The 57,671-nt window shown below is 54.7% G+C and carries 46 protein-coding genes (1 of these 46 running past the window's edge); 31 read left to right on the top strand and 15 right to left on the bottom strand.

Annotation, left to right across the window (positions count from 1 at the left end):
- From CJP46_RS37455 to CJP46_RS31670, 15 genes are all read left to right on the top strand, one after another.
- Positions 1–2,737, top strand: partial view of a glycosyl hydrolase family 28-related protein gene (locus CJP46_RS37455; protein WP_306431112.1) — the 3' portion only. The gene continues 1,661 nt to the left of window position 1, outside the view; 2,737 of the gene's 4,398 nt are visible here — the last part of the coding sequence; its start codon lies beyond the left edge, outside the window; it ends in the stop codon at positions 2,735–2,737.
- 137 nt (positions 2,738–2,874) lie between these two features.
- On the top strand, positions 2,875–2,973 hold the full coding sequence (locus tag CJP46_RS37675) for an S-layer homology domain-containing protein (RefSeq protein WP_094599635.1): 99 nt from the start codon (positions 2,875–2,877) through the stop codon (positions 2,971–2,973).
- Between the two features lie 240 nt (positions 2,974–3,213).
- The gene (locus CJP46_RS31730; RefSeq protein ID WP_094599634.1) at positions 3,214–4,332 is read left to right on the top strand and encodes an ABC transporter ATP-binding protein; all 1,119 of its coding nucleotides are present in this window, start codon (positions 3,214–3,216) and stop codon (positions 4,330–4,332) included.
- Positions 4,329–7,283: an extracellular solute-binding protein gene (locus CJP46_RS31725; protein ID WP_094599633.1), complete on the top strand. Its 2,955-nt coding sequence runs from the start codon at positions 4,329–4,331 to the stop codon at positions 7,281–7,283. The genes CJP46_RS31730 and CJP46_RS31725 overlap by 4 nt, the downstream gene beginning before the upstream one ends.
- The gene (locus CJP46_RS31720) at positions 7,280–8,251 is read left to right on the top strand and encodes a carbohydrate ABC transporter permease (protein ID WP_256992623.1); all 972 of its coding nucleotides are present in this window, start codon (positions 7,280–7,282) and stop codon (positions 8,249–8,251) included. Before CJP46_RS31725 ends, CJP46_RS31720 begins: the two co-directional genes overlap by 4 nt.
- 4 nt (positions 8,252–8,255) lie before the next feature.
- A complete protein-coding gene (locus CJP46_RS31715; RefSeq protein ID WP_094599632.1) occupies positions 8,256–9,122 on the top strand; it encodes a carbohydrate ABC transporter permease in 867 nt (288 codons plus the stop codon).
- Positions 9,123–9,148: 26 nt separating this feature from the next.
- On the top strand, positions 9,149–11,164 hold the full coding sequence (locus CJP46_RS31710) for a YIP1 family protein (protein WP_179281414.1): 2,016 nt from the start codon (positions 9,149–9,151) through the stop codon (positions 11,162–11,164).
- Positions 11,165–11,228: 64 nt separating this feature from the next.
- Complete coding sequence (locus CJP46_RS31705) at positions 11,229–13,376, top strand: DUF5696 domain-containing protein (protein WP_094599630.1); 2,148 nt, start codon at positions 11,229–11,231, stop codon at positions 13,374–13,376.
- Positions 13,373–14,269: a carbohydrate ABC transporter permease gene (locus tag CJP46_RS31700; protein WP_094599629.1), complete on the top strand. Its 897-nt coding sequence runs from the start codon at positions 13,373–13,375 to the stop codon at positions 14,267–14,269. The genes CJP46_RS31705 and CJP46_RS31700 overlap by 4 nt, the downstream gene beginning before the upstream one ends.
- A complete protein-coding gene (locus CJP46_RS31695) occupies positions 14,266–15,246 on the top strand; it encodes a carbohydrate ABC transporter permease (RefSeq protein WP_094599628.1) in 981 nt (326 codons plus the stop codon). The genes CJP46_RS31700 and CJP46_RS31695 overlap by 4 nt, the downstream gene beginning before the upstream one ends.
- A 120-nt stretch (positions 15,247–15,366) precedes the next feature.
- Complete coding sequence (locus CJP46_RS31690; protein WP_094599627.1) at positions 15,367–16,728, top strand: ABC transporter substrate-binding protein; 1,362 nt, start codon at positions 15,367–15,369, stop codon at positions 16,726–16,728.
- A 273-nt stretch (positions 16,729–17,001) separates the two neighbouring features.
- The gene (locus tag CJP46_RS31685; RefSeq protein ID WP_094599626.1) at positions 17,002–18,555 is read left to right on the top strand and encodes an extracellular solute-binding protein; all 1,554 of its coding nucleotides are present in this window, start codon (positions 17,002–17,004) and stop codon (positions 18,553–18,555) included.
- A gap of 18 nt (positions 18,556–18,573) precedes the next feature.
- Complete coding sequence (locus CJP46_RS31680) at positions 18,574–20,211, top strand: response regulator transcription factor (protein WP_094599625.1); 1,638 nt, start codon at positions 18,574–18,576, stop codon at positions 20,209–20,211.
- The gene (locus tag CJP46_RS31675) at positions 20,204–22,024 is read left to right on the top strand and encodes a cache domain-containing sensor histidine kinase (protein ID WP_094599624.1); all 1,821 of its coding nucleotides are present in this window, start codon (positions 20,204–20,206) and stop codon (positions 22,022–22,024) included. Before CJP46_RS31680 ends, CJP46_RS31675 begins: the two co-directional genes overlap by 8 nt.
- A 107-nt stretch (positions 22,025–22,131) precedes the next feature.
- Positions 22,132–23,451 carry a family 43 glycosylhydrolase gene (locus CJP46_RS31670; RefSeq protein ID WP_094599623.1) on the top strand — a complete coding sequence of 440 codons (1,320 nt, stop codon included), beginning with the start codon at positions 22,132–22,134 and terminating at the stop codon, positions 23,449–23,451.
- Positions 23,452–23,587: 136 nt separating this feature from the next.
- Here the strand turns inward: CJP46_RS31670 and CJP46_RS31665 are convergent, their stop codons facing one another.
- Together CJP46_RS31665 and CJP46_RS31660 are read right to left on the bottom strand one after the other, a co-directional pair.
- Positions 23,588–24,700 (bottom strand): substrate-binding domain-containing protein, encoded by a 1,113-nt coding sequence (locus CJP46_RS31665; protein WP_218831073.1) that lies wholly within the window; start codon positions 24,698–24,700, stop codon positions 23,588–23,590.
- Positions 24,701–24,789: 89 nt separating this feature from the next.
- Entirely contained in the window at positions 24,790–25,668 is an 879-nt protein-coding gene (locus CJP46_RS31660) for an AraC family transcriptional regulator (RefSeq protein WP_094599621.1), read from the bottom strand.
- Between the two features lie 141 nt (positions 25,669–25,809).
- Between CJP46_RS31660 and CJP46_RS31655 the strand changes: the two genes are divergently transcribed.
- A complete protein-coding gene (locus CJP46_RS31655) occupies positions 25,810–26,781 on the top strand; it encodes an alpha-L-fucosidase (protein WP_094599620.1) in 972 nt (323 codons plus the stop codon).
- A gap of 22 nt (positions 26,782–26,803) precedes the next feature.
- On the opposite strand, the gene CJP46_RS31650 is transcribed toward CJP46_RS31655, so the two are convergent.
- Positions 26,804–27,637 (bottom strand): AraC family transcriptional regulator, encoded by an 834-nt coding sequence (locus CJP46_RS31650; RefSeq protein ID WP_094599619.1) that lies wholly within the window; start codon positions 27,635–27,637, stop codon positions 26,804–26,806.
- Between the two features lie 151 nt (positions 27,638–27,788).
- On the opposite strand from CJP46_RS31650, the gene CJP46_RS31645 reads away from it, so the two are divergent.
- The 6 genes from CJP46_RS31645 (at position 27,789) to CJP46_RS31620 (ending at position 35,989) form a co-directional block, all read left to right on the top strand.
- Complete coding sequence (locus CJP46_RS31645; protein ID WP_094599618.1) at positions 27,789–28,544, top strand: sugar phosphate isomerase/epimerase family protein; 756 nt, start codon at positions 27,789–27,791, stop codon at positions 28,542–28,544.
- Between the two features lie 18 nt (positions 28,545–28,562).
- Positions 28,563–29,693: a Gfo/Idh/MocA family protein gene (locus CJP46_RS31640; RefSeq protein ID WP_143813064.1), complete on the top strand. Its 1,131-nt coding sequence runs from the start codon at positions 28,563–28,565 to the stop codon at positions 29,691–29,693.
- Positions 29,694–29,954: 261 nt separating this feature from the next.
- Positions 29,955–32,300 (top strand): helix-turn-helix domain-containing protein, encoded by a 2,346-nt coding sequence (locus CJP46_RS31635; RefSeq protein ID WP_094599617.1) that lies wholly within the window; start codon positions 29,955–29,957, stop codon positions 32,298–32,300.
- Positions 32,301–32,449: 149 nt separating this feature from the next.
- Positions 32,450–34,093, top strand: coding sequence for an extracellular solute-binding protein (locus CJP46_RS31630; RefSeq protein ID WP_094599616.1), 1,644 nt, complete (start codon positions 32,450–32,452; stop codon positions 34,091–34,093).
- A gap of 89 nt (positions 34,094–34,182) precedes the next feature.
- Positions 34,183–35,079, top strand: coding sequence for an ABC transporter permease (locus tag CJP46_RS31625; RefSeq protein ID WP_094599730.1), 897 nt, complete (start codon positions 34,183–34,185; stop codon positions 35,077–35,079).
- Between the two features lie 67 nt (positions 35,080–35,146).
- Complete coding sequence (locus CJP46_RS31620; RefSeq protein WP_094599729.1) at positions 35,147–35,989, top strand: carbohydrate ABC transporter permease; 843 nt, start codon at positions 35,147–35,149, stop codon at positions 35,987–35,989.
- 64 nt (positions 35,990–36,053) lie between these two features.
- Here the strand turns inward: CJP46_RS31620 and CJP46_RS31615 are convergent, their stop codons facing one another.
- Positions 36,054–37,571 carry an FAD-dependent monooxygenase gene (locus tag CJP46_RS31615; RefSeq protein ID WP_094599615.1) on the bottom strand — a complete coding sequence of 506 codons (1,518 nt, stop codon included), beginning with the start codon at positions 37,569–37,571 and terminating at the stop codon, positions 36,054–36,056.
- Between the two features lie 264 nt (positions 37,572–37,835).
- On the opposite strand from CJP46_RS31615, the gene CJP46_RS37290 reads away from it, so the two are divergent.
- Complete coding sequence (locus tag CJP46_RS37290) at positions 37,836–37,967, top strand: hypothetical protein (protein ID WP_256992622.1); 132 nt, start codon at positions 37,836–37,838, stop codon at positions 37,965–37,967.
- 274 nt (positions 37,968–38,241) lie between these two features.
- On the opposite strand, the gene CJP46_RS31610 is transcribed toward CJP46_RS37290, so the two are convergent.
- The 11 genes from CJP46_RS31610 to CJP46_RS31560 form a co-directional block, all read right to left on the bottom strand.
- A complete protein-coding gene (locus CJP46_RS31610; protein WP_094599614.1) occupies positions 38,242–39,315 on the bottom strand; it encodes a phage baseplate protein in 1,074 nt (357 codons plus the stop codon).
- A gap of 43 nt (positions 39,316–39,358) precedes the next feature.
- Complete coding sequence (locus tag CJP46_RS31605) at positions 39,359–40,147, bottom strand: glycerophosphodiester phosphodiesterase family protein (RefSeq protein WP_094599613.1); 789 nt, start codon at positions 40,145–40,147, stop codon at positions 39,359–39,361.
- Positions 40,148–40,187: 40 nt separating this feature from the next.
- Positions 40,188–41,522: an ABC transporter substrate-binding protein gene (locus CJP46_RS31600; protein ID WP_256992621.1), complete on the bottom strand. Its 1,335-nt coding sequence runs from the start codon at positions 41,520–41,522 to the stop codon at positions 40,188–40,190.
- Positions 41,523–41,566: 44 nt separating this feature from the next.
- Positions 41,567–42,307, bottom strand: a complete 741-nt coding sequence (locus tag CJP46_RS31595) for a carbohydrate ABC transporter permease (protein WP_084204006.1) — start codon at positions 42,305–42,307, stop codon at positions 41,567–41,569.
- A gap of 187 nt (positions 42,308–42,494) precedes the next feature.
- Entirely contained in the window at positions 42,495–43,373 is an 879-nt protein-coding gene (locus tag CJP46_RS31590) for a carbohydrate ABC transporter permease (protein WP_094599612.1), read from the bottom strand.
- The gene (locus CJP46_RS31585; protein WP_094599726.1) at positions 43,370–44,419 is read right to left on the bottom strand and encodes an ABC transporter ATP-binding protein; all 1,050 of its coding nucleotides are present in this window, start codon (positions 44,417–44,419) and stop codon (positions 43,370–43,372) included. The genes CJP46_RS31590 and CJP46_RS31585 overlap by 4 nt, the downstream gene beginning before the upstream one ends.
- Positions 44,420–44,585: 166 nt before the next feature.
- The gene (locus tag CJP46_RS31580; protein ID WP_256992620.1) at positions 44,586–45,674 is read right to left on the bottom strand and encodes an alcohol dehydrogenase catalytic domain-containing protein; all 1,089 of its coding nucleotides are present in this window, start codon (positions 45,672–45,674) and stop codon (positions 44,586–44,588) included.
- Positions 45,675–45,788: 114 nt separating this feature from the next.
- Positions 45,789–46,550, bottom strand: a complete 762-nt coding sequence (locus CJP46_RS31575) for a DeoR/GlpR family DNA-binding transcription regulator (protein WP_094599611.1) — start codon at positions 46,548–46,550, stop codon at positions 45,789–45,791.
- Between the two features lie 86 nt (positions 46,551–46,636).
- The gene (locus tag CJP46_RS31570) at positions 46,637–47,365 is read right to left on the bottom strand and encodes an MgtC/SapB family protein (RefSeq protein WP_094599724.1); all 729 of its coding nucleotides are present in this window, start codon (positions 47,363–47,365) and stop codon (positions 46,637–46,639) included.
- Between the two features lie 369 nt (positions 47,366–47,734).
- Positions 47,735–48,235: a hypothetical protein gene (locus CJP46_RS31565; protein ID WP_094599610.1), complete on the bottom strand. Its 501-nt coding sequence runs from the start codon at positions 48,233–48,235 to the stop codon at positions 47,735–47,737.
- A 5-nt stretch (positions 48,236–48,240) separates the two neighbouring features.
- Complete coding sequence (locus CJP46_RS31560; RefSeq protein ID WP_179281411.1) at positions 48,241–48,858, bottom strand: TetR/AcrR family transcriptional regulator; 618 nt, start codon at positions 48,856–48,858, stop codon at positions 48,241–48,243.
- Positions 48,859–49,101: 243 nt separating this feature from the next.
- On the opposite strand from CJP46_RS31560, the gene CJP46_RS31555 reads away from it, so the two are divergent.
- From CJP46_RS31555 to CJP46_RS31520, 8 genes are all read left to right on the top strand, one after another.
- Positions 49,102–49,398 carry a hypothetical protein gene (locus tag CJP46_RS31555; protein ID WP_179281410.1) on the top strand — a complete coding sequence of 99 codons (297 nt, stop codon included), beginning with the start codon at positions 49,102–49,104 and terminating at the stop codon, positions 49,396–49,398.
- Positions 49,399–49,901: 503 nt separating this feature from the next.
- On the top strand, positions 49,902–51,377 hold the full coding sequence (locus tag CJP46_RS31550) for a spore germination protein (protein ID WP_094599722.1): 1,476 nt from the start codon (positions 49,902–49,904) through the stop codon (positions 51,375–51,377).
- Complete coding sequence (locus CJP46_RS31545) at positions 51,370–52,452, top strand: Ger(x)C family spore germination protein (RefSeq protein ID WP_094599608.1); 1,083 nt, start codon at positions 51,370–51,372, stop codon at positions 52,450–52,452. Before CJP46_RS31550 ends, CJP46_RS31545 begins: the two co-directional genes overlap by 8 nt.
- Before the next feature lie 19 nt (positions 52,453–52,471).
- Complete coding sequence (locus CJP46_RS31540) at positions 52,472–53,584, top strand: GerAB/ArcD/ProY family transporter (protein WP_094599607.1); 1,113 nt, start codon at positions 52,472–52,474, stop codon at positions 53,582–53,584.
- 155 nt (positions 53,585–53,739) lie between these two features.
- Complete coding sequence (locus tag CJP46_RS31535; protein ID WP_094599606.1) at positions 53,740–54,189, top strand: Dps family protein; 450 nt, start codon at positions 53,740–53,742, stop codon at positions 54,187–54,189.
- Between the two features lie 65 nt (positions 54,190–54,254).
- Positions 54,255–54,686 carry a pyridoxamine 5'-phosphate oxidase family protein gene (locus CJP46_RS31530; RefSeq protein ID WP_143813063.1) on the top strand — a complete coding sequence of 144 codons (432 nt, stop codon included), beginning with the start codon at positions 54,255–54,257 and terminating at the stop codon, positions 54,684–54,686.
- 193 nt (positions 54,687–54,879) lie between these two features.
- The gene (locus CJP46_RS31525; protein ID WP_094599604.1) at positions 54,880–55,749 is read left to right on the top strand and encodes a helix-turn-helix domain-containing protein; all 870 of its coding nucleotides are present in this window, start codon (positions 54,880–54,882) and stop codon (positions 55,747–55,749) included.
- 1,140 nt (positions 55,750–56,889) lie between these two features.
- On the top strand, positions 56,890–57,671 hold a 782-nt coding region (locus tag CJP46_RS31520; protein ID WP_256992630.1), incomplete at its 3' end, for an ABC transporter permease.

The raw sequence follows: 57,671 nt of genomic DNA, 5'->3' as shown, positions 1-57,671 counted from the left end.
GGCGGTCCTGAACGAGGGCAGCGGCACCTTATCCTTCGAGAACAGCACGTTCGAAAACTGGGGGGACGGCAGCGAAGACTATGCGATCGTCGCTCGCGGCGGATCGTTGATTCTAGGGGCTTCCAGCTTCGCCAAACCCGATCGTCATCTCCTGCTTGAGGGGAACATCGGAACGGTAAATTCCATCAACTCGGGATACGACGGCAAGCTGTCCGTAACGAATCAGAGCAAATCGACGGACATGAACATCCGCCAAGACGATAAGTATGTCCTGGACAGCCTTCCTGATGTGCTTTCCGTGGATATTGCACATCAACCCAAACCTGCGGCACGAGGGTTGTTTAACGTGGTGAATGAGCCCTACTCCGCCGATTCCTCCGGGAATGAGGATGCCTCCCAGGCGATCCAGCAGGCGCTGCATGATGCCGGGGAAGCCGGCGGCGGCACGGTGTATATGCCGGCCGGAATCTACCGGGTCGATCAGCCGCTTGTCGTGCCGACCGGCGTAGAATTGCGCGGCAATTTTGATGTTCCGCACCATACCATTGGCGGCGGCACGGTCATTTTTACGAACTACGGGCAAAATGAACCCGACGCCCCGGCGTTGATCCAATTAAAAGCGTCGGCGGGCCTTCGCGGAATATCCGTATATTACGACCATCAAACGTGGACCGAAGCGAACCCGGTCAAGCCGTACCCATGGACCGTTCAAGGCCAGGGCAGGGACGTCTACCTGATCGATACGACACTGGTCAATCCATACCAGGCCGTCGATTTTGGAACATACGATACGAGCGGGCATTACATCGATTACGTGGCAGGTTCCCCGCTGAAGGAAGGGATTTACCTGGGCGGAGGTGCGCAGGGCGGATATTTGCGGAACGTCCAATTCAATCCGCATTATTACGGGCGCAGCAATTACCCGAACCATCCTTCCACCAGCGCAGATTCCGACATGGTCTGGAACTATCAGAAGGACCATCTGGATGCTTTTCGCATCGGCAACGTGAAGCAGGAGACTATTTTTAACACGTTCGTCTTCGGTTCGAAGTTCGGTATCCATTTCGAAGGACAGGATGGGCAGGGGCCTGAGGCCGTCGTCATCGGCCACGGCACGGACGGAAGCAAAAAAGGAGCCGTGCTAGAAGGCGCGGACAAGGCGGGACTCAAGTTTATTAACACGGAGCTGGTCTCGATCAGCACCACCGATAAAGTCTATGTTGAGGTCGGCAAAGACTTCGGCTCCAATGCGGTGTTTTTCAACTCTTCGATGTGGGGAGATACGAACCGTTCCTTCGACATCTTCGGGGGCACTGTGCGGATTCAGCAGGCCAACTTTACCAAGGTCGGCGACATCGGCATTAACGCCGTCGGCGGCGACGTCGGACTGTACGATTCCTACTTCCAGCAGTCTCAAACGACCCATGTGTATGCCGGGCCGGAAATTGATAAGATGATCGTTTCCAACAACCTGGCCAGCGGGGGGCTTCAAATTCAGAACGATGCCCCAGGCAAAGTGTCGGGGAGCAACCTCTATCCTGTTACGCTGAAGCTGGAGAAGGCGCCTTTCGATCCTTCACACCCGGAAGATACAGGTACGGTGCTGTCGATGACCAATGCGGCCGGAGATGGAACGCTGAAGGGACAGATCGAATGGGTCAATCCCGTCATGTATAAGGAATCGCTGAAGCCGATCCGTTTTGAAAATCTGAAGAAGGGGGAAACACGCAGCGTTGCCATCCCTTACTTATCAGCCGATTCCCTGAAATTCAGGATTACGCTGGACAATGGGGAGAGTTATGAAGCCTCGCTCAAACTGTCCCAGTCCTTTGCGTCGCGGAGCAAGGCTCCGGAGCATGCGCCTTCGATTGAAGTGTCCGGTCCGGAGCATTATTACAGCGTTGGCGGAAGCTGGGGAGGTGCCAATGATCTCGGACTTACCTCCAAGGTCACATGGGATGATACCCATTTATATGTCAACGTAGACGTCAAGGACAACGTCCATAGCCAGACGTATACAAACGGCGATATATGGCAGGGCGACAGCCTGCAGGTCGGCATCGATCTGGCGAAGGAAGACGGCGGGGCCAGCCGCCAGGTGAACGAGCTCGGTTTTGCGCTGAACGAGGACGGCAGCGTGCAGAAGTGGAGATGGCGTGCTCCGGACGGGATAACGCCGGGCCCGCTGGAATCTGTCCAGGCGGTCATTACCCGCGACAAAACGGCCAAGGTGACGCATTATGAGCTGACCCTTCCGTTTGAGGCGCTTCACGGCGCCGGGTACAACTTCCACCCCGATAAACCGATAGGGCTTGCGCTGCTCGTCAACGAAAATGACGGGGAAGGCCGATCCGGATTCATGGAGTTTAACGGAGGTATCGGCGCCAGCAAGGATGCCGGATTGTTCGGCAATCTGTACCTCCTCCAGGACGATTATGTGAAGTTGCTGGAGAAATCCGCCCAAGCCAGCGTGAAGTCGGCCATGCAAAAGAAAGAGGTCAGCACCGTCGATGCTGCTGCCAATTTCGTGCTTCTCCTGCCGGATAGCGGGCTGAAGACATCCTTGCAGGCTCGGCTCGCTGCCATTGGTTCGAAGCTTGGGACGGTTCCGCGCGGAGAGGAGCATCCGGGAGGACCGGGATCGAACGGAAGAGGGAAATCCGGTTCTGGCGCCGGCTCCGGTTCAGCAGGGAGCGGGACACCCGGCGGAGGCTCGAATCCGGACAGCATGCCTTGACGTTATCGCCGGCATTGGATCAAACGTCCAAGCTGGTGAGCGTCCGCCTGGGCAGCACGGAGGCTGATTAGGCATTCGGCGGCATTCAGGCGGGCAAAGACGGAATGAAAACGCTGTTCGTGCAGTGAAATGCGAAGTTGTTGCAAGGTGACGATGGCAAGTTCAATCCGGAAGAACCGATCACGCGGGCGGAAACGGCGGTTCTCATATATCGCTTGTACAATTTGCTGCCTTAGGGCAAGCCAGCATGACATGCCTGTGCATAGCATCGCTTTCGAGCGATCGTGCACAGGCTTTTTTGTGTCTTGGGAGATTGCGGCGATTCCGGCATCCGGCAAATGCAGGGCCAGCAGCGCTGCAAAAGCAGGACACGTTAAAAATGGACTGCAAACATTAATTTCACCTCATTTTGGCCCTGTTATGAATGCGCTACCATTAAGGTAGAAACGGCAGTTAGATAGCGTGAGGTGAGAACGGTGGGAAGCATCACATTTAATCATGTATTCAAACGGTACAAGGGCGAATCCCGCCCCGCCGTGAACGACTTCCATTTGTCCATCGAAGAAGGAGAGTTTCTTGTCCTGGTCGGTCCCTCCGGCTGCGGCAAATCGACGACGCTGCGCATGCTTGCGGGACTTGAGGAGATCAGCAGCGGCGAGCTTTACTTGGACGGCAGGTTCATCAATTACGTCTCCCCCAAGGATCGCGATATCGCGATGGTTTTTCAGAATTATGCCTTGTATCCCAATCTGTCCGTTTACGAAAATATCGCCCTTGGCCTCAAGCTCCGCAAGACGGCGAAGCATGAGATCGATGTGCGCGTGAAGCGGGTGGCGTCCATCCTGGAAATCGCCCATCTGCTGGACCGCAAGCCGAGTCAGCTGTCCGGCGGCCAGAAGCAGCGGGTTGCGCTCGGCAGAGCGATTGCCCGCGAGCCCCAGGTGTTTCTGATGGACGAACCGCTGTCCAATCTCGATGCCAAGCTGCGCGCCCAGACCCGGGCGGAGCTGATCAAGCTGCAGAGCGACCTGAAGCGGACGACGGTATATGTCACCCACGACCAGGTGGAAGCGATGACGATGGGCACCCGCATCGTGGTGATGAAGGACGGAGTCATCCAGCAGGTGGCCGCACCGCGCACGCTGTATGACGAACCGGCCAATGTGTTTGTCGCCGGATTTATCGGTTCGCCCCAGATGAACTTTTTGAACGGCACGATCGAGAAAAACGACGAAGACTACTATTTTTCCAACAAACGGATGAGGCTGCTCCTGCCTGAGGCTTTCGGCAGAAATGTTGAGCGGGCTCCGAAAACCGTTCGCAGCGTCATATTGGGCGTGCGGCCGGAACACGTGATCCTGAAGCGCGGCAGCTTGGAGGAGGCCGGTTTCGTTACCGGACTTGTGCAAATGACCGAAGCCACCGGCGCGGATTCCTATGTTTACGTGCAAATCGGTACCTTTCAACTGATCGCCCGTACCGATCCTGAGCAGACGTACACGGCCGGGGACGTGGTCTCCGTAGGCATGCAGATGCACAAAATCCACTTTTTTGATGAGAGTACGGAGGAATCGGTAGGGAGAGGTGAGGCATGAAGAAACCCACCTTTCCCCGGATCGCGCGCATTTCCCTGAGGCTGCTGATCATTGCCGCACTTCTGTTCGGACTCGTCCGCTGGTTGTCGGCCGATGAGCCTGTGGTTTACTCCACCAGCGTCACCGCCGCCGACCTGCTTGATCTGGCAAGCAAGGAAGGTGAACTTCCTTACGCCCAGCTCATGAAAGGGCAGGAAGGTGAATATGCCGCTGCGGATGAGGTGGCCATTCGGCTCGATCCGGTGAATTACAAGGCGGCCTCAACCGATGCGGACTTGTCCAAGGAAGCCGAGAGCGGACGAAGCATGCTGAGCTGGGACAACGAATCCGGCTGGGTGGAGTGGACCTTTACGGTCCCGAAGGCCGGTTGGTATGAGCTCCATTTGGACTATAAGGCGCTGCCGGGCGGTGGAAGCTCCGTCATCCGCGGGGCCATGATCGACGGAAAATTCCCCTTCGCGGAATCGGAGCGCTTCGAGCTGGAACGGATGTGGAAGGACGCGAAATATCCGTACGAAGTCAACGAAATCGGGATGCAGGTACGTCCCCAGCAGACCGAGCTCCCCGAATGGACGGACAAGGCGGCAAGCGATTATTCGGCTTCATCCCAGCCGCTTCTGTACCGCCTTGAGCCAGGGCAGCACACGCTCCGGTTAACCGGAGAGAGGGGGGCGGTCGCGATCCGGGACCTCTATTTCCAGACCCAGCAGCCGATCGCGGCTTATACGGAATACGTCAAACAGCAGCCCGCCATGAAGGCCCGAGAGGGCTGGTTTAAGCAGACGGAAGCCGAGCAGTTCCAGCGCAAGTCGAGTCTGTCCATTCAGACGGACCGCTGGTCGGAGCCATACATTTCACCGGATCCCAAGGGACGCATCACTTATAACGTGCTCGGAGGGAACCGTTGGAAGCAGCCGGGCGAGTGGGTGGAGTGGAGCTTCGAGGTTCCGGCCGACGGCTGGTACGTCATCGATCTGAAAAATTTCCAAAACTACAGACCGGGGTTCAAAGCCTATCGGACCATCGAAATTGACGGTAAAGTCCCGTTCAAGGAACTGCTTCATTACGGTCTGGCATATCACAAGGAGTTCGAGATCTCGGCGATATCGGACACGGAAGGCAGGCCCTATCAATTTTACCTGAACCAAGGGAATCACACGATGCGAATGACGGCCGATTCAAGCACGATGCAGCCGATCCTGATCGCGCTGAAGGATACCCTGGCGCAAATATCGGATTTCGACCGCCATATCCGGCTCATCACCGGTAATTACAGCAAAAGCGCCTCGGATGCCAACCTGGACGCCAGCCGCACCTGGGATATGAATAAATACGACCCCAATGCGGGCAAAACGCTTCAATCCTTGATCGACCGTCTGAAGCTGATCCGGGACTACATTAACCGCGTCAATGAAGGCAGCTCCGACCTGTCGCAAGCAATCGCGTCGGCGGTGAGCATGCTGGAGATCATGGCGGCTGACGTCAACAGCATTCCGAATAAGGTGAACGATTTCGCCACGATTCAGGCCAACATCGGCACCTGGATGTCCACGCTGACCCAGCAGCCGCTGCTGCTCGATTATTTCGTGGTACGGACGCCGGACGCCAAAACCGGACTCAAAGAACCTACGGCGCTCTCCCGGATCCCGTATTCCATCGCCGACTTCGCCCGTTCCTTTACGATGGACTACGACCTGGACGGAGAGAAGAAGGACGGGGCGCTGGAGATCTGGGTCGGCCGCGGCCGCGATTACGTCGATGAGCTGCGGGAGCTGGTGAGCCAGGACTTTACGCCGAAAACGGGGATTCAGGTCAACATCAATCTCATGCCGAATCCCAACATGCTGATACTGGGCAATGCCGCCGGAGACGTGCCCGACGTGGCGCTCGGGCTGGCAGAAGCCACGCCTGCCGATTATGCGATGCGGGATGCCGTTCAGGATCTGTCCTCTTACCCGGGATTCGCCGATGTCATGAAACGGTTCATCCCGGGTGCTTCGAGAGCCCTGGCCTATAACGGCGGCACTTACGGCCTGCCGGAGGTGCAGAACTTCCAACTGCTTTTTTACCGCTCGGATATTCTCGAGAGCTTGGGTTTGAAGGCGCCGGATACATGGGACGACGTGTTTGACATCCTGCCGACGCTGCAGGAGAACGGCATGACGATGAACGTTCCGAAGGCGGACTTCGCCACCCTCTTTCTTGAAAACGGCGCATCGCCGTATACGCCCGACGGGCTGAAGTCCAGCCTGTTCAGCGATTCGGGGCAAAAGGCGTTCAAGCAGTGGACGCAGCTGTACACCAAATACAACCTGCCGATCGACATACCGGCTTTCTTCCAGCATTTCCGCGACGGGGACATCCCGATCGGCATATCCGACTTCAACACGTACGTGCAGCTGCAGGTGGCTGCGCCTGAGATCACGGGGCACTGGAAAGTCGCGCCCCTGCCGGGGATCAAGCAGCCGGACGGTCAAGTGGCCCGCTGGTCGCCGCAGGGCCTGTCCACGGCCATGATCATGAAGAAGAGCAACAAAAAGGATGCGGCCTGGCAGTTTCTGAAATGGTGGACTTCCGCGGATGTCCAGTCCAGGTACGCCGGGGATATGGAGTCGTACTACGGCATCGAGTACCGCTGGAATACGGCCAACGTCGAGGCGATGAAGTCGCTGAGCTGGCCGTCCGAAGACCTGAAAGCGATTCGGGAGCAGGCCCGCTGGGCGGCGAATCTGCCCAATGTTCCAGGATACTACTTCCTGGCCCGGGAGATGGACTTTGCCTGGAACAAGACGGTATTTGACGGCATGCCGGCGAGCGAATCGCTGGAAGAGGCCAACCTGTCGCTGCAGCGGGAGATGGACCGCAGGCAGCGGAACTTCGGCATAGCGGGGGGGAACTTGCATGTGCCGCAAATTACCGAACCTTTTAACTGGGAGGAGGCTAAGCCGTGAAAACTGAAGTTACGCCCGCTATGCCAGCCGCGAAGCCGCCATCCCCGGTAGCGATCAAGCTGAAACGGTTTGTGCTGGATTTGAAGAAGGATGCCTTCTGCTACGCGTTTCTGGCTCCTTTTCTCATCTGCTTTCTCGTCTTTATTGTCATTCCGGTGGTGATGGCCGCGACGCTCAGCTTCACGTCCTACGACGGATTCAGCAAGCTGCATTTTATCGGCTTTGACAATTTTATCGCGCTGTTCACGCAGGACATCATCTTTCTGACCAAGGCGCTTCCGAACACATTCGTGTTCGCACTGATCGTCGGGCCAGGCGGATACCTGCTGTCTTTCCTGTTTGCCTGGCTCATTCACCAGCTTCCGATGAAGGTGCGCGATTATTACACGCTGGTGTTTTACGCGCCGTCCATGGCGGGCGGCGTGGCGCTGACGGTCGTCTGGATTGCTGCTTTCAGCGGCGACCGCGTCGGCTATTTGAACAACTTCCTGCTGAATATGGGGTGGATCGATTCCCAGGTAACTTGGCTGCAGGATCCGAAGTACCTGCTGAAAATCATGATCGTGGTATCCCTCTGGATGAGCTTCAGCGTAGGATTCCTGGCGATGCTGGCGGGTCTGCAGACGGTCAACCGGGAGCTGTATGAAGCTGGACGGATCGACGGCATATCGAACCGGCTGCAGGAAGTGTTCTACATAACCGTGCCGTCCATGAAACCGCAAATGCTGTTCAGCGCCGTCATGACGATCGTTTCGACCCTGAAGGCCGGCAGTATTTCAACCCAGCTAACCGGGATGCAGATTACGCCGCAATATGCGGGGCATCTCATCATCAACCATGTCGACGATTACGCGTTCATCCGGTTCGAACTGGGCTATGCCTCAGCGGTTTCGGTCATTCTGCTGCTCCTCAGTTACTTCGTGATGAGGTTTGCCTACCGGATGTTTAACTCGAAGGAGGAACTGTAAGCCCATGATGCCCAAATTGCGCCGACTCCGCACGGCGTCGCCCTTTCAGGTCATTTTGATCACGCTTTTTACAGGCTTGGCCTTGTTCATGTCGCTGCCGATCGTCTTTATCTTCAACCATGCGTTTAAGCCGCAAAACGAGCTGTTCCTGTTTCCGCCGCGGTTTTTCGTCCGGCATCCGACCCTGCATAATTTCGAGACGCTCTTTCTGCATGCGTCCAATGCGACGGTGCCGTTCACGCGGTATTTGTTCAACAGTCTGATCGTCGTTTCGCTGACGCTGGTCAGCGTCGTGGTGGTCAGTACGATGGCGGCTTATGTTCTGGCCAAATACCAATTCCATTTCAAACAGCTCATCATGTCGCTGATTACCTTGTCCTTGATGTTCGCGCCCGAAACGGTATCCATTCCGAGATATCTCGTCATCAACGGCATCGGGCTGAACAATACGTATCTCGGGCATATCCTGCCGTCGCTGGCATCGCCCGTCGCGGTGTTTATGCTCGTCGGCTTCATCTCGCAAATTCCGAGCGATCTGATGGAGGCGGCCCGGATCGACGGCGCGGGCCATGTCGGCATCTTCGTGCGCATGATTCTGCCCCTGTCCGTTCCGGCGATCGCGACCATTTCGATTTTGACGTTCCAGGGCGTATGGGGAGACGTGGAGACTTCGACCTTGTTCATGCAAAAGGAGACGATGCGTACACTCGCTTTCTACGTCAACAGCCTGCTGAGCGGTTTGCAGAACAACGTGGCGGGCCAGAACATGGCGGCGGCGGCCGGGCTGCTCATTTTCATCCCGAATCTGATCATTTTCCTGCTCTTTCAGCGCAGAGTGCTTGAGACGATGGTCCATTCCGGTATCAAGTAATGTCATCAGCAAAGGAAGTCGGAACGATGAAAAAATGGTTTCCATTACTGCTAGTCTTTATGGCCGTCTTGACGTCCCTGCCGGGTACCGCTATGGCCAAACCTCCATATATGACGTCCTATTATGACTCGAACCAAGCGTCATGGTTCCGCATCCAGCCGATATACCGTCCGGCCGGGGCCATCTCCTCCGATTTCGGGGAACCGGCCGATCTCGATATCGCCGCCGACGACCGGGTCTATATCGCCGACAAGAAGAAGGACCGCATTGCGGTGCTGAATCCGGACGGCACGCTGCTCCGGACGATCGGCGACGCCGAAGGCAAGGGTCAGCTCTCGGGACCGGAGGGCGTATACGTCACTCCGGACAACGAGGTATACGTGGCGGACTCCGGAAATCAGCGGATCGCCGTGTTTGACGGGAGCGGACGGTTCCGGAAGGAGTACAAGAAACCGGATACCCCGCTGCTCGGCACGGAGCATTTTGTTCCCGTCAAACTTGTCGTAGACCGGCGCGGCGTGATGTACATCGAGCTGAACTCCTCGTATCAGGGATTGGTACGGCTGAATCCGAAAGGCGAATTCATGGGCTATTTCGGCGCGAACAAGGCGGATCAGTCGATGCTGAACTGGCTGAAGAAGCTGGTGCTGAACAAGGAGCAGCTGTCCAAGGAAAAAGGCGCGCTTCCAAAGCCGATTACGAATGTGGCGATCGATCCGGACGGATTTGTGTACACGGCCACCGCCGGCGGGGAAGGAAAGGGAGCGATCCGCAAGCTGAACGCGGGCGGGGTGGACGCTTTTAAGAACAAGACGCTGGTGAACGGACATGGCATCGTCGACGTTGCCATTGATCCGGAAGGCTTCCTATACAACATCGACCTCGATTCCATGAGCATCAATCTCTATGACCGCAGCGGTGAGGCCATGTTCGAGTTCGGTGACATCGATAAAGAAACGCAGCAGTACGGCGTGCTCGGTTATCCGACCGGGATCGGCATCGACTCGGATCATGCAGTCTGGATATCCGACAGCGGTACCAATACGGTCCACAAATACGTCCGTACCGCTTTCGGCAGCAGTGCACTTCAGGCGCTCGCGCTGTATGCGGACGGGAAATACGAAGAGAGCAAGCCGTACTGGGAGGCGGTCTATGCCCGCAACGATATGTACAACGGGACCTTTCAAGGCTTGGGGAAAGTGTTTTTGCACGAGGACCGCAATGACGAAGCTTTGAGCTACATGAAAGCCGCTTTCGATACCGACGGCTATTCGAAGGCCTTTTGGCAGATCCGGATGGAATGGCTTCAGCGACATTTTGTCGCCCTGGTAGCCGGCCTGGTGGCGGTGCTGCTTGCCGTTTACTTCGGCTATCGCTTCATCCGCTGGACCTTGCGCCGGCGACCGCTGCCGGCATCCTGGAAAGAGCCGCTGGCGTACATCCGTAATTTGGGCTACGTCCTGATTCATCCCTACGAGGGATTCTACAAAATCAAGGAGGCCAGGATTCCCGCCTGGATCACGATCTCTCTGCTGCTCCTTGTCATCGGCATCAAGCTGTGCAGAGTCTATTTCACCGGATTTTTGTTCCATCCCGTCGACCTTTCGGAAGTCAATCTGGTGAAGGAACTCGGACTGTTTGCCCTGCCATGGGTCACCTGGATCATCGCCAACTACCTGGTCTGCAGCATCAAGGACGGGGAAGGCCGGTTCCGGGAAGTCATTCAGGGCAGCGTCTATGCGCTGTCGCCTTATGTGTTCTTTTCGGTCCCGACGATCCTGCTATCCAACATCGCATCGCTGGATGAGGCGGTCATCATTCATGCATTGAACACGATCATGACCGTATGGCTGCTGGCCATGCTCATCGTGATGACGCAGGTGATCCACAACTTCGATTTCCTGGAGACGCTGAAAAACTCGGCCATCTCGGTGTTTGCGATTTTGACGATCTGGATGTTCGGCTTCATCATTTTCGGATTGTCCTATAACCTGTACGACTTTTTCTATGAGCTTTACAAAGAGGTGAACATCTATCATTAACGCTGCCAAACGACGATTTCGCCAAGCAAAATGGCCTGCCGCCATCGTACTGGCCCTTCTGATCGTGCTTCTGCTGCTGGTGTTCAAGCCTTGGGAACAAACGACGGCCGAACGCTTCTCCCATACGGGCATCGACGCGGCCCTTCCAACGCCGGACGCCCTGTATGAGGGCGACCCATGGAAACCAGCCGCAGGGGTTGACGGTTATGCGCTGGCGCTGGAGAACGAACGTTATGCGCTGTACGTCCGTCCGGATAACACCCAGATTGCCGTGCTGGATAAGGCATCCGGCTACCGCTGGACCAGCAATCCCACCAAGGAGGAGCTGGCCGGCGAAACGGTCAAAGGACAGCTGCTGGCCAACCTGCAATCCCCTTTTCTGCTGACCCATGTCCGGACACAGGGAACCGATCAGACGGTCAGGGAGACGCTGAGCAACCAGACGGCCGGCATGCAAAGGGTCATGATCCGCCAGCCGCAGGGGCTGCAAATCGAATACTCGTTTTCTGCCAAACAGCTGGGGTTTGTCATGCAGTATGAGCTGACGGATAGCGGCCTCAGGGTCAAGGTACCTGCGGCCGGCATATGGGAGGAAGGACCGTTTGCGCTGTTCTCGCTCGACGTTCTGCCTTATTTCGGAGCCGCCAAAGGGGATGGTTATGTGTTCGTTCCCGACGGACCTGGTGGTCTCATCCGCTTCGATCAGGAGCATGCAAGCCTTACCCGAGGCTACTCTCATCAGGTTTACGGCAATGAGGTAACCAATGAGGAGAATTGGACGCGCACGGGAGAGCGGAGGGAGGACATCGCTTACCCCGTGTTTGGGTTGAAGAAGGGAGACCATGCCTTTCTGGCCGTCATGACCAAAGGGGAAGATTCCGCCAACGTGTCCGCCATGGCGCCCGGACTCAAGTCTTCTTTCTACCAAGTATTTTCCAGTCAAATCTACCGCGAAGAATATCTCTACCGGATGAGCCGGCTGGCCGCGCCGAGCAAGGCCGTTCAGAAGGAACGGCTGAACCGGGACCGGGAGGTGGAATACCGGTTTCTGAACGGCGCGGATGCGGACTATGTCGGCATGGCGGGAGCCTACCGGAGCTATCTGCAGGAGACCGGCCGTCTTACCGAGGCGCTGAAGCCGGTGGATCATGTGCCGCTCTACCTGAAGATCATGGGCGGCAATTATGAAAAGGCCTTTGGCCGAATCCGGTATGTGGCCGCCACCACCTTCGAGCAGGCGGGTGATATCGTCAGCACCTTGCAGAGCAAGGGAGTCGCTTCGTTACGCACCATATTCTACGGTTGGCAGAATGAAGGCGACTATAACATGGAGAAGCGGTTTCCGATCGACCCGGCCCTTGGCGGCGAATCGGCCGCGAAGACGTTCGTCTCCGGGATGAAGGAGCGGGGCGTCCCTGTCAGCTTCAGCGAGGACTTCCTCTGGGTCGACGGCCATTCCTCCTTCTCCGGCAAGACGGACGCCATCCGGGGGATCGACGGGACCGCCTATGTTGACGAAGGCTGGTATATCGCCAAGCCCGCCTACACGGCGGTAACGGCGGCGGATACGGTAAACAGGCTGAAGAAGCTTGGCGTGGACGGCATCCATTTCAGCGGAATCGGCGAGATGCTGCTGAACGATTACGAGCCTTCCGGCATCCAAACCCGGGAATATGCGAAAACCGTCTACGACGGGCTGCTGAAATATACCCGGGAGGCACTGGGAAGCGCCTCCGTCAACCAGGGGGACGCTTATGCGCTCGGCCAAACGGATTACATTGACGGGCTGCCGTCCGAATCGAGCTACGATTTCATGATCGACGAGACGGTTCCCTTTTACCCGATTGTGCTGCATGGTTTCGTGCCTTACACGTTCGGGGACGGTAACCTTCGCGACGATGAGGATGCCGAATTTTTGCGGGCGATCGAATACGGGGCACTTCCTTCGTTCTTTGTGACTCATGACGACTCCCGCAAGCTGAAGGATACTCCCTCGAACTTTTTGTACAGCAGCCGTTTCGATAAATGGGAACGACGGATCGAGGAGGAATACGCGAAGTTCGATTCGCTGAGCCAGCTTTATTCCATGCGGATCATCGGCCATGAAAAGCTGTCCGGCCAGAAATATGCAACCACTTATGAGGATGGCACGAGGGTTGTCGTGGATTACGAAGCCAAGGACTTTACCGTGGAGAAAGGAGCAGGGAAATGAGCAGCGTTCCGGATTATAAACGAAAAGCGGCCCAATACCATCTGAAGCGATATGGCGTCGGGCTGCTGTTCATGCTCCCCTGGATCATCGGGTTCTGCGTGTTTGTGGCGATTCCGATCGGCTGGTCCATGTTCATGTCCCTGCACAAGGTCGCGGTGGTGCCAGGAGGATTCAAATATACGTGGCTTGGTCTGCAAAATTACCGCGATGCCTTTCTCCAGGACAATGTGTTTCCGATCGAGCTGATCACCTACTTTCAGGAAATGATCCTGATGGTGCCGATTATCGTCATCTTCGCCCTGCTGATTTCCCTGCTGCTGAACCAGCGGTTCCCCGGCCGGTTCATATACCGGGCGCTGTTCTTTCTCCCGGTGATCTTTGCGACGGGGCAGGTGCTGTCCGAGCTGTTTACGCAGGGCGCCGGCGATATTCCGTTTCTGGACCAGTACAATCTGGAGCCTGTCGTCCGGCAGTATGTGGGGGGTGAATTGGCTAAAACGGTCATGGAAGTGCTGGGGCGCGTCGTCCTCATCCTCTGGTACTCGGGCGTGCAGATCCTGATCTTCATTGCCGGCTTCCAGACCATTTCCCCGTCGATTTACGAAGCGGTACGGATCGACGGCGCTTCCCCGTGGGACAGCTTCTGGAAGATTACGCTGCCGGCGAGCGTCCCGTTTATTAGCCTGAACGTGCTTTATACCATCATCGACCTGTTTACTTTTCCGCTGAATCCGGTCCTGAAGCACATTAAGGACAACATGTTCAAAGTCGACACCGGATATGGTTACGCCAGTGCGCTCGCTTGGATTTATTTCGGCTTTATTTTCGTCCTGCTCGCCCTGGTGATGGGACTATTCAGCCGCAGCATGCGGCTCAAGGGAGGAAAACCATGAACACGCCGCAACCTTGGGTGCACAAGGCCAGGAATTACGCCATGAGCTTTTTGTGGAGCCGTAAGGCGCAGAAGTACAAGATGGTTATGCTCGGCAGGAATCTGTCGGATGGCCTCCTGGCGAAAATGGTCATTTATATGCTGCTGTCCATCGTGGCCTATTTGTACTTGCAGCCGCTGCTCTACATGATCAGCACGATGCTGAAGACGGTCAGCGATTTGCTGGATCCGAGCGTCAAATGGATTCCCCGGGTCATCACCTGGGAGAACCTGACCAAAGCCTACAAAGGACTGCAGTATCCGGAAGCCCTCCGGAACACCGCGCTCATCGCCCTGAGCTGCTCGATTGTCCAGGTGCTGATTTGCTCGATGACCGGCTATGCGCTCGCCCGGCTGGCCGTTCCCTTTAAAGGGCTGATCACGGCGCTGGTGCTGCTGACGTTTCTGATCCCGCCGCAGGTTATCATTATTCCGCTTTATGTGATCTTCAGCAAGCTGGGCCTGCTCAACACGCTGTTCGTCTTCCTCGTGCCGGCGATTTTCGGGCAGGGGCTCAAAGGAGCGCTGTTCATCCTTATTTTCCGCCAGTTCTTTCGGGCGCAGCCGCCCAGCCTGGAGGAAGCCGCCAAACTGGACGGCGCTTCCGCTGCCCGGCTGTATTTCCGGATCATGCTGCCGCTCGCCCAATCGGCTTGTCTGGTCGTCTTTCTGTTCTCGTTCATCTGGTACTGGAACATGTACTATGAGCCGTCGATGTTCCTGGCCAAGGGCTTCACGCCGCTCTCCATCCGGCTGGACCATCTGGAGGACGTGCTGAACCCGTCGCTGCTCGGCAGCAAGGACCTTGTCAACAATCCGGTGACCGAAGGCACCAAAATGGGCGCTGCCTTCTTGATTATCCTTCCGCCGCTCGTGATCTTCATGTTTCTGCAGCGCTGGTTCATTACGGGCATCGAACGGACGGGGATCGTGGAATAAGACTTGGCATGCCGGTCTGCCGGAAGCATTGAAAGGGGGAATGCCGACCTAGCAGGTTTAGCTTGGGAACAAAGGGGTATCGCCAGCATCCGATGAAATCAAATTGGGGAGGAACAAGGATTGAAAAGAAAACGTATCGCGTCATCCATTTTATCGATGGTCATGCTCATGACCTTCACCCTTGCCGGGTGCAGCAGCAATAATGACAGCGCTTCACCGTCCGGAACAGGCAATGAACCTGAACCTGCGCCGAACCAGCCGGCTGCAGAGGAAAAGCATGATCCGGTTACGCTCAAATTCATTTCCTGGAAGAACGGAACCTATGACGAGTTATACGATTTGTTTCATCAGAAATATCCCTGGATCACCATTGAGCAGGTACCGGTGACCAATTCGCAGCCGATCATGGAAATCATCGCATCGCTGGAAGCGGCGGGCACGCCTGCCGACGTGACCGAGATCGACAGCGATCTGATCTCCTTCGAGCAGAACAATCTCATCGAGGATTTGACGCCTTACATCGAGAAGAGCGATATTTTCAAAAACGCCAAATTCCCCGACGGCTTCTTCGAAACGATGATGTTCAACAACAAGAAGCTTGCCGTGCCGATGGTTGATGTCCCGATGTGGGTGCTGGTGAACAAGGACCTGCTGTCCAAACACGGCGTGGACATGCCGGCAAACGACTGGAGTTACGACGACTTCCGCAATGTCGCCAAGCAGGTGACCGACCCGAGCGCCGGCGAGTACGGCATTACGACGCAGCCCGAAATCCAAATGCGCCTGCTGTCGTCCAAAGCAATTGCCGACGGCCATGCGGCGAATCATCAATACATGAACGAAGACCTGACCCAAAGCCTGCTCAGCACGCCGGACGTCATGAACGACGTGAAATGGTTCCAGGAGCTGGTCACGAAGGACGGATCGATGCAGAGCAACGCGGCCTCGGAAGAAGGTGGCAACGTGACGAAGGATTTCATCAACGGGAAAACGGCCTTCGCCATCGGCGGCGACTGGGTTCTGCCGACCCTGAAGGAAAAGGCGACTTTCGATTGGGACGTTCTTCCGTTTCCGAAAGGCAAGGTCAGCCAGCCGGGGTATTCGATTTACGGACCGCTGGCGCTTCTGTCCGGATCGAAGCATAAGGAGGAGGCCTTCCTGTGGCTCAGCTTCCAATTCACGCAGGAAGCCCAGAAGTGGAAAATCGACCAAGGAGCCAACGCTTCCGTCATCGATCCCGAGCTGACGAGCTACTACGATCAGGCTCCGATCTGGCAGGGCAAGAACATCGAGGCCGTCAAGATCGCCCAGAAAAACGCCATGATCCAATCCGGCTTAACCGTGCCGGGCTGGAACGACTACAACTTTAACAACCTTGTGAACGATATTATCTTCGGCGACCGGGATATCAACGACATCATTCCGGAAACAGAGACATGGAACAAGAAAACGCAGGAAGTGAGAGCCACCTTAAAGCAATAAGAGGCGGGAATCGGAAGCTGCCGGACGACATCAAAAGTCCGGCAGCTTCCTTTATGGAGTTATCAGAGAGAGCGATCGCTCCACATGGTGGGGCTATTTGCCATGGGCGGAAAAATCGGCCAATATATGACGGTATGGTTTAATATCGTCCCATTGTCCGTTTGCAGCACATCGTTTATATTAATCTTTGTAGATCGAGGAGAGAGCAGTACAATATATTTGGACTCTTTTATGAAAACGTTTTCGAAGTAAATACGGAAAGGAAGATAAGCCATGTCCTTTTACCGATTTCCAGGATTCGTCGCCGCCTGTCTGCTGTGCATCACGCTGGTATTCGGAATGGCGGGCTGCGCGGCCGGCGGCGATGTCCGCATGGACGGTCCCTCCCTTTTCGGCGATTCGACCGCCACGTCCGGCGAGCCGGAAGCGACGCTGAAGTTTTATTTCGGCGGCGAGAAAAAGGCCGCGACGGAAGAAGTTTGGGCGGCAGTGAGCGATTACGTCAAAACCAAAGGTTTAAACGTCAAATTTTCCGTCAATTTCATACCCTGGCCGGAATATTCAGGGAAGCTGCTGGTCATGGCGGCGGCGGGGGACCGGTGGGACCTGAATTTCGATTCGGAAGGCTCATTCAAACAAATGGCGTCCCGGGGCTCCTATTTGAGATTAAACGATCTGCTTCCGATGTATGCGCCCCATTTGTACGAACGCTACCGGCAGCAGCAAAGCCTGCTCTCCGCCACGATCGGCGGGGATATTGTCGGCCTGCCCTGGACGATCAAGATGAGCCAGCGGCCCTATGCCGGATGGCGGGTGGACCTGGCGGAGAAAGCAGGAATTTACCGTGAACCTGAATCGGTACGAACCGCCGAGGATGTCGATTCGCTTCTCCAAGACCTGAAGAAAGCCTATCCCAACCAGAAGCTGAGCCGAATCCCGGCGCTCCCCCTGTACGTGGTCCGGGATGAATGGGTGGATTTGGGCCTGCATGGCCTGGGCTTCTATCTGAATGACCCTCATTACAAGGTACAGGCCATTGAAGACCAGCCTTTTTACGCGGATGCCGCCTTCATGAGCAAGGCTTGGTACGAGGGCGGGATATTGAATCCCGATTCGAAAATCGATATGGAGGATGCCGCGGATCAATGGCGCAACGGAAAAATGCTGTTCACGCTCACTTCACACGAGTGGGCCTATGCGGCCGATCCGGGTTTTGTCGACGCAAGCTACCGGCAGCAGATGTCGCTTTTGTATCCCGACAAAAAAACGGTCAACCGCAGTCCGATCGCAAACGTTGTGGCCATCAACCGGAATTCCGAGCACCCGGAGCTGGTGCTGCGGTTTCTCGATATGCTGGAGACGGACGAAAGGTTGTTCGATCTGGTCGTGTATGGGATTCAAGGGAAAACCTATGAGCTGGACGGAGGGAAGGTCATATATCCGGATAACCTGAACTTTTCCACCAGCAACTACATGGACTGGGGAGGGCAGTGGGCGCTATGGAAACCGCAATTTTTGCGCCCCACCGAAACGTACCCGGGGGACTTCTGGAAGGAGGAGTCCCGCTTTGCAAGGCTGCCCGTCAACGTGGATTCTCCCGTGGAAGGATTGCTGCTGAACGATCAGTCGATCAGTCCAATGCTCGAAGAGCGCGACCAGATCTACGAGGACTACGGTAAATCGATCGAGTACGGCATGGTGCCGGACGTAGCCAAGGCGCTGTCGGACTACCGTATGATGCAAAAAGGCAACGGGCTGGATATCATTATCCAGGAAGTGCAGCGCCAGGTCGACCAATTTCTGGCGTCACAACATCAACATTCATGATTAGGGGAGGATGCCTTCATGGTTAGCGTATTAATCGTGGACGATGAATTTGAAATTCGCGAGGGGCTTCGCAAACGAGTCCCCTGGAATGAATACGGCATTGACGCCGTCATGGCGGCTTCGGACGGGGATGAGGCTCTGCAGATGGCACGGAGACATCAGCCGGATCTGATCGTGACGGACATCAAGATGAACCGGATGTCGGGACTTGAGTTTCTGGCGGAGCTGCATACTTTACCGGATTACCTGTGGAAAGCGGTACTCATCAGCGGTTACGACGATTTCAGCCTGGTCAAACAGGCGATCCAGCTTGGAGCGATGGACTATATCCTGAAGCCGATCAAACTGGAGGAGCTGGAGCGCATCGTGCGCAAAGCGGTGGATATGATCGAACGGGAACGGCTGCAGCAGCAAACGCATGACCGTCTCACGTACCAAGTGCAGTTTGCGGAACCGAAGCTGCAGGAGGAGCTGCTGCGCGAAATGGCGGAGAACGAATACGATCCGTACCGCGAGACCCGCATCTCCCACCGCCTGCAGTCGTTGAGACTGGACTGGATGAGCCGGATGCCGCTGCTGCTGATGGTCATCGAAGGGGACGACCTTAGAGCGCTGCCCGCCAGGCCGGGAATGCCGGATGAGAAGGAGCTTGTCCTTTTCGGCATCGGCAACGTCGTCAGCCATACGCTTGCCGAGCAATTGAACGTGCCCTCGGCCCTGTTTAAGGATACGCACGAACGGTGGGTGGCCGTCATCGGCTGCCCCGATTCCGAGATTCTTGATTCATGCCATTCCATCGCCGAAACCTGTCTGCTTCGCATCAACCAATTCGTGAAGGTCAATGCCAGCATCGGGATCAGCCCCGCGCCCAAAGAGGTGAATAAGCTGCATCAGCTCTACGTGGGTTGTACCGAGTCCCTGGAGCAGAAGGTCGTATGCGGGGGCAACCGTGTCTTCACCGGCAGCGTGGAGGACGGCGCCGCAGAGGTTGGCAGGCTGACGATCCGGGAGCCGGGGGCGGTGCTTGACCTGGTGAAGTACGGAACGGACGCCGACATTTCGGAATCCATGGCCGATTTTGAAGATATGGTCAAATCGTGGGAGCTGCCCAATCTAAAAGATATCCAGCAGCAGCTGTTCAAATGGCTGATGGGGATCTATCGTACGGCCGCGTCGGCCGGGTGGCCCGACCGTTCCTGGGAGCAGGACCCGATCGGTCTGTGGGAACAGTTGGAGCAATACGATACGCTGCAGTCGCTTCAGGATCAGGTGGAGAGCCGGCTGCTGTCCCTGGCTGGAGACTTCCGTAAAATGGCGACCTCCTCCAGCCAGATCGTCCAGGAGGCCGAAAAAATGATCCGAACCCGCTACGCCGAGAACCTGTCGCTGCAGTCGGTGGCCGCGGCTGTTCACGTGACGCCGATCTGGCTCAGCAAGCTGTACAAAAAAGAAAAGGGCCGCACCTTCATCGAGGAGCTGACGAACGTCCGGGTTGCCAGGGCCAAAGAGATGCTGGGCGACACGAAATATAAAATTTATCAGGTTTCCCATCAAGTCGGGTACAAGGATCCGGTCCATTTTACGAAGCTGTTCAAAAAACTGGTTGGCGTCACGCCTAAAGAATTCCGCCGCCTGCAGGGGATCCTGGATGATTAGGTCCTTTCTCCGGCTGGCCTCCTCGCTGCGGAACCGGATGATTCTGATCTTTCTTGCGATTACGATCGTTCCGTTCATTTTATTCTCGGGCTACGCGCATACCAAGTCGGTGGAAGGAATCCAGCAGGCCAATGCCACCTTCTCTATGAGCTATCTGGAGCAGTCCAAGATCAATCTGGAGGCATACTTGGCCAAATTGAACGACCAGATGAACGAGCTGATCGGAGATAAGCAGCTGCAAAATTTACTCGAGCAGCCGCCGGCCAGCAGTCAGGACGAAGTGTCGGCTTCGGTGGACCTCCTGAACATCGTGTACCAGAAGAAAAAGCAGATGGACGCTCTGCAGCTGCGCGTCTATCCGCTGAATTCCGATGCGTATCCCACTTACTTGAGGGCGCTCGAAGTCACGACATCGACCCGCAGTGAAGACTGGTTTCAGAACGCGGCGAACAGTACGCTCCCGATCTGGCATCTATCGGTGGATGGAGGGCCGAACCACGGTCCGCTGCTCTCCTATATCAAAACGTTCACCAGCCTGCACAACCGAACGCCGCGTGGGCTGGTGGTGGCCGATCTGGCGGATAATCATTTCAGCCGGTTTTTCTCCCCGACCAAACGGCTGCAGGGGCAGAAATTCCTGATCGTCGATGAAACAGGACAGATTGTGTACGATTCGGCGGGAAGCGAGTGGACCGGAGAGCAGCTGCCGTCCCCTAAATTACTGGCGATGCGAAATGTCCGCAAGGAGGGCGTAGAGACGCTGTCCATTCACGACGAGAAAAATTTGATTGCCTTTGTCCGTATGGACACCCTGCCCTGGACGATCGTCAGTTTAACGCCGATGTACGCTTTGACGGAGCCGATTATGGCGATGCAGAGGCTGCTGATCTTTTTTCTGATCGCTTATGTGCTCTGTGCCGTTGGAGTGGTTATCTACCTTACGCGGAATTTTACCCAGCCCGTCTTCCAGTTGGTCCGGCTGATGCGCAAGCTGGAGGAAGGGGATTTCAGCATGCTCATTCCGCATCAGAACCGCAAGGACGAGATTGGCTGGCTGTACCGCGGCTTCGGCAGCATCGTCCGGAAAATCGAAGATCTCATCCTGCAGTCCACGCGCGCCGAGCGAACGAAGAGGGAGCTGGAATTTCAGGTTCTCAGCCACCAGATCAACCCGCATTTTCTCTACAACACGCTGGAATCGATCCGCTGGAAAGCGGAAAACCACGGGCGCAACGATATCGGGGAAATGGTATCAGCGCTCGGGAATTTGCTGCGGCTCAGCTTGAACCAAGGCAAAGACATTACGACCGTCGGGCGCGAAATCGAGCAGGTGAAAGCCTACGTACAGATCGAGCAGGCCCGCATCGGCATGCCGCTGCGCGTGCTGTACTTTTTTGATGAAGAGATGCTGGACATGACGTTCATGCGCCTGCTGCTGCAGCCCTTGGTCGAGAACGCCATCCAGCACAGCATCCGCGGCAATTTCGAGAAGGGCAAGGTCATCCTCTCCGGCCGCGTGGAAGAGCGGGATTTGGTCATCGATATTACCGACAACGGCAAGGGAATTCCGGAAGAAGTGCTGAAGGAGTTGAACGATACGGCCGGTAATCGAAAAACGGCGGGCAGATCCGGCGTCGGACTGCGCAATGTGAACGAGCGGCTGAAAATTTATTTTGGCCCCGATTACCAGCTGCGGATCGAAACCCGTGAAGACAAGGGAACCAAAATCACGATCCGTCATCCGATTCTCCCGCCCGGCGGGGAAGAGATGAGGACGGCGCCCGAATACAGTGCGGGCCAGGAGGTTAGCTGAGTGTTAAATCCGGTATTGCGGCAGGGGATAGCGACGTGTACAATGTGGTTAGGTATATATCAAATAGAATAGTATGATATATCATACAAACGAGGGGAGAACTTGCTATGACCACTCAGGGAATTCCGAAAGCCTTTATTAAACCGGCAGGTCAAAATCCGGTCATCACCAGCATCTACACGGCGGACCCTTCCGCCCATGTGTGGGAGGACGGAAGAATATACATATACGCCTCCCATGATATCGATCCGCCGCGGGGATGCGATCTGATGGACGCATACCACGTATTTTCCTCGGATGACCTGGTGAATTGGGTCGACGAAGGGGAGATTCTTCATTCGCGGGACGTGGCCTGGGGCCGTCCGGAAGGCGGATTCATGTGGGCTCCTGACTGCGCTTACAAGAACGGCAAGTATTATTTCTATTATCCGCATCCGAGCGGATCGGACTGGAACGATACCTGGAAAATCGGCGTGGCGACCAGCGATAAGCCGGCCAGCGGTTTTGTCGACCAAGGCTATATCGAAGGGCTCGGCGGCTTTGCCATGATCGACCCCTGCGTCTTCGTCGATGACGACGGCAGGGCGTATATGTATTACGGCGGCGGCAGCAAATGCCAGGGCGGGGAACTAAACGATGATATGGTCTCCATCAAAGGATCGATGCAGGACATGATGGGTCTGGAGGATTTTCATGAAGCCGCTTGGGTATTCAAGCGAAACGGGCTGTACTACCTCACCTACGCCGACAATCTGGAGGACAACAACCGGATGAGATACGCGACAAGCCGGCATCCGCTCGGTCCGTGGACATATCAGGGCATTTTCCTGGAACCGACCGGCTGCTCGACGACGCACGGCTCGATTGCGGAGTACAAAGGCCAGTGGTACTTGTTCTATCACAACCAGGACATTTCGGGACACGGGAACCTGCGCAGCGTATGCATCGATAGCCTGCATTTTAACGAAGACGGGACCATTCAAACGGTGGTTCAGACCAAGGGCAGCGTCAAGTCTGTCGGGGAAACGCCGGAAGCCGAAATTTCGGACTCCTATGCAGCCTCTGTGAGCACTACAGGGGGCGGTGCTGAAGTTACGGGCGGTTCCGGGGCAGAGGCGGTCATCCGCGGACTGGACGCCGAGGGGGCTTATTGCGAATTCGACGGCGTCGACGGCGGCAGCGGTGGAAGGGCCGCGCTGTTCATCCATTACGGCACGGATGAGGCACTGGCCAAGCTTAACTTAACGGTCAACGGCCATGATTACACGCTGATCAACGCGCCAGGAACAGGAAGCGGCGAGGAAGCGAAGGGCACCGCGTCTTTCACGGTCCGGCTGCAGCCCGGAATGCAGAATACAATCCGGTTGACGGGCGGGCACGGCCGCATCGCTGTAAGCGGACTGTCGGTCAGCCGATTCCAAGAATAAGAGTCTGGGCTTAGCTTTAAACCAAGCGGCCCCTGTACATCGGTCAAGCTGGCAGCTTAACCGGCGTACAGGGGCCGTTTATAGTTGTACCTAGAAATTAGGAAACCGCACCTCGTGGGAAGCGATCCGTCTTCCATTAATCCGCCGCAGGCCCGGTCGAGGCTCTGGGAACGAGGCTTACGGGGACGGTCGTGATGACGGGGCGACGGTCTCCGTTCAGAATGAGTTCGGCAATCGTTTCGCCGATAACGCCGAAGTTTTGGTCGATGGTGGTGATTTGCGCGCTGCCGGTTACCGCCCATTCGATGTTATCGAAGCCGGTAATGTTCATCTGTTCCGGGACCCGGATCGACAGACCCAGGCAGCACATGTACACGTTAAAGGCGACCTCGTCATTCTCGCACACGATGGCGGTGACGCCCGACCGGAAAAACCCGTTGATGATATGCTTCAGCATATGGTAATCGGGAGTCACATTGAATTTGACGTATTCGGAGACCACCTCGAGCCCATGGTCGTTCATGCATTTCGTAAACCCGCTGAATCGTTCGGACAAGCTGGACATGTCGCGGGGCGAGAAGCGGGAGACGTAGGCGATCCGGCGGTGTCCGTAATCGATCAGATGCCGGGTCAGCTGGTAGCTGCCCCCGAAATTGTCGCAGACCACGCTGCTTAAATAAGGAATATCATGCGGCTTATCCAGGATGATGATCTGCTTGCCCTGCTCCGTAAACTTCCTGAGCAAGTCCAAATGCAGCTCGTTGCCCGCCGGATACAGCACGAGGGTATCCACGTCTTGCGCAAAGAGCCGGAGCAGCAGGCTTCTCATCTTATCCGGGTCAGGCTCGCAAATATGGATCGCCAAATGGACGTTCGCACCGTCCAGCCGCGCGGTAGCCGCCTCGACGATCCGGAAGAAGCCGCCCTGGTTGACGGCGAAAGGCAGGATGACCGGAATGGTCCTGCCCGGAGGCAGCCCGTCCGGAAGGGAAGAGTCGGAGCTTGCCGGCTGGGCGGATAGAGGAATGCGCCGCACAAAGCTTCCCACCCCGCGCTTGCGGTACAGGATGCCGGCTTGCTCCAGATCCTCGATGGCCCGCTTGGAGGTGATGCGGCTGACGCCGTACTGCTCGGACAGGCTTTTCTCCGTACATATCGGCTTATCGTATTCGAACTGATGATTTTCAATTCTGGTAAGGATGTCGTCCTTAATCATTTGATATAACAATTTTGATGGGTCCTTCGGCATTGTTTTTCTCCGATTCTCGTTACGTTCTATGAAATTTGAAAATAAGTCGCATACAGCTTTCATTTAGTATATCAAACTAAGTCAATATTTCAATCCATACGAAATACCTGATACCGTTTCCTGTACTCGCCGGGGGTAAACGAGGTTTGGCGTTTGAACAGACGCGTAAAATAGTTGTTGTCCCGGAACCCGCATTGTTCGCCGACTTTGACCAGGGACAGCTCCGAATGCGCCAGCAGCCGCTTGGCCCGCTCCATCTGCAGATGGTGCCGGTACTTCAGCGGGCTCATCCCCGAATACTGTTTCAGGCAGCGCGCCAAGTAATCGAAATGGTAATGCAGGTCGCGCTCCATGCCGGCGGAGTCGAAGGGGGTCTCGAGGTTGTCCGCCAAATAGGCTGCGACCTGCTCTCCAAGGAAAAACGAGCGGGCATGCGGACTGCCTTTTCTCATGCTTCCCTGTAGCTCTATAAGGAACTTGCCGAATAATATGTGCAGTTCGTAGACCCCGTAGGGCGTAAGCATACTGTGTACTTTCAGCATGTCCTGCAGGATCGGCACCATGGTGCGCAAGTCCACCTCGGCAAATTTGGGGATGTCCACTATGCCCGGATGCGCCTTGGTATCCTGATCCGACCGGTTCAAGAGCGGCTGCTGCCACTGGCTTTTCTCGATCAGAACCGGCTGTTCGGCCACCGGGTATTCGAAATGGATCCAATACACCTCGGTTTCGCGATCGGTCGGACGGTAGCCGCGATGCGTCTTGCCGGGCTCCAGGACGAGCATCATCCCCTCGCGGATATCATACGGAGTTCCGTTCTCTTCCATATATAGCGTGCCTTTGGCGCATACGATCAGGTCAAAGGCTTCGAATTTGCGCTCGGCGTGCACCACGCCCGCCTGCCATACCGTATGGCCGACCGCAGCCAGCAGCGGAAGCGGCGGCACCTTGAGTTCAAGTACGAGCATATCGCTATAGCTCCTTTTCGGTACAAATGAATGTAGAGATTGTACTATAAGAGGTCGCCATTGTCAGCTGTATCAAGGAAGGTAATCCTGTAGAGTGGTAGATATTATATGATTTAAGTCAAGTTAGGGAGGCAGTGAGTTATGGATCAACAGGCACTCATCCAAAGGCAGCAGTGGTTTGTGAATCAGCGGTTAGGGATGTTTATCCATTTCAACAGCGCGACGTTTCAATTTGCCGATTCGGACATCATCGATTGGGAATACGATCACGAGAACGGTGATGAGCCCCGCCGGTTCGTGTTCGATCCGAAGGACTGGAATCCGGAGCAGCTGGACTGCGCGCAGTGGGCAAAAGCCGCCAAATCGGCGGGGATGAGCTTTGCGGCATTGACCGCGAAGCATCATGAAGGCTTCAGTTTGTGGCCGACCGAGCATACGGAGCATTGCGTGCGTAACGCGTCGAACCGGCGGGATGTCGTCAAGGAGTATCTGGACGCGTTCCGGGCGGAAGGGATTGAGGCGGGGCTGTATTTTTCCATGCTGGACCTGCATCACCAAATCGGCCGGAGAAAATGCACGCCGGAGGATAAGCAGTTCATTAAAAACCAGCTCGAGGAGCTGCTGACGAACTACGGCGAGCTTCCATTCCTCATTATTGACGGCTGGAATGCCCATTGGGGCGGCCCTTCGTACGAGAACCTTCCGTTCGAGGAAATCGATGCATGGGTCAAGCAGCTGCAGCCTCAGTGCTTGCTGATGAACATCAGCTGCGAGTCCAACCTGAATCATACGGATGTCGTTTTTTATGAAAATGCCGCAGGGCAGGAAGTGGAAGACGACTTTGAGGGACCGGGGGCCAGCTGCAACGTATTAACGAAAACCTGGTTCTGGAGAACGACGGATACGGCCAGAGAGCTGAAAACGGTGGATTGGGCGCTGGACATGATTCATGACTGCAACCGTCACAACGTGACCTTTCTGTTAAACGGAGCCCCCAATCGGCAAGGATTGCTGGATGCGAACGTTCTGGAACGCTTCCGGGAGATCGGAGAGCGGTACCGGAAACCGGACGAACTGACCGTCATTCCCGAAGGCTGGCTGACCCGGGGATAAGCTGCCCGGCCTAGGGAGCGGTTTAATGGAGAAGCATGGGATGACGTTTGGCGGATGGAGCGTAGCCCAGCACCTTTTTAAATGCGCGGAAAAAAGAAGAATAATCGTGGAAGCCCACGGCGGCGGCCGCCGAATTCGCGGCATGGCCTTGGAGCATCAAATTTTGCGCCATCACCACCCGCTTATGGATCACGTAATTGCCGATGGTCGTGCCTGTAGCTCTGCGGAACATTTTGTTCAAATGATGCTTGCTGATGTAAAAGGCGGCGGACAGATCGTCGAGCGTGATCGATTCGGTAATATGGTCGTTGACGTAAGCGATAATCCGCGGGACCGATGGACCGGAGGATGAGGTGTCCGAGGTGCCTTTCAGCGCATAGCTGTGGATCAAGATTTGCGACAACAGCGCCTCGAGGCGCACCCGGAGCGCAAGATCACGAATGGCGGCATCGGCGTGCCGGGCATCCATCAGCTGCTTGAAGAAGGAAAACATGACGCGGTTTCCGTCGTCCTTGTAATAGATCCCTGCGGGACCATCATCGGGATGGAAGGGAGACAACAATACGGACTGGTTTTCGGGCGGAAGAAATCCGGGCACAAAATGAAGCGATATCCTTTCATAAGGGATGTCGCTTTCGATTTTTACGCCGTGGAACACGTGAGGGGCGATGAGCAGCAGGCTGTGCGGTTCCGGTACGTAGCGCTTGCCCTCGACCAGATAGCTGACTTCTCCGGCGATGAAATAGTACACCTCGTAGTAATTGTGGCAGTGCAGCGCGTATTGATCCGTTCTGCGTTGGTCTGCGGCATGGTGGAGATTCATGGCATCGGTATGGATATTCGCATACAGCATCATTTTGCCTCCTCAAGCGATGTTGGGTTTAGTCTAACGAATGACCGCTACATTTGCAATGTTATGGCCTCGATTTACAATGGCGATTCCGGATGACGGCACTATAATTAAGGGGAATGTACTTTTGGAAATCTTGAAGGAGGGGCCATATTTCATGATTTTAGGCGCACAATTGTATACCGTTCGATCCTTTCTGCAGACCGAAAAGGATATTCGGAGAACATTGCAAAAAATTGCGGCCATGGGCTATACATCGGTCCAGATTTCGGCTATCGGTTCCATCCGTCCCGAGACGCTTCGCGCCATTTGCGACGAGTTGTCGCTCCAAATCGCGCTGACGCATACGAGCCCGGACCGGATTCTGAACGAAACGGATCAAGTTATCGAGGAGCATCATATTCTAGGCTGCGATTACATTGGGATCGGATCGATGCCTGATAAATACCGCGGTCTCGACTGGTACGGATATTTCGCGGAAGACTTCCGGGAAGCGGCCGGGCGCATCGCCAAGGCAGGCAAGCTGTTCATGTACCACAACCATCATTTCGAGTTCGAAAAAATCGGCGGCAAGCGGCTGATCGAGCGGCTGGTGGAGGATTTCGCGCCGGAGGAGATGGGAATAACGCTCGATACCTATTGGGTGCAGGCGGCCGGCGCCGACGTATGCGAATGGATCGGCAAGTTAAAGGACCGCCTTCACTGCGTGCATCTGAAGGACATGGCCGTCCAGGGGACGCAGCAGCTGATGGCCCCCGTCATGGAGGGGAACATGAATTTCCCGGCAATTTTGAAAGCGCTTGAACAGGCAAACACGAAGTATCTGCTGGTCGAGCAGGACGTATGCCAGACGAGTCCGTTCGACTGCCTGCAGACAAGCTACAACAATTTGGCTTCCCTTGGCTATCGCTAAGGAGAATGGAGGGTCTTGATGTCAACATTACGGATCGGCGTCATCGGGATGGGCAATATGGGTTCGGATCATGCCAAAAAATTAATCAAGGGCATCGTGCCGGAGGCGGAGCTGACCGCGGTGTCGGAAATGGATGGCAAGCGGCTGGAGGACACCAAAACTTATTTGCCGGACCATATCGGTTTCTTTGCGACTCCGGACGAGTTGATGGACAGCGGCCTCTGTGACGCGGTAATTATTGCGACGCCGCACTACGACCACCCGAGGCTGGCCATTCTGGCTTTCGCCAAAGGGCTGCACGTATTATGCGAAAAGCCGGCCGGTGTCTACACGAAACAGGTACGGGAAATGAACGAGAAGGCGCGGGAAAGCGGCCGTATCTTCGGCATGATGTTCAATCAGCGGACGAACCCGATGTACCGCAAAATGTATGAACTCGTACACGGCGGCGAGCTTGGGGCGATCAAGCGGGTGAACTGGATCATTACCGACTGGTACCGGTCGCAGGCCTACTATGATTCCGGAAGCTGGCGCGCCACCTGGGCCGGGGAAGGCGGGGGCGTTCTTATCAACCAATGCCCGCACAACATCGATCTCCTCCAATGGATTTGCGGCATGCCGGCCAAAGTCCGTGCCTTCTGCCATGAAGGCAAGTGGCATAACATCGAGGTGGAGGATGATGTGACGGCATACCTCGAATTTCCGAACGGGGCCACGGGCGTATTCGTGACGACGACGGCCGACCTGCCGGGAACCAACCGGCTGGAAATTACGCTGGAGATGGGCAAGCTGGTATGCGAAAACAATACGCTGACGCTGCATAAGCTGAGCCAAAACGAACGCGAATTCTGCTTTGAATCGAAGGACGGCTTCGCCAGGCCTTCCGTGGACGTATCCGTCATCGAAGCCGAAGGGGACAACAGCCAGCATACGGGCGTCATCGCTTCCTTTGCCAAGTCCGTCCTGCACGGCACGCCGCTGATCGCTGATGGCGAGGAGGGCATAAATAGCTTAATGCTGTCGAATGCGATGCACTTATCCAGCTGGATCGGCGAAACCGTGGAGCTTCCGATCGACGAGGAACTGTTTTTGGAGGAGCTGAATAAGCGGATCGCGGCGTCGAAACATAAGGTGACCGAGACGGTTTGATATGGAAGGAAGCTTTGGCTCCTGATTGGGTCGGGGGCGCCTGGGAATAAGGAATACCGATAAGAGGACGTGCACCGAAACAGGGTGCGCGTCTTTTTATGTTGACGGCCGCAAGCCCAGACCGAATCTTATAAACGATTTGTTTATCCAACAAACCGATAGCTTCTGCCTGAATGTGCTCTTGTTATACTGAATTTTATTCCATGCCCCCTGACCTTTGGGAGAGCATTGGCATCTATCAAGGAAAGTGGAGGAGAACGGATGAGAAACGCAAGGATTGCAAGAAAGTATCCCTGGCTGAGACTAAAGGGAGCGTGGTCAGCATTGTTCTGGTCTTATATGGCGATTCTCCTTCTGCTGATCGTCATCGGCAGCTTGCTGTACTGGCGCGCCAACGACGTCGTGGAGCATTCCGTGGAGCAGACCAATTCAGCTATGCTGGGACAGCTTAGGGAACTTGCCGACGGACAATTTCAACTGATGGAGCAGCTCGAGCAGCAGATCGCCAATCATCCGAAGCTGCTCCCGCTGATGGGGAAGACGGCGCCGATGTCCGACCGGGATCAGTACGACATGATCGCCATGGCAGAGGAGCTGCAGCGATACAAACCGCTAACGCCTTTTATATACGATTATTACATTTATTTGCCGAAGTCCGGGACGATGCTGGGGCCGGGCGTCAAGACGACGCCGGACATTCTGTTTAATGAAGTGAACCGTTTTGACGGCATGGACGCCTGGGATTGGATCTCCCGGTTCGACAGCGGTTACCATTACCGCACATTCGTACCCGGCATGCACACAAGCAATGCCCTCGGGGAACGGAACGATATGATTGCTTATATGCAGACGCTGCCTCTTGTCGACCGTTCCAAACGAAAGGCAACGTTATTCATCATGATCAACGACGAGCAGCTCCGCAAAATGCTCAATACGTTGGCACAAGCGGGGAAGGGAGAAATCTATATCATGGACGCCTCCAACCGGATTATTAGCTCCACTAAGTCGGATGAAGGGGAGCTTCCGTTTTCTTATGGCGATATGCACGGAGACGAAGGCAAGCTGAATACCAGCCTGAGCGGACAGAATACGGTGGTTTCGTACGCGACTTCGAGCGTTTACGGATGGAAATACGTTCTGGTCGTACCGCGGGGCGTTTATCTGCAGGAAGTGAACGAAGTCCGGAAATGGGCGCTGTCGTTATTCATACTGGCCGCCTTTACGGGTGCGGTCGTGTCTCTGTACCTGGCATACCGGAACTACCGTCCGATCCGGGCGCTTGTTTCGGCGGCAACCGAAGGAGCCGATGCGCCGCAGAACAAGCAGGGGCCCCTTGAGTATGAGGTCATCCGGACATGGATCCAATCGGCCCGCCTGACGGAAACGGAGCTTCGAACGCGTCTGTCCCAACAGGCGCCGATGATTCGTCTCCACCTCGTGAGCCGCTTGATCAAGGGCTATGCCGATCCGCATGAGCTAAGGCCGGAATCGCTGGAGTTTGTGGGGATCCGCTTCGTATCCGACTGGTTTGCGATCGTGCTGATCGAAGTGGAGAAATGGAGCGATATACCGGCTGATCCAGACGATAAGGAATGGCTGTTTGTTAACTTTGTCATCTCCAACATCGCCTCGGAGCTCGGCAACGAACGCCATGTCGCCTATGCCGCCGAGCTCGATCAAGGCAAACTCGGTCTGCTCGTGAACTTCAACGAAGCCGTAGATGAATGCCGGAGCTCGGAGCTTGCGTCTATTACGGAGCGTCTGGACCAGGTGCTCCGGGAGCGGTTCAGGCTGAAGCTGGTTATGGGGACAAGCCTTGTCGTTGACGGATTGCAGGCCATCGGCGAAGCCTTCCGGGATGCGCTTAAAAAGTTGGATCAAAGCCGCATGCGCAGCGCGGCCGTCGGCACAGCAACACTGCCGGAGCAGCTGGTTGCTTACTACTATCCGCTGGATATCGAACAGCAGCTGACCAATTACGTCAAATCCGGTGAGGAGGACAAAACCGGGCAGCTGTTGGATGCGCTGTTTGCCGATCATGATGACGGCCGTAGAGGCAGTACGCCAACCCGTTTGTATTTGCTCATGCATCTATCATCCACGTTGTTTCGGATTACGCAAAGCATGCCGGGTGCCGACCGGAATCTTGTAAACAGGCTGTTGATCTTACATCCGGATCATGTCCATGACGACCGTGAAATATTTGCGCAGCTGAGGGCGGATTTCCTTGATGTGTGCCGGTTGTGGAAGGAAGGACGAAGCGATTCGGGAAGCCGCATGCTGGACAGAATCCAGCGGATCGTCCATGAGCGGTACGGCCAGAACATGCTCAGCGTCGGCCTGATCGCAAACGAGCTGGGAATTACGCAGCCCTATCTGTCTTCTTTTTTCAAGAAAGCGACGGGACAGACGATTGTAGAGTATATCGCCAGGATCCGCATTGAGGAAGCCAAAAAGCTGCTCTCGAAAGAGGACTTCACCGTGGCACAGGTGGCTCAGGCGGTGGGATATTCGAATGATATCGGATTTATCCGTTTTTTCAAAAAGCATGAAGGGATTACGCCAGGCCAGTACCGCACCAACATACAAACGGAACATTCATCTTAAATTTGGATCATTGCCCGAATCTATCATCCGGGATATGAATCTAACAATCCGGCGGTATCCAGCCGCCCGGGTCTGCGTCTATGCTGGGGAACGAGGCGGAAACCGAATGGCCTGCTGCCTCGATATATACCTGACAAGGGGGTAGTTCCATGATTTACGGTAAAAAGAGCATGACCAAGATCCTGGCTGTACTCACGGCAATGACCGTCGTGTTGTCGGCTTGCTCCGGCGGGGGCAGTCCATCCGGCGGAGGGTCAGCGGCCGCCCCGGAGACGGATACCGGCACGGAAACGCCGGCCGACGGCAAAATCGTCTCCAAGCCGCTGACGCTCACCTACTTTGTAACTATGCAGGGGAATCCGGCGCCAGGCATCAAAACGCTGAACGATATGGCTGCGTATCAGGAAACCGAGAAGAAAACGGGCATCCATATCGAATTTCAGCATCCGACGGCCGGCCAGGAAAAAAACCAGTTCAATCTGCTGATGAGCTCCGGCGATTACCCGGACGTCATCGAATGGGGGTGGAACGATTATCCGGGCGGCGGTGTTGGCGCAATGAACGCGGGCATCATCATTCCGCTTAACGATTACATCGAGAAATATGCGCCGAACCTCTCGAAGCTGCTCAAGGACAATCCAGATATCCGGAAAGAAGTTTCCACGGACGACGGGCGCATCTACGCGTTTCCTTTCTTGAGAAAAGACCCATATCTCCGCACCTACCAGGGCCTGGGGATTCGCAAGGACTGGTTGGACTCGGTCGGACTGACGATGCCGACGACGATCGACGAATGGCACACGGTGTTGAAAGCGTTTAAGGAGAAGGATCCTAATCATAACGGCAAGGCAGACGAAATTCCGCTGCTGATTACTAAGGATACGCTCCTGAATTTCAGCAACGTGTTTCTGAATGCCTGGGGCACGTCGGGGCGTTTCAACCTGAAGGATGGCAAAGTCGTGTTTGGTCCGATTCAACCGGAGTACAAACCATTTCTTCAAACGATGCGCAGCTGGTATCAGGAAGGATTGATCGACCGCGATTACGCGGGTACGGATGCAAAGCAAAAGGACGCTAAATGGACCGGCGGGCTGCTGGGGGCATCCGAACTCGCGGTCGGCGGCGGTATCGGCAAATATACGACGGCCATGTCGGCCAAAGATCCGAAATTCAATCTTGCGGGTGCGCCGTATCCGACTTTGAACAAAGGCGACGAGCCGGTCCTCGGCCAGCGGGAGCCGATTTTCAACAGCGTTGGAGCGGCGATTACGAAGGACAATAAGCATGTTATCGAGACAGTAAAATGGCTGGACTACAAATACGGCGAGGAAGGCTCCATGCTGTTCAACTTCGGCATCGAAGGCAAAAGCTACGTGATGAAAGACGGTTATCCGATTTATACCGATGAAATTATGAAAAACCCGGACGGACTCGCCTTTGCTACAGCACTTGGAAAATACGCTATCCCTTTCGGGGGTCCGTTCGTGCAGGATAAACGTTATCAGGAGCAGAACGCTTCGCTGCCCCAGCAGCAGGAAGCGCTGACTACATGGATGAATGCCAACAATGACGACTGGCTGCCGCCGCTTTCGTTTACGAATGAGGAATCCGCGCGTCTTGCTTCGATCATGACGGACGTGAATACGTACCGGGACGAAATGTTCGACAAGTTCGTCATGGGTGCGGAGCCGGTCGACAACTTCGGCAAATTCGTGAAGACGATTGAAAGCATGGGCATTCAGGAAGCGATTGACATCGAGCAGGCGGCATACGACCGCTATCTGAAGCGTTAAATGGCTTTGGGGCGGGCTTAACGGCAGAACGCCAACCCGGTGATGTCCGGTAAGTCCGCCGATGGCCAAAGGAGGGATAGAAATTGAAAATGCCGCGGGGCTGGTCCCGCCATAAATACATTTATTTGATGCTGGTTCCGGTTGTTGTCTATTATGTCGTGTTTATGTACCTGCCGATGTACGGCCTGCAGATTGCCTTTAAAGATTTTACGCCCGCCAAAGGAATATGGGGCAGCAGCTGGATCGGTTTTGATCATTTTAAGGCATTCTATGAAAGCTATTATTTCTGGAGGCTGCTGCGCAATACGGTGCTGATCAGCGTGTATGAGCTGATTTTCGGGTTTCCGGCTCCGATCCTGCTGGCGCTGCTGCTGAACGAAATCCGGGTGCGCGTCTTCAAAAATGTCGTTCAGTCGATTACGTATTTGCCGCATTTTATTTCAATCGTTGTCATCTCCGGCATGATGATCGACTTTTTATCCGGGGACGGCATCATCAACCAGCTTACCGGCCTGTTTGGCATTCCGTCCGTTTCCTTCCTCATCATGCCGGAATGGTTCCGGAGCATTTACGTCACCTCTGGCATTTGGCAGGGAGTTGGATGGGGCTCCATCATATTTTTGGCGGCGATAGCAGGGATCGACCCAGGCTTGTACGAAGCGGCCAAAATCGACGGGGCGGGCCGCTTCAAACAGATTCTTCACATTACGATTCCGGGGATTATGCCAACGATCATTATTATGCTGATTTTGCGATTTGGCTCTTTGATGTCCGGAGGGAGCATGGAAAAAATTCTCCTGCTGTACAATTCCACGACCTATGAGACGGCGGACGTCATTTCCACCTTCGTATACCGCAGGGGCCTGCTCCAAATGGACTACGGATTCTCCGCGGCCATCGGCCTGTTCAACAATATTCTGAACTTCATCCTGCTCGTGTCGGCCAATGCCGTCAGCCGGAGAATAAACAACACGAGTTTATGGTAATGTTCATGTTCTGGAGGTGCGGCAGTCTTTGAAGTATCGGATTCCTATAGGCGAGCGGCTGTTTGACATGTCGAATGCGCTGCTCATGAGCATTCTGGTCATCGTTACGTTATATCCGTTTTTGTACGTCTTGTTCGCGTCCCTCAGCAATCCGGCCGATTTGATCCAGCATCGGGGTCTGCTGCTCTTTCCGACCGGCTTCAGCCTCGAGTCGTATAAGCTGGTATTCGAAAATCCGATGATATCGATCGGTTACGTGAACACGATTTTGTACGTTATTATCGGGACGGCCTTGAATTTGACGCTGACGAGCTTTGCGGCCTACGCGTTATCGCGCAAGGGTGTCAGGTTCGTCGGACCGATCATGTTCGGCATCGTATTTACGATGTTTTTCTCGGGAGGCCTGATTCCGACCTATCTCAATATGAAAAACCTTGGTCTCCTGGATACGAGGTGGGCGATGATTCTGCCGTCCGCGATCAGCACATGGAATTTGCTGGTCATGCGGACCGCTTTTGCCGAAATCCCGGTTGCGCTGGAGGAATCGGCCCGCATCGACGGGGCCAATGATTTCCGGATTCTGTTCCGGATTTTCATTCCCGTCTCGCTGCCCATGATGGCCGTTATGACGCTATTTTACGGGGTAGCCCACTGGAACTCGTATATGGACGCCCTGATTTATTTGCGGGACCGGAATTTGTATCCGCTTCAGCTTGTGCTGCAAGAAATATTGATCACGAACAGCACCGACTCGATGATGTCGACGGTGGCCGACGTGGATAAAGGCCTCGTTCAGGAAACGATCAAATACGCAACCATCATCGTGGCCACCGTACCGATCATGCTCTTGTATCCATTCCTCCAGCGGTATTTTGTAAAAGGCGTCATGCTCGGTTCCATTAAGGAGTGATGGGACGGGTTGCATGCTGATTCATCCGCCACAGTTAAAAGAGCGGACGCCTGCGTCAGCTCTTTTAGCTTGTAAACGGGGTGATATGAAATTGTTCAAGATATGCCTGAATACTACCGGGATCTTGATGCGGATCAGCCAATGCGATGTACCCATCCGGTCTGACCAGAAATGCCGAATCGGGATGCATGCCGGCTTCTTTCATGGAGGGCGTCCAGCCCATTTCATGCAAGGGAATGCCTGTCGTTTCGCTTAGCCGGCGCAAACTTTGCGATGCCTGGCCATACACATGAAGCTGCCAATCGACGGATTGCAGCGGAGCGAAGTTGTCCCCGCGAGCGGTCTGAATCCAGGGCAGGCGGTCGCCGCCGTGAATGGAACCGGAAGCACCGCTGCTCAGTATGCTGTCCCGGTAACGGATTTGCGTTTGCGACAGCCGTTGAAAGGCCATTTTTCGTAACTTAGGGACGTCGAGCAGTAGAGGAACGATATAGGGAATAACCGTTTCCGTGACCAGGGATGTCAGTATGCCGCCACCCACAATCGATTGGAACAGCCGATCGGTCGTTGCGACGAGTGATCGGGCAAATGCAATCCGTTCCGACTCGTAGGAATCGAGAATGCCGGTGTCCGCTTTGTCCCGAAGTACCGCGGCAAGCTTCCAGCCCAGATTCATAGCATCTCCAATGCCGGTATTCATGCCTTGTCCTCCGACCGGGCTGTGCACATGGGCCGCGTCCCCGGCGATAAAGACCCGTCCCTTGCGGAAATGCTCGCTTACCCGGTGGTGGCTTTTATAAGTCGAATACCAGTTCACCTGGCTGATACGCACTCCCGTATTTGTTTCTACATAAGGAATCAGAGGCTCCAGATCCGCGGGAACTCCCTGTTTCAGGATCTTGGGCGGAATCAGCCCGATGAGCCGGACCTGTCCGCTTGTGCAGATCGGGAAGACCAGACAGAATCCTTCTTCAAAAAAGTTCATTGCCACGTGCGACACGGGCTCTATGCTTCCCACATCGGCCACGAAAAACATCTGCTCATACGTTCCTCCGGGAAACTCCAGTCCCATCTCCTTGCGGACCGTACTATGCGCGCCATCGCATCCGCACACATAGGCATACGACTGCTCCTGCGTGGTCCCCTGCCGGGTCGTGAGGGCGTGCACCACCTCAGCCCCTTCCTGGAGGGAAACAAGCTCGGTATTCCATTCCACTTGGATTCCTTTGGAGCGAAGCTTCTCGATGAGGAGTGCTTCATGCTCGTCTTGGGGCAGGCTGAGCACATAGGGATAAGGACTAATTTTCTCCCCCAAATCACCAAAGTTGATTTTTCCTTTCAGCTTTCCATTCTTCATAATATGGGCGGTATGCATCGGGATGCCGCGCTGCACAAATAGATCCGCAATGCCGAACTGCCGGTAGAACTCCAGGGTTCTGGCATGAACCACCATCGCTCTTGAGGCTGCTCCGGGTCCGGCTTGTTGATCGATGATCCGAAAGGGGATTCCCTGTTTCTCCAGGGCCAGGGCCAAAACGAGGCCGGTCGGACCGGCGCCGACAATCAATACTTGAGGTGTCATGATCGCTGCCTCCTTTTTTGGAGCTTATGTGTACATTATAGTTTTTACCCTTCGAAACGCCATCAACAAAAGGGCTGGTCGTGATCAGTAAGCGGCACAAATCGCCGGGATATCACTGCATTCTGACTATGGATTGAGAGGATACAACTTTCAGATGAGTGAGAGAATTAGTAAAATGAAAAAATGGTATATTGTGGTATAATCAAAAGGACAAAGTAACCGGTGGGAGGATGCGGCGAAGCGAACCCGAAAGGGGGGGACGCCGTGTTCATTCTTGAATTGGCCTTAAAGCTTTTGGACGGACTGCTGAAGCTGGTCGGTATTATTACTGGCCTGAAGACTTTGGCCAGTGCCTGGAAGCAAGCGCGGCATAACAAGAAAAACCACCGGGATTAGGTTGGGAGCCTAGCAATCCGGTGGTTTTTCGGTTCTTGTACTGAAATCTCGCCGTGGTCGCCCGCCGGCCTTTGTCAAAAGTCACGATGTTACCAGCATCGTGGCTTTTTTAGTTTACGCTTGATCTATTTCAAGTATACCACAAAAAGAGGATCGCTACACGGTTAAGCCTTAAGATCACGGAGGATACAGCGTCTACTTTTCGTTTAAACCCAGAGTATAAGCTTCATAGAAAAAGGCGGCCATACTCACGGCCGCCTTTCTCATTTTAACTTCACTCCTGCAGCGCCTGCTCCGGCAGGAGCCGGTCAAAGGCGTAGATGCTGGCGAGCCGGTTGGGCGTAAAGCTGGACGCAAAGCCGAAGCACAGCTCGGCTTTCTGCGGATGCCGGATGTCCGGAATCCGGATCGACATCCCCTCAGGCTCCCGGTAGGTCAGCTCCGGCGCGGTAAGAATCAGCTGCCGGTCCACGACTTCCCCGGTGCTCAGCTTCACGATGGTGATGTACGTGTTGCCTGTGCCTTCGACCGAGCCGGCCGAACCGTAGGCACTTCCTTCCAGGAGATACAGGTAGCCGCCGTAGGAGGCGAAGCCCTGGAACGTGCCCAGAGAAGGCTGGAGGACATCCGCCACCGGCTCGTAGATGTGCTGCTTAACTTTCGTAAGTTCATAGACGCCAAAATGGAAGGCGCCGTTCAGACGGTAACGCATCGTCAGCAGCCCGTTCGCCTGATCGATATGGACCGTCGTCCGGTCGGCGCCGGGGATCAGCCGGTATTTCTCCAGCTCCGGCGAGTCCGGCGTCAGGATGGCGCCATCCTGGAAGGGGAACCGGGTCAGCTGCGTTCCCCAGCCGCTGCCCGACTCTTCCACCGAATCGGTCTCCGTCCATAAGTAGGCCTGCGATCCATCCGCCTCCACGCCCATCTGCACGCCGTGGCCAAATCCCTTCAGGAACATGTGCCCCAGCTCGTTTCCGTTCATATCCAGCTGGGTCAAAGCAAGATCGCCGCTGCTGGAACGGGCGGCTCCGCTGACCGGCGCGGGTTCGCCGGGGAGCTGCTGTCCGCCGGCCATGAGCTGAACGGTGTAGATGCGCCCATTCGCATTATCGATGGCAAAGGACTGAAGCACGGTCCCGTTGTGCAGCGGCTTCTCGCGGATCACTTCCTTCGCCTCCTGCGACAGGTCGAACATTTTGGACTTCAGCGGCGACGGCTGTGCATGAGCCCCGGTAGCGGAGAGAGGCAGGAGGGCGGCGATCAGAAAGCCTGCAGTCAATTTCATGAGCGTGCGGCGGGCCAATCCCCGTACGGCCCAACGTCCGTTAAATTTCGAATGATCCATGGACATTATTCCTCCAATCTAGGTATGGGATGGAACAGGACATTCACGGCTGCGTCTTGAAACTCCCGGTTGTAAGATCCATCTGTTCCCGAATCTTCATGGCCGGTAGCGGGTTGTTGACCGTCATAAGCAGGGAACCGCAGCCGAGCGCGTAGTAGACCTGCTGATCGTCGTCCGGGCAGTAGCACCACGGCAGGATGCCCAGATCCTCGTATTCTTTCACCCGGGCCGGCGTCAGCAGCTTCATGCTGAGACCCACCGCCCACATTTTCGAAATCGTCCCCTCGGGTCCCGGCACATAGTTGTGCATCTGCTCACCGGGAAAGCCCTGCGTCTTGAGGCCATGCTTGTCGTGGATGTGCGCTAGAACCGTGGCGTCAAAGCTGGTAAACACGCACCGGTGAAGTTCCCCGCGGGATGCCAGCTGGACGATGGCGGCGTCCGCAGTCTCCAGAGCCCGTTCGTCCGGTTTGATCTCCACGTTCAGCAGGACGTCCGGATAGGGGGCGATCAGCTCGCAGAATTCCTCGAAGGTCGGAACTTTGAGTCCCTCGAACACCTTGCCGAACCAGCCGCCGGCATCTAGCCGCTTCAGCTCCTCCAGCGTATAATCGCCGACCGGACCTGACCCGTCCGTCGTCCGGTCGACGGTGGCGTCATGGATGACCACCACGACGTCGTCGCGGGTCATGCGCAGGTCCAGCTCCAGCATCTCGACGCCGAGTTCCAGCGCTTGTTGAAACGACAAAAGCGTATTTTCCGGATAAGCGGACTTCCAGCCGCGGTGTCCGGATACCACGATGGACTGCAGCTGCTGTAAATGCTCTAGCATAAGGCAGTGTACCTCCTTGTATTGGCGGAATGGGATCACGTTAATTTTTCAAGATCCGGTCCACTTCTTCCTTGTAGCTGTTCAGCGTGGCATCGACGTCCTTGTTATCGTACATGATCGCCTGGATCGCCTTGTTAAACTCCTGCTCGACCTGCGGCCACTGGACGCTCTTGTTCGTATCGACGGCGTATTGGAGCTGCTCGAAAGCCACCTTACGGTTCGGCTCTTTCTCCCACAACTGCTTGACGGCGTCCGATTCGACCATTTGCTTCGTGAACGGCAGATAACCCGTATCGATGACGAACTGCTGGGCGCCTTCCGGACTGGTCATCAGCCAGTGCATGAACTCCCACGCCGCATCCTTATGCTTGGAAGCTGCCATCATGGCCACGTTGCCGCCCCCAGTAGGAGTAGCGTACTGCTGATCCTGCGGAAGAAATGCCGTCACGTAATCGAACTTCGCACCTTGGGTCAGGCCGGAGATCGAACCGGTCGATTGGAAAAGAATCCCCACCTTGCCGCTGGTAAACATCTGGTTCGTAATGTTGCCGGAGTCCTGGCTTGGCGGATAGTAGAGGGCGCCAGCATTTTGCAGCTCCTTCAGATACTTGAAGGTTTTGGACGCTTCGGTCGTATAGCCGACGGACGTACCTTCATCGTTGAAAAACTTGCCTCCGGCCTGCGTAATCATGGCGATCGGATACCAGGTATCGTACGGCATCGTCAGCCCGTAGCGCTTTACCTCGCCGTTTTCCTTGACAACCAGCGCTTCGGCCGTTTTTTTCAATTCGTCCCAGGTCGTCGGGATGGACAGGCCTTTCTCGTCCAGCATCGACTTGTTGATATGCATCACCGGCGTGGAGCGGTTGAACGGAAGGGAGACCAGCTTATCGTTAAAATAGGAATGCCCCATCAGTCCCTCCTCAAAATCGTCTTTGCTGAGACCGGACTTTTCCATGTAGGGGGCCAGGTCCTCCAGAACTTCCGCGTCCGCGAACAGCTGTACGTTGGAACGCTCGAGCATCGTTACGTCCGGCGCGGTTTTGGCCGCAACGGCCTGCTGCAGCTTGGTGACCGTCTCCTGGTAGCTGCCCTGGAACGTGCCGACGACTTCGACTTTGTCCTGGGAGCTGTTAAACCGCTGGATCATCGCGTCCAGAAACTCCCCGTTCTTGCCACCGATCGAATGCCAGAATTGGATGGTCTCCTTGCCGGAGCCGGATTTACCGGACGTGCCTGATGCCTCTCCCGAAGCGGCCTTACTGTCCGTGCCTGCCGTTTCGCCTTCGGATCCGCCTCCGCCTCCGCCGCATCCTGCCAGCAAAGTCATGATCAGCGCCAGTGTCAGCGCGATGAATGGAAACTTGTTCTTCACAGAAACTCCTCCATTTTCAGGTGATTTATATGTTTTGCGACAGCTTATTTAATACCGGAGTATACAAAAGCCTTGACGATCTGCTTGGAAGCAAACAAATACACGATCAGGATCGGCAGGACGAGCACGACGTTGCCCGCCATGATGATATGCCAGTTGGACACGCCCTCGGATTCCCGGAGCATGGCGATCCCGATCGTCAGCGGCCGGACCGCGGTCGAGTCGGTGACGACGAGCGGCCAGAAATAGTCGTTCCAATGGCTCACGAAGCTGAACAAGGCGACGGTGGCCAAGGCGGGAACGGCCATGGGGATCATGATCTTCTGCATGATTTTGAACTCGCTGGCATTGTCCAGCCGGGCGGACTCGATGATCTCCTGCGGGATTTGCATAAAATACTGCCGAAGCAGGAAAATCCCGAAGGCATTGGCCATGAACGGAATGATCTGGGGCAGAAGGGTATTGTTGATGCCCCAGTCCGCCATCATCAGGTAGACGGGGATGAACGTCACCTGCCCGGGAATCATGAAGGCGAGCAGCACGATGCCGAACAGCAGGTTCCGGCCCCAGAAGCGGTATTTGGCAAATGCGTACGCCGCCGGGATCATCACGATCATTTGCAGCACGATGACGGAGACGGTGATGATGACCGAGTTTTTCGCGTAGGTCACGAAGGGAGCCGACCTCATGGCCTCGGCAAAGTTATGCCACTGCGGCGCGGCGGGAATCCACGTCGGCGGAAAGGCCAGCGTCTCCTCAAAGGTCTGCAGCGAAGTGGATATCATCCACAAGAACGGGAAAATAAACACGATCAGCACGGCGAGCTTGGCCACGAAGCCTAGAAGCCGTTTCAGAAACCGGAGGGACGCGTGGTCCCGGATCCGGTACCGCAGCTTCCCGCCGACTTGTTTCTTGTCCTGGATCAGCACGGGAAAAGCACCCCCTCAGGTTGTTGTCTGCCCATGGCGCGGCTCATTGGTAATGAATCCGCTGGGCAAGGACTTTGAAGTAAACAAAGGTCAGCACCGCGATAATCGCCATCAGCACGACGCCGGTGGCCGAAGCGAAGCCGATGCTGGTCGTTCTGAACTCGTAGATGTAGTACACGAGCGTCGTCGTCGAGCCGTTGGGGCCGCCCCCGGTCATGATTTTGACCGTATCGAATACCTTGAAGGAACCGATCGTCATGATGACGAGGATGAAAAACAACTGCGGCGAAATCAGCGGCAGCGTAATTTTCCAGAACACCTTGAACCTGCTGGCATTGTCCAGCGCAGCGGCTTCGTAGATGGTCGGGGGAATGCTCTGCAGCGCCGCGACCATAATGAGGGCGTAATAGCCAATGCTATGCCACACCGAGACCAGGATCACGGAGATCATGGAAGTGCTGGAGCTCTGCAGCCAAGGCGATCCCGGAAGTCCGAAGGCCTTCAGCGCATAATTGAGCAACCCGTGCCCCGGCTCCATCAGCCACATCCAGACGAGCGCGATCGAGACGATCGAAATGATGTGCGGCGTAAACAGTCCGGCCTGCAGAATGGCGTTAAACCGCGACCGTTTGCGCAGCCACACGGCCACGCCGAGCGAGAGCAGCATGGTGCACAGCACGACGCCTACGGTATAGATGGCGGTGTTGGCCAGGGCGTGATAGAAGTCGTCTCGGGTGAAGATTTCCCGGTAATTGTCTAGACCGATGAACTTGCTTTTGTCCTTGTTGAGCAGGTTGTATTTATACAGGCTTAATTTAATGAGGTAAAAGACCGGGTAGACCACGAACAGGAACAAGGCGATCATCGCCGGCAAAATGAGCGCGTACGGCCTAGTCGTCTCCCATACTCTGCGCCGGTTCATTGGAAACGTCCCTTTAGCGCATGAAGGTATGTGTCATGCCGGCGGTCATCGCGGTAAATCCGCTTGTCGTCCGCCCCGAAGAGAAACAGCTTGGATTCGTCGACGGAGAGGTAGATGTCCTGATCTACGGTGAACAGGTCTTCCGTGCATTTGATCATAAAGGAATGATCCCGTGTACGGACCTGATAGATGGTTTCGGCGCCGAGCATTTCCCGGGTAGAGATGACGCCCTTGGCCGTGAAATGGGCATCCGCCGGCCCGGTGGACAGCAGCCCGTGCTCCGGGCGAAAGCCAAAGCGGACTCCGTCCTGCCCCATGTCGCCGACGTTCATCGGAGGGACCCCGATAAACTGCGCGGCGAACAGGTTATCCGGTTCGCGGTAAATATCAGCCGGCGAAGCTTCCTGCTGGATCTCCCCCTGATTCATCAGCACGATGGTGTCGGCCATGGACATGGCTTCGACCTGATCGTGCGTAACGTAGACGAAGGTGGAGCCCAGTTTCTTGTGGAGCTCGATGAGCTCGACGCGCATCTGCACCCGGAGCTTAGCGTCCAGGTTGGACAGGGGCTCGTCCATCAGGAACACCGAAGGTTTCTTGACCATCGCCCGCGCGAGCGCCACCCGCTGCCGCTGGCCGCCCGAGAGGGTGGAGGGCTTGCGGTCGAGGTACGGGCGGAGTCCGACCGTCTCGCTGATGCTTTCCACGAGCCGTGTCCGTTCCTCCTTGGGTACTTTGTTGTTTTTTAGGCCGAATTCGATATTCTCGCGCACGGACATCGTCGGATAAATGGCGTAGTTCTGAAACACCATGGCTACGCCCCTTTGGCCCGGGGCAATGGCGGATACGTCGCTGCCGCCGATCAGGACCGACCCCGACGACTGGCGGTCAAGCCCGGCGATCATGCGGAGCAGGGTGGTCTTGCCGCAGCCCGAAGGACCGACCAGGACGGTAAATTTGCCGTCTTCGATCTTCAGGTTCAGACGGGGGATGATGGTGTTTTTGTCAAACGATTGGGATACATCGACCAACTCAATGGATGCCACACGGATTCCTCCTTCACCAGCGGATGCTATGTGTTGTTTGGGTTCATCGTCCACGGCAAGCGCTTTCATATTGTGAAGACCGGAGGGAGGAATGCCGGGACATCCTCCTCCATTTTTTACTTCAACCCGCTTGTGTGGTACACTATTGAACAAGATTTTCGCTCTCTCACCAGCGAAAATCGAGGTAAATCTTTTTCCAGTCTCTGTGAGCGAGGGCAGATTCCATTGCGCCCGCAAAGTCTTCTGCCTTGCTCACCGGGATATGAGCGTCCGGTACCAGCTGCCGGAGCGTCTCCTGACATTCCTCCTGCTGCATCACTTCAAGCACCTTCCGAAAATCGCTGTGCGAACTGCGGCTGCTGCCGTGGATCGTAATTCCTTTCTCCAGCACATCCCGCGTATTGATAGGGACAAGATCCTCACTGACACCCATGGCGATCAGATGGCCACCGGGCAGAAGCAGGTCGATCCCTTGATTGATTGCGCTTTCACTAAATCTTCCGCCTGTGCATTCCAGCACGACATCAACCTTCCAGCCGCCTTGAAAATCATACTCCTGCACCATTTCGGTCCGGGCAAACGTGAAATGCTCCAGCTTCTCCTTGATGGCGCCGAATACCGTCAGGCGCTCCGTGCTGACGCCGAAGGCGTAATGGAGCATGGCGGCGGTCAGGAAACCGACCGGGCCGTCTCCGAATACGGCGACATGCGCGGTGTCCAGCAGATCGGCCACGGGGCGGATCGCCCGGTAGGATACGCTGCACAGCTCGGCCAGCACGGCAATGTCATCCGGAATCGAATCCGGGATCGGAATGGCGCATGCCTCTGGAATGACCAGCCGGCTCTGCGCGATGCCGTCGATCGTGCTCCCCAGAAACCTGCCGTTGTAGCAGTAATTCTCCGGAATGTCTCCCCGGCAGGCCGGACAGCACTCATCGTGTTTGACGCCATTCAGCAGATAGCCCGGCAGGTTCGGCACGATGGCGACCCGCTGTCCCGCTTGAACCTTAGAAGAGCCGCCGACGACTTTGCCGATGCCTTCATGAAGCAGGGCCATCGGCAGCTTGCGGGCAAGGACTTCCGGTTTCCGAAGGCCTCCGAAATACCGCAGATCGGCATGGCAGATGCTGGCCAAGGTGGGTTCAATGACGACGAATCCTTCCGCGACGGTCCGATCCATTGTCATTTCTTCGACATGGTGGGGGTGGGTGAGCCGGAGCGACCGGGAGTCCACCGTTTGCGTAATCGTACTCAAATCAGGGAACACCTCCATGTGAGGGTTATTTGGTTTTTTTTAAATACTGGATTTCCTTTTCATTCGTCCGGGCCAACGTCATCGTCAGTTGTCGTTTAAGGGAGCTGAGTCCCGTCAGACGGTTAAAATTTGAATGCCGGCGTCCTGAAACTGCTTAATGTCGTAATCCGCAACCTCGTTGCCCGTGATCAGGGTATGGATCGAGCTATTGGGAGCGACGTTGTACAGCGAGATTTTGCCGATTTTCGTTTCGTCGGCAACGACGATGACTTCCTGGGCAGCCGCGATCATGCCCTGTTTGGCCACGACCAGCTGGGCTTCCGGAAGCGTGAGGCCGTATTTGGGGTGGATCGCGGTGGTCGCGATAAATGCTTTGGATACGTGTACTGATCTCAGCACGTAATCCGTAAACATGCCGTTCAGCATGAAGCTGGACGGATACAGTTCCCCGCCGGTGACCATCACTTTGACGCCTGGGGCGTCCCGAAGCTCGGCCGCTACGTTCATGTCGTTGGTAATGACGGTGATATTGGAGCGGTGAACCAGGTTGCGGGCGATGTGCAGCGTGGTCGTGCCGGAGTCCAAAATGATGTGATCTCCGTCTTCCACCAAGCTTGCCGCCTTCTGGCCGATGCGTTCCTTCTGATCGAGCTGAATGCCCGATCTTTCGTTGAACGAAGGCTCGTGATGCGTGAGCTGTTCCACAATAACGCCGCCGTGCGTCCGTTTCAGAAGCCCTTCCTGCTCGACCTCGGCCAGGTCGCGCCGGATCGTCGCTTCATGAACGCCGAATTCCTTGGCTAACGTGCCGACAGAAGCCGACCGATGCTGTCTGACAAATTCGACGATTCTCATTTTTCGTTCAGCTGCCAGCAATATAACCATCCTTTCCGCCAAATCGCATATGCATTTGCTTACATTTGTTCATTTTTGTTCATTTGTCAGGCTTGCCGTCTGTTCGATTACATCTTGAAATTGGAATACTTGTTGTTTGCGGAAAACTTTTGTGCGAATTCTGAGGAGATACCCGACGATTCAATGCCAAGCACGTCGGGCAGGGAAGATATTTTGTCCATGGCGGCAACCACCTGCATCGGATTTGGGGAGCGGATATGGAATTTCAATTCGACCATGGCGTCCGCCAGCCCGTCGGGCGTGCGGATTTCGATATTGTTGATCTTGATGCCGAGCACATCCAGCTCGCTGGCGACCGTCACGAGCATGCCCGGCTTGTCGGGCACCCGGATGAGGAAGTCGAAGTTCCTCTTGCGGTGCATGATGAGCTTTTCCCATTTGTTCAGGGCAAATAGGCTGATAAAAGCAAGACCAGTCGTCAGAAGAGCCGAGTAGAGAAAACCGGCGCCGACCGACAGTCCGATCGCGGCCACGACCCATACCGAAGCGGCGGTCGTCAGTCCGGATACCGTCTGTCCCGAGCGGAGAATGGCTCCCGCGCCGAGAAAGCCGATCCCGCTGATCACCTGCGCAGCGAGCCGCGCCGGATCCAGACGGACGTTCGTTTCGTCCACGAAGGCTTCAAAGCCGTACATGGACAGGATCATGATGGACGCCGAGCCGAGACAAACCAGGATATGGGTCCGGAAGCCGGCGGCGTGATTGTTCCATTCGCGTTCCATGCCGATCAATCCGCCCATGGCGACCGATAACAGCAGCCGGAGCGTCAAATCCATATTGCTGATATGCCACACACTGTCGATTCATCATTCCCCCCTTAGGCAAGCGAAAATGAACATTCAATGCCCAAATCAAACATAAATGAGTATTATTTGCGCGATATATGCTCGTTTATGTTCATAATTTGTTCATTTGTCGCTATAGTAACACGCGGTTATGCGGAAGACAATACGTCTTGAGGAAAATTTTGAAATATTTTTTTAGAGGGCCATGTGCGACGAAGGTGCGACTGAGGGTACGGGCATCACCTGCCATTTCGCTCGAATTCATCAGGAAGATAACGCAAAACGTAAGGACGATAGAAAAACAGCGGTACGCTATAATTGCATAGCGTACCGCTGGATCATTGAAGGCTTCCTGGATGACTAATGACTTTTCATCAATCTTTGTTTATTTTGCAGCCGTAACAGTAACCATCCGATCCCATTGACTAACAGTAATCCGAAAAGGGTGTTGCCAATGGGAGCCCATCCGTTATCTCCGGTCAATATCAGCGATAATACAACCTTTCCAATGAGGGTCACATTAAGAATGACCAAGCCTATTTTAAAGGAATGTTTCCAGAATGCAGCGCCCATGGATACGACAAAAACCATCATAAAGGCTAGCGTGAATACTGCCGAGCCAGGATGACTCAGAAGCATTTTTTCATAATCCAATACGGCCTCCATCTGGGGACTTATCGTTTTCGGCGCAGGAAACCAAACCATGCTGCTCATCATAAGTAAAAAAGTGATGATTATACCCTTCCAGTCCCGCTTGTACGCAAAAAAAGCCAAAACAATTAAAAAAATGGGCCGAATATACCAACTTAACGGATTCAAGTGTCTTTGGAAAGCCCAGTCTAAGAGATGATGAAATTCCATTTCGATCACTCCTTTATGGATTTTGGCGGTATCGTTATAGCACTGGCAACAGCATGAAACATCATATCTTCAATTTCGGTGTAAAGATGCTCGTCGAACTCCTTTTTATGGACTTCGATCAACATGGCTGCCCGCATCATGCCCGCGATAACTGCCGGGCCCTTGTTTATGATCTCTCCTTTTTCTTGCTGCTGCTCGATATAACTCATTAATGGAACAACGTTGCGCTGCAGTTTTCTTCCGATGAATTCAGGGTTCACCCTACGGCGCAATAACTCCATTTCTTGGGGATGCGTGATGAGTTTTTTGGTCAGCGGATTGGTTTTTAGTTCGAGAACCATTTGACGCAAATAAGCCATGATTCCGCTGTAAGCGCCGGACTGTTTCTCTACAGCGGCCCAGACTCTTTCCTCCATCCCGGTCGATTCTAACTCTAAAAGGTCCAAGTACATGGCTTCCTTGCTTTCGTAAAAAGCGTAAAAGGTGCTTTTGGCGATCCCGGTTGCGGCCGTTAACTGCTCCAATGATGTTTTTTTTAGTCCCTGTGCAGCAAATAACTTTTTACCGGCATCGATTAAATCCTGACGAAGTTTTTCTTTCTCAGCTAAAGAGAATTGGGGCACCGCAAAACCTCCTATAAAAACAAAATGTGTTTTTGTTTTTATAATAAATCGCCTCTCTTTGTTTGTCAATGATTTCCACTCAGGCGAGAATATAGGGCTTATTTACTTTAAAACGTCCACGGCTGGCGAGAGGTAGAAAGGGGTCTCCCTGAATACTTTGCTCTATTCCATCCATAATAAGGAGATAACCGGCCCAAATGATACCACTCAACATGGAGCCGAAAACGCAGGGAGGAATCGCGCATGAGTCAAGAAATGAAAGATGAGGAGCGCAGCCCTTCGACCGATCTGTCCACCGTGGAGTCGCAGCGCAACGATCTGGCCGTCGAGGAATTTCCGGATGGGCCTTTCGGTTCGCCCGTCAATGCCGAAGAGTTGGGGAAAAGCACGCCATGGCGGGTGGACCAGCGCAGCACAGGCCGATTCGACTACGAGAATCATGAGCTGCACGAAGGCCATATTCGGGATTACCCGGGTCAGGACGTTTTCGACGAGCGGATTCCGGATGACGTGGATAAACCGAGGATTCCTGAAGAATGAGCTTTCGGACGAAATAAAATGATGTAATCAAAGCGTTAACGGCCGGCACTTCATCAGTGCCGGTTTTTTCGTGTACGGCATCCTCGCGCTCACGATCTGGTGGAACGTGACCTACGTGAAGCGGGTTAAGCGGGAAGCTGCTTTAAACCATAAATAATTCAGCTATGTAAATCATTCAGCAACGTAAATCATTCAGCCTATGAATCAAATGACAACCCGAGAAGGCGGCGCAGCTGCTGTCTATCTTCAAGAACGGCCTGCAGGTGCAGCAGATCGTGTCGCCGGATACGGAAGAAATGAGTGAGGACGATATTTTTAGGTTTATGAAAAATGCGCTGAGCTAGAAAAAGAACCCCTAAACGAGCCGATGCTGCCCGCCGGCTTTCCTTGGGGGTTCTTTTCGTTCCTTTCCGCGAGCGGCACCCGGGAAATCAGGTATGTTTTCACCGGGCGCCGAACATAATGGGATCTATGCTCATTTTCTCACAGGAAAGGAGATCGCCATGGAGCAAGCTGCACCCAAGACCCTCCGTGATATTTTGGAGCAAGCCGCCAAATCCAGCGACTTCCGGCAGTTTTCGCCTGCCGCGGAGGATTGCCGGATCAAGATCAGCTATTATTCTTCTCTAGTGAATGCGGAGAAGATCAACCGTTATCTCATCGCTGAAATCCAGCAGCACTTTCATGACATTCAGCGGCTGGCAGACATTCAGAACAGAATCCCGTTCGATGACGTGGAAATGACCGAGGATACGTCAGAGGTCGAGTCCAAGCTGATCAAAGGATATGTGCTCATTCAGCTCGAGGCGGAAGAGCCGTCTTTTCTAATTGTGAACATCAACCAAACGGAGCTGGGACACCGCCAAAACAACGAGACGGAAAATGAATTCAGCGTCGTGGGACCCAAAATCGGCTTTGTGGAAAATATCCATGTCAACGTCCATTTGCTGAGGCAGCAAATCGCCGTAACGAAGCTGGTGATCGAGGAGATTTCGGTCGGCAGCCTGTCCAATACGAAGGTGATGATCGCCTACCTCGACGGGGTGACGAATCCGCGGCATATCGAAACGATGAAACAGCGGCTTGCAAAGATCGACTTTGAGGTCGTGTTCGACACGTCGCTTCTCGATCAGATCGTCTCCGATCATTCCAACTCGCCGTTCCCGCTATTTCTGTCGACGGAGAGGGTAGACCGGGTGGCTTACGCCATTACTTCCGGGCAGGTCGCGGTGTTTGCGGACGGATCGCCATACGTCATTACGGGCCCCTCCGCATTTTTGGACTTTTTCGTATCGCCGGAAGACTATTATTTGCCCTGGATTATCGGGTCGTTTTTTCGCATCGTCCGTATTTTGAGCGTCATCTTCTCTATATTCGTCACGCCTGTCTATGTCGCCGTATTAACGTATCATTTCGAGGTCATTCCGGAAAATATACTGGAGCCGTTGATCATGTCCCGATCCCACGTTCCGCTTCCTCCCGTGCTGGAGGCGCTCTTTCTGGAAGTGACGATCGAGCTGCTGCGGGAAGCCGGCGCCCGCCTCCCGACCAAAATCGGCCAGACGCTCGGTATCGTCGGCGGGATCGTCATCGGCCAAGCCACGGTGGAAGCCGCTTTGGCCAGCAGCATTTTGCTGATCATTGTGGCGCTGTCGGCGCTCGCCTCGTTCACAACCCCCATTTTTAAAATGGCCAACACCATCCGCCTCTTGCGTTTCCCGCTGATTCTGCTGGCCGGCCTTTGGGGCGGACTGGGGATCGTAGGCGGGTTCTTTTTGCTGCTCGGGCATCTGCTGCGGCTCAAATCGCTCGGAACCCCGTACTTGCTGCCGTTGTTCCCGCTGCGGACGGGCAATTTCGGCGACAGTTTTGTCCGGCGCTCGTACCGGTATATTACGAATCGGAATATTTACCTGAGGCCTTTGGACTCCAAACGGTATACCCCGAGTGAAGACAAAGAGGATATTGAGCATGAGTAGCCTCGCAAGGTGGCTGGGGATGCTCGGTATCGTCGTTGCACTCGCGGGATGCGGCGATGAACGGATGGTCGATCATATTCGAATGATCACGGTCCTCGGATTTGACGACACCCGGCCGGGATATATCGGGACCGCGATCTACAGCGATTTTACGCAGAGAGGCAAAGTCGGCATGCTGGAGGGGCGGGCGGAGCAGACCCAACTCATCCTGAACGAAATGAATGGACAGTCCGCCCAGCCGGTCAAAATCGAGAAGCTGCGCCTGCTTCTGTTCAGTCGGGAGCTCGCGGAGCATGGCCTTTCGTATTTCATCAACACGATCTGCCGCAATCCGCTGATCAGCAATTATTTGACGGTGGCCGTGTCGGAGGAACCGGTCGCGTCCCTGGCCAAGATCATGACCAAGCAGGGCAGCCAGGAACTGCCGTACCATCTGATTGAGCAAAATATGAAGTCGGGCAATATACCGAGATCTAACCTCTCGACGGTGCTGTTTGATTACCATGGCGTGGGAAGGGACGTTTCGGTTCCGGTCATCCGGTTAAACGCGGCAGGCAGAATGCAGGTGTCCGGCTACGGTATTTTCAAGGGGGATCGGTTGAAACTGACTTTGAATCCGGAGGAAATGTTCTATTATAAGCTCCTCCAGGGATATTCCATGCGCGGGGAAATTCCGTTTACTCTGAAAAAGGACGGGCAGGAGGGAACGGCCCTTTTTTCGGTAAGCTACGGAAGGGAGTCCAAGCACGCCGTCAGGCGGGCATCCGGATTGCATATTCAAGTCAACCTAGCCATCAGCGGGATGGTGAAGGAATACCCGAGATGGATGGATTTAAGGAAGGATTCCAATGATCGCGAGGTGGACTGCCAGCTGGAGGGACAAATGCGGGACCGCTTGACGGCGCTGCTTACCAAACTGAGGGACAGCGGCGCGGATCCTTTGGGCGTAGGGGATTTGGTCAGGGCATACACCAGGGACTGGGACGAGAAGGAATTTTACGAAAGGGATTATCCGAAAACGGCGTTCGATATCGCTCTCAACCTCCAGCTGACCAAATCGGGAATCGGCGAATGACAAGGACAGGTGAACGAAGTTGCCCAGACAGGCCAAAGAAAGCACAACCTTATCCCCCTATTTGCTGTGGTTCCTGATTCACGGGACACAGACCGGCATTGCCTTGCTGAACTTCCAGAGCCGGATCATTAAGGGAGCGCAGCAGGATTCCTGGTTATCCCTACTGCTCGTCGGTCTCAGCCTGCATGCGGTAGTGTGGGTCATTTATGCCATCATGAAACATGCGGACGGAGGGGATATACTCCACCTGCATCGGCGGCTGTTCGGCAAATGGCTGGGGGGAGTGCTGAATCTCTCGTTGTATGGCTATACGCTGCTGTTTATCGTCTATCAAATCCGGTCCTATATGGAAGTCATCCATATTTGGGCGTTTCCCGCTACGCCGCTTTGGTTCGTGTGCCTGCTCATTTTGCTGACCGCCGTGTATATTGTGACCGGGGGCCTGCGGGTGATCACGGGAATTTGCTTCTTCTGCGTCGTCATTCCCACCCTGCTCCTGGTATCGATTTATTTTCCGCTGCAGTATGCCCATTGGACGAATTTCCTGCCGCTGCTGAACCACACACCAGACGAATACGCCGAGTCGGCGTTTCATTCGCTCAATTTATTTTACGGGGTGGAGTTTTTGCTCCTGCTGTACCCCTTTATCAAACATCACGACCAGTCCCGAAAGTGGGCGCATATCGGCATAGCCCATTCCACGGTGCTTTATTTGATCATCTCATTTGTGACATTGGCGTTTTTTAACGTTCAGCAGCTGGAGCATACGATCTGGCCGACGCTGATTTTATCGAAAGTCGCCCGGCTCCCGTTTATCGACCGGTTCGATTACGTATACGTGTTCAACTGGTTTATCGTGATTTTGCCGCCGGTATGCATGGCGATGTGGGGAGGGACGAGAGTTTTGAGACAGGTCACCCCACTGAGATCCAAGCCGCTGGTATGGTTCACATGCGGTTTGTCGTTTGTCATCATCGCCGCCTTACAAGGGCCTAAGACGATCGACAAGCTGGATTCCGTCGTAACCTGGGCCGGATTGATCCTGTTGTACGTCTATCTTCCGCTGCTGCTCGTATGGGTGCATCTTTTTCAAATGTACCGAAAAAGACGCATGACGGCAGAAAAGGGGTGAAATCGTACCCATGCCGGGGTGGGATCAAAATGATAGAAATGGCATATTGATTTACTGTAACTAAATTGTGTACAATTTAGTTACAGAAGAAAGCTCAAGCATCGAAAGGCTTGCCGAAGGCCTTTACTGACTTACAAAAAAAGGATGGGATAACGATGACAGATACGACGACAATTACTTTGGAGCAAGCATTGAACCAGCAGGTGGCGAATTTCAGCATCCTTTACGTGAAAATTCATAATTATCACTGGTATGTGAAAGGGGAGCAGTTCTTTACGCTGCATGCGAAGTTTGAGGAACTGTACAACGACGTTACGCAAAAAACGGACGACATCGCCGAGCGCCTTCTGGCGATCAAGGGCAGACCGGCCGCTACATTGAAAGAGTATCTGGAAATCGGCACGATCGCTGAAGCCACAGGAAAAGAAGACGCGCGCGGCATGGTGCAGTCGCTCATCCATGACTTCACGGCGATAAGCAAAGATCTGCATGACACCATCAGCTTGGCGGAAAGTACAGGCGACCATCCGACCGCCGATATGCTGATCGGGATGCAGGCGGACCTGGACAAGCATGTATGGATGCTTGAATCCTACCTTGGCTGATTTCAGGGATTTCCAATGACGAGGGGCAGCGCCCCTTCGTCCGATTCTGTCAGAAGAGAAGGGGTGTGACTAATAATATGGAAGCCAAATTCGTCATGGAGCACGAAGTTGCCAAAATTCTGGATCACCACGAATACGCCGCCGTTGCTACGGTGGAGAATCAGAAGCCGCGGCTGCGCCGGATGCCGAAGTACAATAAGGGACTGAGCATCTATCTTGTCGCGGACCGTAAAAGCCAAACGTGGGACCCGGAGAGCAAAACGCCGGTGTCACTGTTGGTGGGGCATGAGGAGAGCGGCTCTCAAGAAGCGGTGGAGATCGATGGTAGCTTAACCTTGCACACGGAGGAGGTTCTCCGCCGGCAGATCTGGAGGGAGGAGTTCGGCGCGAGCTTCTCCGGACCGGATGATCCGGATTACGTGATTCTTCAAGTAAAGGCTGTCCGGATAGAGTATACCGACAAGGACGGGCAGAAGCACGAGTGGTTCGATTATTGATCGAATCCTTCGGCAGCGGTGAGAGTCGCCTCCACCAGGGTGAACCCTGATGGAGGCGGCTTTTTGGTATGCTGATAAAAAGGGTTGTTCCTGCGGAGTTAAAGTGAATTTGCGGACTCAAGCAGCGCTTGATATACAAATGCACTGCGAACCGATACACTAAACGCAAATAACCTTTGAAGGAGTGTTAGCGATGTTTGATATGGTTAGGATCGGGAGAACCATTGCCCGGCTTCGCAAGGAAAAGGGTCTTACGCAGATGGAACTGGCGGATCGCATGGGAATCAGTTATCAGGCGATCAGCAACTGGGAACGCGGGGGAACGATGCCCGATATATCGAAGCTGCCTCAGCTCGCGGAAATTTTCGACGTCAGCATCGACCATATTTTGGAGAGTCCGAAAGAGACGCGGATCATCCAGACGATTGTCGAGGATAAGACATCTGAATTTCTGCAGGAGAACGAGGTGTCCGTCGAGGAGTTCGCGAATATCGCCCCAATCCTCAAGACAGCGCAGGTGGACAAGGTGTTCGGGCACATCAAAAACAAGTTTAAGCCGAAGGACATCCAGTCCATCGCTCCGTTTGTCAGTGAAGAAGTGATCGATGAGGTGGCGCTGCAAGCATTCGAGAGCGAAGGGATTGGAGCGCTGGCGCCGATTGCCCCGTTTATGAGCGGTGAAGCAATCGATGAGTGTGCGAGTAAAGCTTACGAGAGCGAGGGGATTGGGGCACTGGCGCCGATTGTGCCGTTTATGAGCATTAATGCAATCGATGAGTGTGCAAGGAAAGCTTACGAGAGCGAAGGGATCAGTGCGCTGGCGCCAATTGCGCCGTTCATGAGCGACGGGGCGATTGATGAGTGTGCAAGGAAAGCTTACGAGAGCGAGGGGATTGGGGCGCTGGCGCCGATTGCGCCGTTCATGAGCATTGATGCAATCAATGAGTGTGCAAGGAAAGCTTACGAGAGGGAAGGGATCGGAGCGCTGGGGCCGATTCTACCGTTTATGGATCGGGAGCGGATTGATGCCTGGGTGAGGGAAGGAATTCGCCACACGTCCTGACCGAAGTGGATTAAGCGTGGTGGTTTCTTTAAAGAATAAGACGTTCATGGGAAGCCGGAGCGGGACCGGCTGAGCTTGGACGTTTTTTTGTTTTTATGGGAAAAGCGAGAAAAGGTGGCTGTAATAGCCGGGAAAATGGAACAGGATGATGCGATAATGCCATTGTCACCCAAGTATGCTGACAATTTCATGTAAACGCATACATGTTATTTTTGATCTCTCGTAAAACCGCGCCCCATAAGGGCTCTTACGGGAATTGTCATTTTTGATATATATACCTTAAAAGCTATCTAAATCATCAAAAATGACATATTCGGCCCCTGAATCCCAAGCCAATCATAACCACCGGAGCCAGATTTCAAGCCAATTTGATGAGAGAGCGAAAACGACATATTTACGCTTGTCGGGGCCTCCGATATGTTTAGTGTAAGCGTTATCACCCGCCGCTGAGGCGAGCGAAATCCACCGGGATGCCGGGAAGGGACTTCACGATCAAAACCCGTGGCAAAGAAAGAAGGCCATTAGGTGGAGGAGCGGCCCGATGATGGATGTTTCAGTTGGTGATGAATGTTTCATTGAAGATGGATGCTTCATCGAGGATGGATCTTCTTAAATCGTATGCAATCGATCGACCCGAGATCCTGTTCGGGGTGAGACGATGAGCCGCTTGCCTGTTTTTATGATCGTTCTTGTTCCTTTAGTAAAAGGGAGAACAACGGGAGACAGCTGCCTGGGCATATCCAGTCATACGATTCGCAGGAAGAACGTTAAACCGAATCACTTCCTCGGATAGGTAATATATCGAACATTACTATGTTATATAACCTGTCATAACTATGCGATGTATTGCGAAATTTACCCGAATTCGATGCAAAAACAACATATTTCTACGATCAAAAGCGCCCGATTTTCTTCTTGTTTCATCCGGGTTTTGCCCTGAATATGAGGCTCATGTGGAAAATGACATATTTACGAAGGTTTTGCCTATCGGATACGTTTAGATCACACCCCTTATTCACCCGCCTTTTTCGGGCTTCAACATCCGCCATCACGGAAAGATAAAGGCAACAACGAACCTACCAGAGAAGGAGTGATACGATGCATGATACAAAAGCTGCCATCGATGGCCATCCAGCCGTGATGCCGAGGAAGAAAACTAACAAAAGTTTATGGAAGCGCATCATTCAGAACTGGGAGCTATACCTGTTTATCGCACCGGCCTTTTTCTACTTTCTTATTTTCTGTTACGGGCCGATGTACGGCATCCAAATCGCGTTCAAAAACTTTATCCCGACGAAAGGAATCACGGGAAGCCCGTGGGTCGGCTTCGACCACTTCGTCCGTTTCTTTCATTCCTACTACTTCTGGGATCTGCTTTGGAACACACTGAGCATCAGCTTGTACTCGCTGGCCATCGGGTTTCCGATCCCGATCATTCTGGCGCTGGCGTTTAACGAGGTCAGAAACGGCTTCTTCAAGAAGCTGTCCCAGACGGTGACGTACGCCCCGCACTTTATTTCCATGGTCGTCATGGCGGGGATGATCATCACGTTCCTCTCGCCGTCGACAGGGATCGTCACCCACATGATCGAGGGGCTGGGCCTGAAAGCGCCGGACTTCCTCACCGATCCGCGCTGGTTTAAGACGATGTACGTCTTCTCGGACGTATGGCAGAGCGCCGGCTGGGGCACGATCATCTATCTCGCCGCACTCTCGGGCGTCGATCCGGGGCTGCATGAGGCGGCGATTATCGACGGGGCTTCGCGCTTCCAGCGCTTGCGCCACATCAACATCCCGGTGTTAGTGCCGACGATGACCATTCTGCTCATCCTCAACATGGGCAGCCTGCTCGGGGTCGGCTTTGAGAAAATCTTGCTGCTGCAAAACCCGCTCAACATGAGCTCGTCGGACGTCATTTCCAC

Source organism: Paenibacillus sp. XY044 (assembly GCF_002257645.1).
In the GTDB taxonomy this organism is placed as follows: Bacteria; Bacillota; Bacilli; order Paenibacillales; family Paenibacillaceae; genus Paenibacillus_AQ.
The sequence above is the reverse complement of the archived record's forward strand: the minus strand, read 5'-3'. Positions and strand labels throughout refer to the sequence as shown.

What these genes read in the sequence shown, in the direction of transcription:
- CJP46_RS31525 (WP_094599604.1), top strand. Translation starts at nt 54,880, where the DNA reads ATGTTTGATATGGTTAGGATCGGGAGAACCATTGCCCGGCTTCGCAAG.
- CJP46_RS31715 (WP_094599632.1), top strand. Translation starts at nt 8,256, where the DNA reads ATGATGCCCAAATTGCGCCGACTCCGCACGGCGTCGCCCTTTCAGGTC.
- CJP46_RS31710 (WP_179281414.1), top strand. Translation starts at nt 9,149, where the DNA reads ATGAAAAAATGGTTTCCATTACTGCTAGTCTTTATGGCCGTCTTGACG.
- CJP46_RS31610 (WP_094599614.1), bottom strand. Translation starts at nt 39,315, where the DNA reads ATGGATCATTCGAAATTTAACGGACGTTGGGCCGTACGGGGATTGGCC.
- CJP46_RS31605 (WP_094599613.1), bottom strand. Translation starts at nt 40,147, where the DNA reads ATGCTAGAGCATTTACAGCAGCTGCAGTCCATCGTGGTATCCGGACAC.
- CJP46_RS31655 (WP_094599620.1), top strand. Translation starts at nt 25,810, where the DNA reads ATGGATCAACAGGCACTCATCCAAAGGCAGCAGTGGTTTGTGAATCAG.
- CJP46_RS31630 (WP_094599616.1), top strand. Translation starts at nt 32,450, where the DNA reads ATGATTTACGGTAAAAAGAGCATGACCAAGATCCTGGCTGTACTCACG.
- CJP46_RS31625 (WP_094599730.1), top strand. Translation starts at nt 34,183, where the DNA reads ATGCCGCGGGGCTGGTCCCGCCATAAATACATTTATTTGATGCTGGTT.
- CJP46_RS31680 (WP_094599625.1), top strand. Translation starts at nt 18,574, where the DNA reads ATGGTTAGCGTATTAATCGTGGACGATGAATTTGAAATTCGCGAGGGG.
- CJP46_RS31640 (WP_143813064.1), top strand. Translation starts at nt 28,563, where the DNA reads ATGTCAACATTACGGATCGGCGTCATCGGGATGGGCAATATGGGTTCG.
- CJP46_RS31620 (WP_094599729.1), top strand. Translation starts at nt 35,147, where the DNA reads ATGTCGAATGCGCTGCTCATGAGCATTCTGGTCATCGTTACGTTATAT.
- CJP46_RS31535 (WP_094599606.1), top strand. Translation starts at nt 53,740, where the DNA reads ATGACAGATACGACGACAATTACTTTGGAGCAAGCATTGAACCAGCAG.
- CJP46_RS31685 (WP_094599626.1), top strand. Translation starts at nt 17,002, where the DNA reads ATGTCCTTTTACCGATTTCCAGGATTCGTCGCCGCCTGTCTGCTGTGC.
- CJP46_RS31660 (WP_094599621.1), bottom strand. Translation starts at nt 25,668, where the DNA reads ATGCTCGTACTTGAACTCAAGGTGCCGCCGCTTCCGCTGCTGGCTGCG.
- CJP46_RS31675 (WP_094599624.1), top strand. Translation starts at nt 20,204, where the DNA reads ATGATTAGGTCCTTTCTCCGGCTGGCCTCCTCGCTGCGGAACCGGATG.
- CJP46_RS31550 (WP_094599722.1), top strand. Translation starts at nt 49,902, where the DNA reads ATGGAGCAAGCTGCACCCAAGACCCTCCGTGATATTTTGGAGCAAGCC.
- CJP46_RS31570 (WP_094599724.1), bottom strand. Translation starts at nt 47,365, where the DNA reads ATGGATTTGACGCTCCGGCTGCTGTTATCGGTCGCCATGGGCGGATTG.
- CJP46_RS31555 (WP_179281410.1), top strand. Translation starts at nt 49,102, where the DNA reads ATGAGTCAAGAAATGAAAGATGAGGAGCGCAGCCCTTCGACCGATCTG.
- CJP46_RS31665 (WP_218831073.1), bottom strand. Translation starts at nt 24,700, where the DNA reads ATGCCGAAGGACCCATCAAAATTGTTATATCAAATGATTAAGGACGAC.
- CJP46_RS31700 (WP_094599629.1), top strand. Translation starts at nt 13,373, where the DNA reads ATGAGCAGCGTTCCGGATTATAAACGAAAAGCGGCCCAATACCATCTG.
- CJP46_RS31545 (WP_094599608.1), top strand. Translation starts at nt 51,370, where the DNA reads ATGAGTAGCCTCGCAAGGTGGCTGGGGATGCTCGGTATCGTCGTTGCA.
- CJP46_RS31645 (WP_094599618.1), top strand. Translation starts at nt 27,789, where the DNA reads ATGATTTTAGGCGCACAATTGTATACCGTTCGATCCTTTCTGCAGACC.
- CJP46_RS31695 (WP_094599628.1), top strand. Translation starts at nt 14,266, where the DNA reads ATGAACACGCCGCAACCTTGGGTGCACAAGGCCAGGAATTACGCCATG.
- CJP46_RS31590 (WP_094599612.1), bottom strand. Translation starts at nt 43,373, where the DNA reads ATGAACCGGCGCAGAGTATGGGAGACGACTAGGCCGTACGCGCTCATT.
- CJP46_RS31650 (WP_094599619.1), bottom strand. Translation starts at nt 27,637, where the DNA reads ATGATGCTGTATGCGAATATCCATACCGATGCCATGAATCTCCACCAT.
- CJP46_RS31565 (WP_094599610.1), bottom strand. Translation starts at nt 48,235, where the DNA reads ATGGAATTTCATCATCTCTTAGACTGGGCTTTCCAAAGACACTTGAAT.
- CJP46_RS31670 (WP_094599623.1), top strand. Translation starts at nt 22,132, where the DNA reads ATGACCACTCAGGGAATTCCGAAAGCCTTTATTAAACCGGCAGGTCAA.
- CJP46_RS31615 (WP_094599615.1), bottom strand. Translation starts at nt 37,571, where the DNA reads ATGACACCTCAAGTATTGATTGTCGGCGCCGGTCCGACCGGCCTCGTT.
- CJP46_RS31725 (WP_094599633.1), top strand. Translation starts at nt 4,329, where the DNA reads ATGAAGAAACCCACCTTTCCCCGGATCGCGCGCATTTCCCTGAGGCTG.
- CJP46_RS31595 (WP_084204006.1), bottom strand. Translation starts at nt 42,307, where the DNA reads ATGATATCCACTTCGCTGCAGACCTTTGAGGAGACGCTGGCCTTTCCG.
- CJP46_RS31635 (WP_094599617.1), top strand. Translation starts at nt 29,955, where the DNA reads ATGAGAAACGCAAGGATTGCAAGAAAGTATCCCTGGCTGAGACTAAAG.